The organism is Amycolatopsis sp. NPDC114484 (assembly GCF_055633755.1).
Genome location: NZ_JBVKDQ010000015.1, coordinates 225224 through 280413, shown reverse-complemented (window position 1 = coordinate 280413; position 55190 = coordinate 225224). Strand labels below are relative to the sequence as shown.

Sequence of the window (55190 nt, the reverse complement as noted above, 5' to 3'; positions counted from 1 at the left end):
GCCGGCATGCCCAACCGGGCCGCCTCCGCGAAAAGAGGACCGATCTTCGCCGCACCGTCCAGCATCGAATACTCGGTATGGACGTGCAGGTGGACAAACGATGGCATGGCCGCATTGGACCCGCCGCACCGCGCCGGCGTCCAACAACCGACACGCGCGCTCGGACTACCTCCGGTTGTGCCCCGAGGTAGCCGCCGGTGGTCGAGTCCTTTGTGGACTCACCCACCGGCGGTTTTCATTCTTCGGAGTCGTCGTCCGCGAGCAACGCGTACAACCGGCGGCGGGCTTCCCGCAGCACCTTGCGCGCCTCCGCGAACTGCGCCTCGCTTCCGGCGTGCGCGACCTGCGCCGCGGCCCCGCCCAACTCGCCGATCTGCTGATACAGCGCGGCGAACCGGTCGGCCCCCGGTTCCTCGTCGCGCACCGGAGACTCCCAGAGCGCGGCGAACTCCTCCTCCCGCCCGGCGACGTGCTCGCGCCCGGCCTCAGTCAGATGCGCGACGCGCCGCCCGCCTTCTTCCTCGGTGCGGACGAGGCCTTCGTCCTCGAGCTGCTGCAGGATCGGGTAGATGGAACCCGGACTGGGCCGCCACTCGTCATTCGTGCGGCGGCGGATCTCCTGCATCAACTGGTAACCATGGCGAGGTTCCTCGGCCAGCAGAGCGAGGACGGCCGGACGCACCGGGCGGGCTGGGCCTCGTCCGCCGCGAGGAGGGCCGCCGAAGAATCCTCCCGGACCTCCTGGCCCACCGGGACCGCCCGGCCCGCCGGGGAACCCAGGGAAGCCCGGAAACCCGGGAAACCCCGGCCGATGCGGCGGCCCGGGCGGACCGGGAGGCCCAGGCGGGAAGCCGCCTCGGGCTTCGAGGACGGTGTCTTCCCAGGCTTGTTCTTCACCCGGGTGCCCAGGGTGATCGGGGTGACCGGGATGCCGGTGGTGCTCCCCCGGCTCACCGAGCCAGCCGCGGTGTTCGCCCGGCTCACCGGCTTGCCAGCCTGGATGACCAGGCCAGCCGAAGCCTGCCCCCGGCCCGCCGAACGGCCCCGCCTGGGCAAACCCAGCGCCCGGCCCTCCGAACGGCCCCGTCTGGGCAAACCCAGCGCCCGGCCCGCCGAACAACGGTCCGGCCTGGCCGAATCCCGAACCTCGACCGCCGAACAATCCCGCCCAGCCTGGCCCGCCCGGGTGCCCGAACCCGGCACCCCGTTCGCCGAATCCGCCCGGACGCCCGCGCTCTTCGCCCAGCCCATCTGTCTCTCCCGGCCGACCACGCTCCCCGCCCGGCCCGTCTCCCCAGGGCCACCCGTGTCCTTCCCCCGGCCCGCCCGGATGCCTCCCCTCGCCCGGCCCGTCGCGATGCGCCTCCGGCCTGCCCGACGGCATCCCCCGACCCCCGTCACCAGGGCGAACCGGTCCGGGGCGGCCGAATCCGAACGGCATCCCGTGCTCGCCGAAACGCTCCGGGCCGCCGAAGCCCCGGAACAGGTGTCCTCCGCCTGCGGTCCTGGTCATGTGGTCCTCCTTAGTCGTCGAACGATCGCCGATATGCCCACGATATATCGGCGATTGTTCGACGGCAAGGTCACCCGAACCAGCAGGCGAAAAAGATCAGGACGTTCCGGCAGGCGCGGTCGTCGCGCCTTCCCCGCCGAAGCGGATGGACTTCGCCTCCTTGCCCAGGGAGGTCAGCACGGCGACCGCGATGAGCACCGGGATCACCGTCCACAGCAGCGCGGGGTTCAGCGCGGCCAGCAGGTTGCCGAGCTGATAGGTGACACCGGGGAAGAAGCCGCGGATCGCGGCGGGGGACATCTCGGTGAGGTGCGCGGGGATGACGCCCCACGCGCCCTGGACCATGACCTGCATCAGGAACGAGCCGAGCGCGAGCACCCCGGCGACGGCCGCGAGCAGCGGCAGATCGTCGAACGCGGGCAGCGCGCCGGCGAGTTCGACCGTCAGCCGCCGGTGGATTGGCTGGTCACGGTGATCATTCAGCTGGGCCACGCCGCCGCGGGAGAGGCCCAAGCGGGCCGGTTTTCCCCGGAGGAAGCCGAAAAAGAGCTGTCCACCACGGTGTTGCGGGTGCTCGGCGCGTCCTGACGCGGCTCAGATCGCGACGCGGGACTGGACCCGGCGGCCGATGTCCCGCGCCCACGCCCGGATCCGGTCCCAGTCGCGAAAGTCCCCGGCCCGGTTGCCCCGCGCCATCAGCTTTTCCAGCACGCCGTCCGCGAGCGCCGGATCGAGCCGCCCGCCGAACGTCTCGGTGCGCCCCGCGTCGATCGCGGCGGCCAGCAACGTCACCCGCGCGGGCAGGCTTACCCGGGTCAGATTCGCGCCCGGACCGCACGGTCCACTGTGGAACAACCAGACCGGACGCGCCCGCAACGCTTCGGTGTTGCGCTCCAGCAACCGCACCGCTTCGGGCCGCCACCGCGCGTAGTAGAGCGCACTGCCGACCACCACCGCGGCGTACCCCGTGACGCTGCCGACCTCGCCCGCCTCGCGCACGTCGACGGCGAACCCGGCGGCGCGCAACTCCTCGCCGACGACTTCGGCGATCTCGCGCGTGCCGCCGTGCCTGCCCGCATGCGCGACGAGGACGTTGATCATGTCCTTATTGTCCACCCCTTCAGCGGACCGCGCCTGTCCGAAAAGCCGTAGGGGGAACCCTGGGGGACTCTGATTCCCGCAGGGTTCCCCTCACGGACGTTCGGCCGGACGTGAGGGCTCCCTTCACAGCCCACCACCAAACCCGCAGCCAACGCACCCACTCATCGAGGCGCCCAGCCCCTCCCCCGCACCCCGATACGAAGCCTCCCTGCGGTCGGTGGGTGCTTGTCAAGGCATCTTTCCCGCCTGACAAGCACCCACCGACCGTCAGCACAATTGGGCTTCGGGGTGCCCCACGCAAACTTCGGGGCGCCCCACGCCACCACGCCCCCACCAGCTCAACCGATCGTCCGAGGCCGAGAAGCCAGCGCCCCGAACACCGTCTGAACCAACGCCAGCCCGATCAACACCCCCAGCGCGGGCGTCCAAGACCCCGTAGCGTCATGAATCGCGCCAATAGCGATCGGCCCCAGCGCAGCGAGCGTATAACCCGCGGACTGCGCCATCCCGGACAACGCACCCGCGTCGGAATAGTCCTTGGTGCGCAAGCCGAACAGCGACAACGCCAACGCCAGCGTGATCCCGCCCGCGAACCCGGCCAGGACCGCCCAGAGCACCGCGATCCCCGGCGCGGCCAGCAGCCCGGTCAGCGCGGTCGTCAGCAGGAGCGACCCGGCGATCGCGACCGCGCGCTGGTCGGGCAGCCGGTGGATGAGCGCGGAACAGACCAGGCTTCCGGCCAGTCCGGAGAGATTGAACAGCAGCTGGTGGAACCCGGCGGTCACCGAGCTGATGCCCGCCGCGTGCTCGATCGACGACAGCCAGGTCACCAGCACGTAGAAGGCCAGCGACTGAAGTCCCATGAAGAGGGTGACCTGCCAGGCCAGCGCGTTCGTCCACGGCCGCGCCGCGCCGGTCGTGGACGCGAGCGCCGGGGCGGCCGCGGAACGGCGCAGCTGCGGCAGGAAAACCCCGAGCGCCACGAGCGCGAGCCCGGCCCAGATGCCCAGCGACAACCGCCACCCGCCCGCCTGCTGCCCGGCCAGCGGGACCGCGACCCCGGCGGCGATCGCCGCGACGCCGGACTGGACCGCGGTGTACGTGCCGGTGATCGGCCCGATGCGGGTGGGGAAATCGCGTTTGACGAGCGCCGGGAGCAGGACGTTCAGGATCGCGATGGCGACCCCGAGCAGCACGGTCCCGGTCCACAGCAACAGCTGCGGCGGCGTGGAGCGCAACAGGATCCCGATCGCGAGCAGCAGCACCGCCGCGCCGAGCGCCCGCTCAAGGCCGAGTTTCGCGGCGACCTTGGGCGCGATCGGCGAGCACACGGCGAAGGCGATGAGCGGCACGCTGACCAGGACAGAGGCGGCTACCGACGAGAGCCCCTGATCGGTTTGGACGAGGCTCAGGATGGGGCCGAGGGTGGTGATCGCGGCGCGCAGGTTGGTGGCGATCAGCAGGACGCCGATGAGGACGAGCGCGGGACGCAACGGGGTCCCGCGTTCGGGGGGCGCGGGGGCGGGGCGGGCGGTCATGCGGCGGCCTCCGCGTCGGGACGTTCCGGCAGGTGGGGAATGCGGTGCGGGGCTGGACTGACGGCCAGGATCGGCTCGGGACGCCGCCGGATCCTGCGCTCGGGAGTGGGGCGGGCAGTCATCCGATGGCCTCCACAACGCGGAGTTCCGGCGGGCAAGGAACGGGTTGCGGGGCCGGGCTGACGGCCATACCCGGCGCGGGACGGAGCAGAGTCCCGCGCCCCAGGACCGGGGAAGCAGGGCGAGCCGTCAGGACGCGGCGGCCTCCGCACTGAGAACCCTGGCAGACAGCAAACGCGGGCCGACCAGAACCCGCCCGGCGCACAACGGAACCTAACGCGGACCGACCAGGACCCGCCCGGCGCGCAACAGAATCTAACGCGAGCCGACCACAGCCCGCCCGACGCACAACAGAACCTAACGCGAACCGACCACAGCCCACCCGACGCACAATGAAATCTCGCGTTGAGCAACCACCCGAACAGCCGCCCCAGAGCGAGCGATCCAGAACCAAGCCCCGCGAGGCGGCGACCACCACGACATCCCCCGCCCGGCCACCGCCGCAACGGCCCGCCCGCGCGGTCACGAACCAACCTCCACGCCGGGAATCCCCAGCGCACCGGAGGCACGTCGCGGAACCAGGTCGTCGCTCATCGGATCCTCTCCCCCGGGCCACCGCCGGACGCGACTGCCGCCGAACCCGCCCGGAGCGGCGCCCACGTCCGGCTGGGCCGGAATATTCCCGCCCAGCCGCCCACCGGAAAGGCGGGCGAAATCGTCGATTCCGATCTTGCCCGCCCCCGCGCCGCGTCGGCAAGATCCTTACCGGTACACCGATTCGTAAGCGGCGCTCAATTCGCGGTGCAATTCGGTCGAGTCGGGCAGCACTTTGCCGTCCAGGGTGTGCACCCGGGTCAGCTTGCGCACCGACGACGCGACAAAAACGCCGTCGCCGGAAAACAGGTCTTCCGCGGTCAGCGTTTCGATCTTCGCGGTGAAACCGGCCCTCTCGGCTCCCCGGTACACCGCGGCCTGCGTCGTCCCGGGCAGGATGCCGATGATCGGCGGCGGCGTGTACAGCGTCCGGCCGCGCACCATCACCACCGACACCGTCGGGCCTTCCAACACCGAACCGTCGGTTGCGGTGAAGATGACGTCCGACGCGCCGCGGCGGTCGGCCTCGCGCAGGGCGGCCATGTTCACCGCGTACGACAACGTCTTCGCGCCCAGCAGGAGCCACGGCGCGCGTTCGGCGAGGCCCGGTTCGACGCCTCGTTCCAGGGTGATCGCGGCGATTCCCTCGGTGCGCTCGCGCATCATCCTCGGGCTGATCTCGAGCCCAAGCGCGAAAGCCGTCGGCGGGGAATCGGGCTCGGCGTCCAATCCCCTGGTGTAGATGAGTTTCATCGCGATTTCGCTGCCGTCCGGCCAGCGGTCGATCACCGCGCGGATGGCACGTTCCCACTGCGCGTCGTCCGGTTCGGGCAGCTCCATCATCCGTGCCGACCGGGCCAGCCGGTCCAGGTGCAGGTCCAGTTCCCGAGGTTCGCCGTCCTCGATCAGGACCGTCTCGAACACCCCGTCGCCGCGGAGCAGGCCGAGGTCGGCGACCTTGATCGCCGGGTCGTCCGGGTCGGCTACAGAACCGTCCAGGCAGCCAAGAACACGCACGTCACACAATCCTTTCGTCACTGTGGCACGAGGCCGGCCAGGAGGTCAGGCGCCGACCCGGTCGGCCAGAACGGTGGCGAACCGCAGCGCGCTGCCTTCGCCGAACGGCAGGTTGAGCGACGGTTCGCAGATGTCCAGTTCCAGCACCCGCGGCTGTCCCCGGCCGTCGCGGACCAGGTCGACGCGGCCGTACAGCAGCGGCCGGTCCAGGCCGAGGTGGCTCGCGGCGGCGTCGAGAGCGGCGGAGGCGACCGCGCGTTCGTCCTTGTCGGCCACGCGCGGTTTGCGGAAATCGAGCGTCGGGACGTGCACGGTTCCGTCCGGCATCAGCATCGCGGCCTTGCGGATCGCGTGGCTGTACTCCCGGTCGAAATAGATCAGGTTCGTTTCGCCGTCCCGGTCGACCGACTCGAAATACGGCTGGACGAGCGCGTGCCCGCCTTCGCCGAACAGCTTCGACAGATGCGCCGCGGCTTCGGGCGCCGCCGGCCGGGTGAATCGGCGGACATTGCGCGAATAAGCGCCGACCCCCGGTTTGACGACGATTTCCGTCGCGTCGCGATGCTGTTCCAGCACTTCCCGCACCACGACGTCCGGGTCGTCCCCGGGGGACGCGAACCGGCTCGGGACGATCGGGACGCCGAGCGCGGCCAGGTCCGCCAGGTAGGACTTGTCCAGCGCCCACCGCGCGACCGCGAGCGGGTTGAGCAGGAGCGTCGCCTCCTCGACCCGTTCGCACCACGCCAGGAACTCCGGCAGCTGGTCCACGTAGTTCCACGGCGAGCGCAGCACGACCGCGTCGAACCGGGACCAGTCGGCGTCGGCGTCCTCCCACTGGCAGACCTCGGTGTCGAGCCCGGTTTTCGCGCAGGCCTCGCGCAGCAGCGGCATGTCGTAGTCGATGGGCAGGCTGACGCGGTCGGTCACGAGAGCAACGGTGGTCATCGGCAAATTCCCCCGATCGGGCAGGCGCGGGTCACCACGGCAGCACCTTCCCAGCGTGCAGGTAGCTGCCGCTTGGGCCGTCCTCGCCGAGAAGCGCGAGTTCGACGCTGGTCACGGCGCCGTCCGGCGGTTCGAGGTCGCCGGCCCCGTCGTTCATCCCGGTCTTGGTGTAGCCGGGATGCGCAGAGTTGACCTTGATCGGCGTGTCCCGCAGCTCGTACGCCAGGTGCACGGTCCACGAGTTCACCGCGCTCTTCGTGGCGCTGTAGGCCGGAAGCGCCTTGAAGGTGTCGCTGTGGGTGTAGGACTCGGGATCGCTGTGCAGGGTGAGCGAACCGAGCAGGCTCGACACGTTGACGATCCGCCCGGCGGCCGACTCGCGGATGAGCGGCAGCATCGCCAGCGTCGTCTCGACCGTGCCGAACAGGTTGGTGTCGAAGGTTTCCCGCCATTCGGCGAGCGTCTGTTCGGACGGGTTCTTGCCGTACTTCTCGATCCGCACGGCCGCGTTGTTGACCAGGATGTCGAGCCGCCCGTACCGGGCCTCCAGCTCCGCCGCGGCGGCCGCGATGCTCTTCAGGTCGGTCACGTCGAGCTGAAGCCCTTCGACGGCGAGGCCCGCGTCGCGCAATCCCGTCGCGGCTGTCTCTACCGCGGCTTCGTCGCGCCCGCTCAGCACCACGCGGACGCCGCGTTCGGCGAGCTGCCGCACGATCTCGAACCCGATGCCGCGGTTGGCCCCGGTGACCAGGGCAATGGTGTCGTCCAAATCGGTCTCGCTCTCTTGTCGGTCCGGCGGTCACAGGGTGGACAGGAACTTCGCCACCGGCGGCCCGAAACTGTCGAGGTCCGCCAGGAACGCGTCGTGGCCGAGATCGGTTTCCAGCGCGAGGAACTCGACGTCCGCGCCGCCCGCCCGCAGTCCGTCGGCGATCTGCCGCTGCTGGTGCAGCGGGAACAGGATGTCCGTCTCGGTGCCGATCACCAGCGCCTGGTCGACCCGCAGCCGCGCCAGCGCCTCGGCGGTGCTGCCGCCGCACAGCTCGCCGAGGTCGAACCAGTCCATGCTGCGGCTGAGGTAGAGGTAGCTGTTGGGATCGAAGCGGCGCACGAACCGGCGCGCGTGATGGTCCAAATAGAACTCGACGGCGAACTCGGGACCGAACGCGGCGTCCCCGGTCCCGGATCTCTCGCGGCCGAACCGGCGTTCCCATTCCCGCGCCGACCGGTAGGTGGTCATGCCGATCTTGCGCGCGGTCAGCATGCCGCGTTCCGGGTAGCGTTCCGGAAGGTACTTCCCGTCGTTCCACAGTGGATCGGAGCGGATCGCTTCCCGTTGCAGGGAACGGATCGCGATCGAGTAGGGCAGCGAATGCGCGGCCGCGGAGATGCTGACGTGGCTGCGCGCCAGCTCCGGATGCCGCGCCAGCAACGCCAGCGCGCTCATCCCGCCCATCGACGCGCCGATCACGCACGCCAGCCGCTCGAAACCCAGCTGCCGCACCGTATTCGCCGCGGCGTCCGCGATGTCCTCAATGGACAGTTCGGGGAAGCCGAGCCGGTAGGCCTGTCCGGTCGCCGGGTCGCGCGAGGCGGGCCCGGTCGAGCCTTGACAGCCGCCGAGCGAGTTCACGCAGATCACGTGCCACTGGCCGGTGTCGATCGGTTTGCCCGGCCCCAGCATCGACTCCCACCAGCCGGGGGCGGGGTCCTCCGGGCTGGACGCGGCGTGCGCGTCCGGCGAAAGCCCGGTGAGCAGCAGGATGACGTTGTCCCGTGCCGCGGTGGGCTGCCCAAAGGTCTCGTAGGCGACGCGCGCGCCGTGCAGCACACCGCCGCGTTTCATGGCGAACCTCTCCGGCAGCCGGGCGAACCGCGTGGCCGGAGGAATGAACTCGTGCATCATGGGTCCCCAGGTGGTCGTACGTCACTCACCGAGCGAGGCCAGCCATTCGTCGTCCGAACCGTCGCTGATCCCTTCGAACCAGAAACTGGACAGATACCGTTCCCCGGTGTCGGGCAGCATCGCGAGCAGCACCGCGCCCTCGGGCGAGTTCTCCGCTTCGCGCAGCGCGGCGGCCAGGGTCGCGCCCGCGGACATGCCGGCGAAGATCCCCTCCTCGGCGGCGAGGCGGCGCGCGGTGTCCCTGGCCAGCTCGTCGTCGATCGTCACCAGTTCGTCGATCACGGTGCGGTCCATCACCCCGGGAACGAAGTTCGGCGCCAATCCCTGCAGCTGGTGCAGATTCCACGACTGCCCGGCCAGCACAGCCGCCTTCTCCGGTTCCAGCACCACGGTCCGCACGTCGGGACGGGCCAGTTTGAGCATCTGCCCGACGCCGGTGATCGTGCCGCTGGTGCCGAATCCGGTGACGAAGGTGTCCAGCCGTTTCCCGGCGAAGTCGGAGAGGATCTCCGCGGCCGTGGTCTCCCGGTGATACGCGGGGTTGGCCGGGTTCTCGAACTGGCGGGCGCGGAACCAGCCGTGCTTCTCGGCCAGCTCGTCGGCGATCCGGTTGCCGCCGAGGCTGCCGAGGTGGCCGGGGAACAGCAGCACCTTGCCGCCGTACGCGCGGATCAGCTTGCGCCGCTCCACCGAGTACGTGTCGCCGAGGACCGCGACGAACTGGTACCCGCGCGCGGCCGCCACCATCGCCAGCGCGATGCCGACGTTGCCGGACGTGCACTCCACGATCGTGTCGCCGGGCTTGAGCTCTCCCCTCGCCTCGGCGTCGAGGACGATGGCCAGCGCCAGCCGGTCCTTCACCGAGCCGCCCGGGTTGAACGACTCGACCTTGACGTACACCGAGACGTGCCCGGGCGCCATCCGGTTCAGCCGCACGATCGGCGTGCGGCCGATCGTGTCAAGAACGCTGGAGTACAGCGGCATGACGGAATCCTCCTTCGTACACAGTCGTGGCCGGACCGGCCAGGACGATCGGCTCCTCTTCGGCGGGCCAGGAAATCCGGAGTTCCCCGCCGGGCACCTCGACCGTCACGTTCCGGTCGAGCCGCCCGGCCCGGATCAGGACCGCGGCGGCCGCGCAGGCGCCGCTGCCGCAGGCGAGCGTCTCGCCCGCGCCGAATTCGTGGACCCGCAAGCGGATCCGGTCGCGTGCCGCGACCTCGGCGAATCCGACGTTGACCGTCGGCGGAAGTCCGGGCAGCGCCCGCACAGCCGGACCGAGCCGCGCCACTGGGGCGGCACCGGCGTCGTCGACTTCGAGCACCACGTGCGGGTTGCCGGTGGAGGCCGCGGCGAAGCGGACGGGGGTCCCGTCCGCCAGCGTGGCTTCGTACCGGCCGTCCCGGCTCGCGAAACCGGATAGCGGGATCTCCTCGGGAGCGAACTGCGGAACGGTCAGCCCGATGCTGAACGTGTTGTCTCCCAGCACTTCCACCGGATGCGTGCCGCTAGGACTGTCGATCTCGAACGACGGCGGACGCGCCAGTCCCGCCTGGACGAGCCAGGAGGCGACGCAGCGGGCGCCGTTGCCGCACTGCATCGAGCTTTCGCCTTCTCCGGTCCAGATCTCGAACGCCGCCACCGCGGAGGCGCTGCGCGGCGGCCGGATCCCGAGGATCAGGTCGCAGCCGACGCCGGTGTGCCGGTCGGCGAGCGACCGGCACAGCTCCGGCGACGGCGCGGGCGCGGCCCGCAGGTCGAGTACGACGAAATCGTTGCCGCACCCGTGCATTTTGGTGAACGGAAGCGAAGGATTCACCCGCGCCGCCTTACGACGGCCGTCGTGCGCCGGTTCATCGCACCGCCGCGGTCGCGAACACCGGGGCGACCATGTCCATGATGGACTCGGTCGCGCGCGCGTCGGTTTCCTCGTCGCCGGTCGCGGCGAACTCGGCCAGTTCGAGGCCGAGCACGTCGGCGGCCGGGATCGCCCCCAGGATCTCGCGGATCCGGTCCGGAGCCAGGCCGTCCGGCACGTGGTAATCAGCGGGCACCGTGCCCGGTTCGAGCACGTCCCAGTCGATGTGCACCCACACCCGCGCGCCGCCGACGGCCGCCGCGACCCGCTGCCCGGCGACGTCCGCCGGGGCGATGATCCGGACCCCCGCCCTGTCCAGCAGCTCGCGTTCGGACGGATCGATGTCGCGCGCGCCGACGAGGACGACCCGGCTGGGGTCGACACCCGCGCCGTGCCCGCTTTCCCACAGGCCGCACGCGCCGGAGAGAGCCATTCCGCCGAGGTAGCCCGATTCCGTGGTGTCCGGGGTGTTGAAGTCGCCGTGCGCGTCGATCCACAGCACCGCGCAGTCCGGGTGCGCCCGGACCGCGGCCGGCAGCGTCGCCAGGCTGGCCGAGCAGGTGTTGGCCGCGAGCACGGTGCGTCGTCCGGCCGTGACGCTCGCCGAAACCGCTTGCGCCAGACCGGAAAGCGTCTCCTCCGCCGCCGGGAGGCTGACTGTCCAGTCGTCGTCCTCCGGACCGGCGGGGGTGCCGACGAACCGCGCCTCGAGACCGTATCGCTCTTCCAGCGCACGCGCCGTGCGCGCCGCGCCTTCGATCATTCCCGCGCCGCGGTCGCCTATGCGGCCTTGGGAAACGATCACTTCCATCATCGCCTGTCTCCGATCAGGTAGCGGCCGCGGCCCCGTCCGGCTGCGCGGTTTCTTTGGCCCGGAAGGAAAACGGGCAGGAATCGGTCCGGTCGGCGTCGTCCTCGGGCAGGCCGTACTGCCACCATTCGAGCCCGGCGACGCCGTAGGAGCCGAGCTGGCGCGCGCGGGGGGCGCGGTCGTAGCGGTCGATCCTCGCCCGGATGTTGCTGCGGACCTTGCGGCCGCTCGGGGTGTCGCCCGCGACCACGTCGAACCGCTCGCGCGGGTTGACCACGAGCACGAAATGCTCGCCGAGGTTGCGGCTGCGACGGACCTCGTGCGCGGGATTGCTCATGTTGAAGAACAACGGCATTCCGTTGAAACACATGGACCACGAGCTGTCGCCGGGGTCGGTGGCGACGTTCTCCGGCCACGGGGCGGGGTCGACGTGATGCAGTTTCTGGATCACCTCCCAGCCGAACGCCTGGTACCCGGCGACCGACCGGGCGGAGACGGCCGAGGGCGAGAACACGATCAGCAACGGGTACGCGGTGTCGAGATGGCCGTTCCAGTTCTGGGAAAGCTCGACGTAATCAGCGAGCGCGGCGCCGAGTCCCGCGATGCTGTCCGGTCCGACGTCCTCGGCGAAGGAGAACAGGAGCAGTCCCTTCCGGAACGCGTTTCTCGAGAAGACACAAGGGAAACCGCGGTCGGTGAGCCTCGACTCGACGTCGCCGAACGCCGCGGCGCGCCAGTCGTTTCCGAATGTTTCGGCCTCCTGCTGGGTGATCAAGGTCGTGCTGCGGGTTTCGAGCGAGCGGTGCATTACGGCCCTCCGGGAATATTCTTCCTCGGGATACGTGGTCCTCTCCGCCGTCCGGCCGGGCCTCAGTCGCGGGAGCCGGCCGTGCGGGATCTCCCCGGCGGACCCGCGGAACGGATTCCGGCTGGTCGACGGCCGCCCCGGTGCGGCGTCGATCGTCCGGGCATGCGAACGCCGCCGGCCGGTGCGGACGGTGGCGCGGATGGTCGTGGTGGTGCTCGGCTGCGTGGTGCTGAGGTGCTCGCGATGCGCAGCGTGCTCAATGCCGTGCGAATACAGGGTGTTCGCGCAGCCGACCGGCCCGGTGCCGTACGCGGCGCGTCCGGGGCTCACCCGCACCCGTCCATACCCGCCGCGGCCGTGTGCGAGCCGCGATTCGGAGCCGCTGGCGGTTATTCCCCCACTGGACCAGCGCTGCTCCTCAGACTCTATGGACCCGGGCAAACCGGCGCAGCGACCATCCGGGTGAACAACATTCTACGCGAAAAAAATGAATGTCGGAGAATCTGTCGAGGCAATACCCGGAACCGACCAATTCGCTTCCGGCATCCGGCGCACCCCCGGTCCGGGAGGGTGTGGAATCGACAGCGACAACTGGCACGGACCACTGAAATCGCCTGGAAGAAAGGACAAAGCGTGTCCGTCCACAGTAGACAATCGGTACTCGCGAGTTCCGTACTTTTCCGGCGTTCCACCGGGTGCGAGCCTGGTTCGGTTCCGCTAGTCAGCCGTCGATACCGCCGCGGCCGTAGCCTGATCGGCCGCCGCGGAATCCGCCATCCCGCCCACCGGGCGGCGAAACTTCGCATATTCCGGACGAAGCGACTTTTGCCGACACCTGCCGCACGTGACAGCGGGCCGCCGAAGGCGTTCGATTTTTCTTGGAAAACTGCTCATCGGTGCTTAACACAGTGGGCAAATCCGATTGTGCACTGCGGGCAACCAGGCAACTGCCAGCTTGCCTTGCGGGAAACCGAAGCGCGGCAGTTCCGGGTCGGCCTCGCCCCGTACATGCGCTGCACCCCCGGGATACCATCGCGGCAGAGGATCGGCTACTGGGGGCGAAGATCGACGACATGGACTGGGCCGCGCTCACGCGAATGCCCGCGAAGCGCACCGCTTACCGCCGCGAAACCTACTTCCGGGAAGGCGCCCGCGACGCCGCCCGGTTCCTCGGCGACCAGGCCCCGGAGATCCTGCGCCGGCACGCGCTGGTGATGGTCAAACCGGACGGCCTCGCCGCGGGCAAGGTGCGCCCGGCGCTCGACTGGCTGACTGAGCAGGGATTCGCCGTCCAGGCCGTGCAGCGCCCGGCGTTCACCGGCCTGCTGTGGCGGGAAATGTGGCGGTACCAGCTGACGTCGGCCACAGTGGACGGCTCGCGCTGAACGACCTGATCTGCGTCGGCTCCGGCCTGGTGTTGCTCCTGCGAGACGAACGGCCGGGGCCGATGCCCGCGACGACCCGGCTGGCCTCGTTGAAAGGCTCAGCCGATCTGGCGCAGCAGAAGCCCGGCACACTGCGCGCCCGGTTGCGCCAGCACAACCGCAACTTCAGCTACGTCCACGTCGCCGACGAGCCCGCCGATCTGCTCCGGGAACTCGGCCTGCTGCTCGACCCGGCGCAGCGGCGGGAAGTGCTGAACGGACTTGCCTCCGGCGATCCGGCTGGTCTCCCGCTGCTCGAAGAAGCGCTCGCGGCGGAAGACGTCGCCGTCCCGCGAACCTTCGACGCCGGCGCGGCCGCCGATGCCGTGACGGACGCGCTCAAGCGGTCCGAGCGCGGCGGCCTGGCACTCCAGCTGCTGGAACGCCTGCGGTTCGGGGAATCCGTGCCCTGGGTCGAGGTCGCCGAGGCCGTCGCCGAAAGCGGAGCCGAGGTCGATCGCTGGGACCTCGCCGCGGTCGGGGCGAGCCTGATCGAATGCGACGAACCCGGCGAGACGAAGCTGATCTCCAACCCGGGCCCCGTGCTCTGGGACAAACCCCGGGCACGCCGTCCTTTGTAGACGAACTGGTCAGCCGACGGCCGGATGATCCGACGCTTGCGCAGTCCACGCTGCCGGCGAAACCGGCGGCAGCAACGCGTGCGGCACCGGGCGCTCGTTGTGCACCACGAACGACGCCGTCACGATCACGTCCCAGCGGTCGGCCTTGGCGAAGGGCACCAACTCGGCCAGCTCGTCCCAGCTGATCCGCTCCCCGCCCGCCACGACTTCCCGCAGCCGGGCGACCGCGGAGTCGCCCGCCGCCGGAGCCAGCCGCTCCAGCGTCGCGCCGATGTCCAGGTCGTGCGCCGGGCAATCCGCCTCGATGGCCGCGATCTCGGCCCGCGCCTGCGCCGTGCGGTCCTCGGCGAGGTGCGTACGCAGTTCCTCGAGAAACCGGAGCCGCTCCGGACGGTCGAGGAAAATCGCCAGCTCGCGCACGATGTCCGCCGGTTCGTCGCCGACGTGCACGAAGTTCAGGATCCGGTTGGGCGGGTTCAGCTTCGTGCGCAGATGACGCGGCTCGCGCCGGGCCGGATCGCCGACGCCCTTCAGTTCGCAGAGCCGGACCGTCGCGGGCAATCCCGCGGCCGGGCGGAGGTCGCGCGCCAGGAACAGCAGCACCTCGTTGGCGAGATAATAGAAAGTGCACAACTGCAGCCGGTCGACGGTGTAGATGTGCCAGTCGTAGCGCCACACCTCGCGCATCGAATGCCGGGTGTAGCCGAACCGGGTGGTGGCGACCGGCACGAAACCGTTGTCCGCCAGGTACTCCATGATCGGGCCGAGCCTGCGGCCGGCCACCGCGTCCGGTTTGACCACCAGCATCGCCAGCCCGCCGAGCACGCCGGTCGCGTCGCCGCCGAACACCGCGAGCACGTCCGCCCAGCCCTCGCGGAAATACAGGTCGCAGCCGAAGACCTCCCGTTTCTCCGGCACGACCGACAGCTGCCGCCATTCCCCGGCCGTCGGCATGCCCTCGACCCGGTCCTGTCTGCCCGGCGTCCAGATCATCCGGTCATCCTGCCACAACGGCGCACTCCGCCAGCCCCGTTCGCGGCGGCGGCAACGCCTGCCTTCCCGGCACCGCCAGGTATCGTCGGCGGCCCGGACGACAGAAGGGGTTGAAGCGTGGCCAGGCAGCGGGTTCCGGTAGTTCTCGTCGCGGGTTTTCTCGGCGCGGGGAAGACCACGATGCTCAACCACCTGCTCGCCAACCGCCAGGGAGCCAGGATCGGCGTGGTGGTCAACGACTTCGGCCGCGTGAACATCGACGCGCTCGCGGTCGCCGGGCAGGTCGACACGATGGTGTCCCTGGGCAATGGCTGTCTGTGCTGTGCCGTCGACGCCAGCGGGCTCGACGCCATGCTCGGCAAGCTCTCGCGGCCGGAGGCTGGCATCGATGTGATCGTCGTGGAGGCCAGCGGGATCGCGGAGCCGCGTGACCTGCTGCGGCTGATGATCGCCAGCGAGAACCCGGATATCCGGTACGGCGGGCTGGTCGAGGTCGTCGACGCGGTGGAGTTCGAGGCTTCCCGAGAGCGGCATCCGGAGCTTGCCGAGCATTTGCGGGTCGCCGACCTGGTGATTCTCAACAAGGTCGACCGGGCTGACGCGGATGCGGTGGCCAAGGTCCGGGCTGTGATCGAGGAGTACGCGCCCGGGGTGCCGGTGGTGCCGACTGAGCGCGGGCGGGTTGATCCGGCGTTGTTTTTCGATGCTCGACCTCGGGAGAGTTACGGGCAGTTGTCGTTTGACGATCTTCGTGAGCATGATCATTCCGAGCATTTGCACGCGCGGTACGAGAGCGTCGCGTTCACGTCCGATCGGCCGCTTTCGCCGCGGCGGTTTATGGCGTTTTTGGAGAGCCGGCCCGCTGGGTTGTATCGGGTCAAGGGGCAGGTGGATCTGGGGGCGGAGGGGGCTCGGTCTCGGTTCGGGCTGCATACCGTGGGGGCGTTTGTGCAGGTCGAGCGGTCGGTTTGGCCGGCTGGCGGGCGTCGGACGGAGCTGGTGCTGATCGGGGCCGGGATTGATTCGGCGGGGGTTGCGCGGGAGCTCACTGCGTGTGTCTCCGAGGACGCCGGGCCTGATGAGCGAGGGCTTTTGCGGTTTCTTCGGTATTTGGACGAGCCTGATTCCGAGGCTGCCGATGGGTGAGCACGCCACGCCGAAGATAGCTAAACGCGCCGGTTAGCGGGGCGGGGGTCGCAGTATGGCCTGGTAGCTCGACGCAGCCTCTTTGGAGGACGAGTTCCTATGGCGAAGACTATTGCGGCTCGGTGGTATTTGGTCGGGGCGCTGCCGGAGGAGGATCCGGTCGCGCATCTGATGACTCGTGCGGATGATCTTCGGTATCGGCGGTCCGCTTGCGGGGAGCGGGATTCGCGGACTTGGACGCCGGTGGATTTGACTGGGCCGGGGGGTGGGGAGGTCACGCCTTGTCCTGGGTGTGTGGCTCGTTTGTCCGGGGCGTCTGTTGGGGTTGGGCTGGAGGAGCAGTTGGCGTTTGATCTGCCGTTGGGGTGAGGGTGGGGGCTCGTCGCCTGGCGGCGACATTGCTCCTCGTTGCTGCGGGGGCACCCCGAAGCTTGATTGTGCTGAAGGGCGGCTTCGTATCGGGGTGCGGGGGGTGGTGTGGGTGCGTGGTTCGTTGGGTGCGTTGGTGGGGGTTGTGAGTTCCAGTTCGGCGGCGCGCCTTAGGCGCGCATCCACCGTCTATGGAGTCCCTCAACGCACCCGCCGCCTGCTGATTCCCTCACCACCGCCTATGGATCCCCCCGAAGAGTCCGTTGTGAGCCGTCAACCGGCACTCCCGAATCCGTGGGCCGCTCACTGTCGCGGCGGGGTCGTGAGGGGAACCCTGGGGGAATCAGCGTCTCTCAGGGTTCCCCTCACGGACGTCTGGGCGGCTCGCGGGCGTGGTGGGTTGCTCGGCAGGGCCTGCTGGAAGAGCCCGCTTCTCCTCTGCTGAGCGGGCTGGGCGCAGCTGCATCGGCGGGTGGAGGGCTTCAGCGATCTTGGGAAGGTCCTCCGGCCGCGCCTTCGCCGCGAGCGTCCTCACCGTGAGCCATTTGCAGAGCGGGCGGACGATTCCGCCGACGATTGTGCCGGTGACGGCGACAATCGCCGCGTATTCAGCGAGGCCCATCGCCATTGGTCGCGCTCCCTGCCTGCCTGGCCAGGCAGACGAGAAGACGTCAAGCCCGACCAATGTTTCCATTGGGCAAGCTAAGGTCCGCCATCCTTAGCACGGCTGAACGCGGTGCCTCAACGTCGCGCCCGGACAGGCAACACGATCAAATCGCCGTGGCGTCACAATATCAGCCCTGTGACGTGCGTCCCACCGAGTCACTCCTCGGCAGCCACCTTCTTCGCCCGGCTCGGCGCGACCCGAGGCGGCTCGTTCGGCATCTTCGGATACACCGGCGGCCAAGGCGCGTCCATCAAGCCACCAGCCATATCCTGCCGGGACATCTCCAGCAGAGCCTCGATCGACTGCGGCCGATCATTCGCCCCCGCCCATGGATCGCCCCGCTCCTCCACGAGAACCGGAACCGTCGACAACGTCAGGGCGTCCGGTTCCACTGTCGCCAGTTCGTCCCAGGCAATCGGCGTCGAAACCTGTCCACCGACTCTCGGCCGCACGCACCAAGCCCCGAAAACCGTTTTGTGCGGGGCATTCTGGTTGAAGTCTACGAAAACCCGCGAGCCGCGTTCTTCCTTCCACCATTGTGCGGTGATGAGGTCCGGGTGCCGCCGTTCCAAAGCCCGCGCCAAGGCCACTGCGGCTGCTCGTACCTCGTAGCCGTCCCAGCGGGGTTCCAGTATGGAATACAGGTGCAGACCCCTCGAACCCGAAGTCTTCACATAGACCTCGATTTCCAGCTCGGCAAGGAATTCGCGCACTAACACCGCTGCCTCGCGCAGTTGCGGGAAGCCGATCCCGGGCGACGGGTCCAGGTCGATTCGCAGTTCGTCCGCGATATCCAATGCTGCCGCGCGGTTCGGCCAGACGTGGAAGCCCAGGCAGCCTTGGTTTACCGCCCACAGGACGTGTGCCAGGTTCGCGGCCACCAAGGCGTCGCTGGTGGTGCCGTTCGGGGTGGAGACAACGGCTGTGGCCAGCCAGGAAGGAGCGTTTTTGGGCGTGCGTTTTTGGAACCACGATTTTCCGCCCGCGCCGTCTGGATAGCGTTCCAGCAGCAATGGGCGTCCGCCCAGTCTGGCCAGCAGTGGGCCTGCGACGGCCTGGTAATAGCGTACGAGATCGAGTTTTGTCTCGCCTCGTTCTGGGAAATAGATCTTGTCGGGGCTGGAAATAGTCAGTTCGACGCCGTCTAGTTCCAGTGTCACGCCGCTCATCGGGCCTCCCCGAACAGGTCCGCCAGTTCGGCCGGCGGGGCTTCGTCGAGTTGTGCGTAGGTGCAGGAATCCGGAGTCCGGTCCGGGCGGAAGCGGACCAATCGTCCGCCGTGCCGGAATCGGCCGCCTTGCAGGTGTTCGTAGCGGACTTCGGCGACCTGTTCCGGGCGCAGCGGTTCCCACGACAGGTCCTTGTCCGGCGCCCACCGGCTGTTCGCGCCCGGCCGGCGGACCTCGTCGGCCTGCCATTCCGCCCAGCTCCGCCAGGGGTGTCCCTCGAGCGCGTTCTCCCGCCACGGAGCCAGCTCCTCGACCAGCTCCCGCCGCCGCACCGCGGTGAAGCTGCTCGCGACGCCGACGTGGTGCAGCGAACCCTCGTCGTCGTACAGCCCGAGCAGCAGCGATCCGACGCCCTTGCCGTCCTTGTGCCACCGGAAACCGGCGACGACACAGTCCGCCGTGCGCTCGTGCTTCACCTTCAGCATCACGCGTTTGTCCTGCTCATAAGGCAGATCGGCGGGCTTCGCCATGACCCCGTCGAAGCCCGCGCCCTCGAACCGGGTGAACCAGTCCTGCGCGATGTCCGGGTCCGTGGTGAGCGGGGTCAGGTGCACCCGCTGCAAACCGCTCGAGGGCGCGAAAATCCCCTCCAGCGCGCGCCGCCGTTCGGCGAACGGTTTCTCGGTCAGGTCCTGCTCCCCCAGCGCGAGCAGGTCGAACGCGACGAAGCTGGCGGGAGTCTCCTCCGCCAGCTTCCGGACGCGGCTGGCCGCCGGGTGCAGCCGCAGCTGCAACGCCCCGAAGTCCAGCCCGCGCGGCGTGACCAGCACGATCTCGCCGTCGACCACGCATCTGTCCGGCAGCGCGTCCCGCAGCAGCTCGACCAGCTCCGGAAAGTACCGGGTGAGCGGCCGGTCGTTGCGCGAACCGAGCTCGACCTCGTCGCCGTCGCGAAACACCACGCAGCGGAAGCCGTCCCACTTCGGTTCGTACCAGAACCCGCCGTCGCGCGGCACCTCGTGCACAGCTTTGGCGAGCATCGGCCGCACCGGCGGCATCAGGGGTAGCTCCACCCGCGCGATCCTAAGCGGAACAGACGCTGACCTGCACCTTTTACCAGCGCGCCAGCACCAGCCCGCCCCGCGGCTTCGGCGTGAAGTACGTAGCCTTCCGCGGCATCCGCCGCCCCACCGCGTGCACCGCCTGCACCGTCTCGAACGGCACCGGGGCCAGCTGCACCACCGCGTCCGCGTCCGGCGGGACCGGGCTGACCGGCAGCAGCGGGCGGACGTGCGGGCCCTCCGGGTCGAGCCCGAGCGCCGAGCCGAGGAGCAGCTGTTCCACCACCTCGTGGTCGATCACCAGCGGATCCGATCCCGGCAGCCGCACCCGCAGCACCCGCGATCCGGCCAGCACCACCGCCGTGCCCGGGCAGGAAGGCGGGGTTCCGTCATCCGACCAGGCCACGTCCAGCCCGGCCGCCTGCCAAGCCTCGAACAGGGCCTCGGCGGTGCGCCCGGTTCCGACGAGCACGCGGTTGATCGCCCGGATCTCCAGCTGCGAGCCCGCCGTGATCAACGCCAGCAGCTGCCCGCTCCCGGCCGCGGCCGCGACCCGGTGATTCCCGTCCGCCACCAGCAGATCGCTCGCCGACGCGGCCTCCAACAGCCGTTCCTGCATGTCGCCGGGACCCACCACCCACAGCTCGTGCGGCAGGCCCGCCCGGTCCACAGTGGACACATCCGGATCCGCTGAGCTCGCCGCTTCCTTGACCGCCGCGGTCAGGTCCGCACCGTCGCCGACCGGCACGAGGAGCGCGGCGCTCGTCGCGCAGCCAAGGCCGTCCAGCACGGCCGCGCGCTCGGCGACCACTTCCGGATAGACCTCCTCGGTGTGCTTCACGTGCGCGTCGGCCGAGGTCAGCTCCCGGACGTCGACCATGCACAGCACGCCCGCGATGGTTTCGCCGATCCGGTAGGCCGCGACGAACCCGGTTTCCGGCCGGTAGTGCCCGGTCAGCAGCCGTTCGAGCGTCGCCCGCGCCTCCGGCAGCGCGGCCTCGACGTCCAACCCGGCCGCCAGGGCCGCCGGGGTCCGCGCCGGATGCTGCGCGGCCAGCAGCGTGTCCCCTTCCGCCGCCGCGAGTGCCCTGGTCACCGCCTCGGGTTCAGCGAACTCGTCGACATCCGGTCCCGGCACCGCGCCCTGAACGACCCAGCCCCGGCCGATCGGCCGCACCCATCTGTCCATCCCTCCATGATGGCGGTCAGGCGGACCCTCGGGCACCGATCGATCGGCTGGGGAATGCTTGCCGGGGCGAAGGGGTTTATTCCCGGCATGGGTAGCACGAGCAGTCCGCCCGCGGCGAAACGCGCCGCCGTAGGCCTTCGTTCCGAGCGGGGACCCGTCCTCGCCGCCGTCATGCTGAGCACCGGCCTCGTGGCCCTCGACAGCACCATCATCGCCACCGCGGTCCCTTCGGTGGTGCGCGACCTCGGCGGGTTTTCCCAGTTCCCGTGGCTGTTCTCGATCTACCTGCTCACCCAGGCGGTCACCGTGCCGCTGTACGGGAAGTTCGCCGACGTCCTCGGCCGCCGCCCGGTGATGTTCTTCGGCATCGCCGCGTTCCTGCTCGGCTCGGTGCTGTGCGGCGTCGCGTGGAGCATGCCGGTGCTGATCGCGGCGCGCGCGGTGCAGGGCATCGGCGCGGGCGCGGTCCAGCCGATCAGCATGACGATGGTCGGCGACCTGTACACAGTCGAGGAGCGGGCCCGGGTGCAGGGCTACCTGGCCGGCGTGTGGGCGGTCGCCTCGGTGATCGGGCCGACGCTCGGCGGCGTGTTCGCCGAATACCTCAGCTGGCGGTGGATCTTCTTCGTCAACCTGCCGCTCGGCGCGCTCGCCGCCTGGATGCTCTACCGCAAGTTCACCGAGCAGGTGAAACGCACGCGGCACAAGGTCGACTACACCGGCGCGACCCTGCTGACGCTCGGCTGCGCGCTGCTGATCCTGGCCCTGTTGGAAGGCGGGGTCGCGTGGGGCTGGACGTCCGCGCCGAGCCTGGCGATCTTCACTGTCTCCGTTCTGATGCTGGTCACGTTCGTCCTGGTGGAGCGGCGCGCGGAGGAACCCGTGCTGCCGCTGTGGGTGTTCACCCGGCGCACGCTGATCGGCGGGAACCTGGTCGCGCTCGTGACGGGCGCGGTGTTGCTGGGCTTCAGCTCGTTCCTGCCGACGTATGCGGAAGGCGTGCTCGGCACGGACGCGCTCACCGCGGGCTTCGCGCTGGCCGCGCTCACGATCGGTTGGCCGATCGCGGCGTCGTTGTCCGGAAAGGTCTACTTGCGCATCGGATTTCGCGACACAGCCCTGATCGGCAGCGGATTCCTGCTCATCGGGACCATCATCGCGACGTTCCTCGGCCTGGACTCGGTGGTCTGGATGGCCGCGGCGGCCGTGTTCGTGGTCGGTATCGGGCTCGGGCTTTCGTCGAGCCCGACTGTGGTGGCCGTGCAGTCCACGGTCGGCTGGGAGCGCCGCGGCGTGGTGACCGCGACCAACATGTTCAGCCGTTCGCTGGGCAGCGCGGTCGGCACGGCGATCTTCGGTGCGATCGCCAACGCCACCCTCGCGGGCCGGTTCGCGAACCCGCCCGCGGAGGTCGCCGGGCACCTTCCGGCGAGCGTCGACGCCACCAGCCGCATCCTCAGCGGCGCGCACGACAACTCACCGGCCACGATGTACGTGCGCGAATCGCTCGCCGGGGCCACCCACAACGTGTTCCTCGCGATCGTGGCCGTGTCGGTGCTCAGCGTCGTCGCGCTGCTGCTCATGCCCCGCAAGACCGAACAGCTGACGTTCTAGTTCTGCAGCGGCACGAGTTCGCGCACGAAATCGTCGAGGAACTGCCGGTAGTCGCCGGAGTATCCGGGCCGGACCACGAATTTCGTGAGTCCGGCCTGGATGTGCTGCTCGATCATCCGGCGTGCCTCGGCCCAGCTGGTGGGCACGAGTTCGGTGGCCGGACGGCCCGGATTGCGCTGCTGCGCGACCGCCCGCAGCCTTTCCGGAATCCCGTGCAGCGCCAGCACCAGGCTCAACCCGAAGTGGTCCGATTCGATCTCCCGATCGGCCTCGGCAGCGGCTTCCTGGATCGCCAGCCGCGCCGCCCGGGACTGCTCCGGCGTGTGAAAACTGCCGAGCCACCCGTCGGACAACCGGCCCGCGCGACGCAACGCCGCCGGGGCCGACCCGCCGACCCAGACGTCGAGCCGCTTCGCCGGACGCGGTCCGATCGTCACGCCGTCGACCTGGAAAAACTCGCCGTCGAAGGACACATTGTCCTGTTCCAGCAGCAGGCGCAGCAACGCGAGCGACTCGTCGAAGACCGCCGCGCGCCGGCCCTCCGGCACCGGGAACAGGGCGCGTTCCGCGGGCTGTGCGGGCATCAGCCCGAACACCGGAAGCACCCGTTTCGGAGCCAGCCCGGCAAGCGTGACCAGCTGTTTCGCCACCAGCACCGGGTTCCGTCCGGGAAGGATCGCCACGCCCGTGCCCAGTTTGAGCCGTTCGGTGCGGGCCAGCGCGTGCGTCATGCCGATCAACGGGTCGACGTCCGGCGAATAGACCACTTCCGACAGCCACAGCGAGTCGACGCCCGCCGCCTCCGTCAGCTCCGCCAAACCGGAGAATTCCGCCGGCCCGGTCCCGAGTCCCGGAGCCACCCCCACCCGGATCTTGTCCACGCTCGCTCCGCTCAGTCGGCACGTTTCCTTGAGCGGAACCGGATCCGGACGCTGGTTCTTCCCGCTAGGCGGTCGCTTCGATCACGCGGCCGAGCGCGGCGTGCAGCGCCTCCAGCTCGGAAACCTCCATGCCGAGCCGCTCGACGACGCGATACGGGATTTTCTCCGCCTCGGCGCGCAGCTCCCGCCCCTTCTCGGTGAGTTCGACGGTCAGCTGGCGCTCGTCGGCCCGGCTGCGGCCGCGGGTCACGTACCCGACCGCCTCCAGCCGTTTGAGCAGCGGCGACAGTGTCGCGGGCTCGTGCCGCAACGCCGTGCTGAGGTCCTTGACCGAACGCGGCGACTGCTCCCACAGCGCCAGCATCACCAGGTACTGCGGGTGGGTCAGCCCGTGCGGCTCCAGCAGCGGCCGGTAAATCGCGATCACGCTGCGCGAGGCGACCGACAGCGCGAAACACACCTGCCGGTCGAGCTTCAGCGGGTCCTCGCCAAGGTCGATCTCGGCCACTCGTCCTCCTCGTGCTCGGGCCCACTCTAGCGCGGGCTGCACCACACTAATAGTTAGTGTACTAATCATTAGGGTACTATGGACGCAGACTCCGAGGAGGGACGATGACCGAACGGCCTGGCGTTCTCCACTGGTTCTGGTACGCCGTGAGCGGACGGCTTCCCGAGCGCTACCGCGACTGGCTGCTGCACGACGCGACGTCCAAACACTGGAAGGCGCGCCACGTCCTGCGCGCGTCGGTGGGCATCGCGCCGCTGTGCCTGGTCTGGCTGCTGCTGCCGGCCCCGCTCGGGTTGCGGCTGGCGATCGTGCTGATGGCCGCGCTGGTGTCGTACTTCTACTCGTGCGCCTACATGGAGGAAAGCATCGACCACCGGTTGTCGCGCAACGGTTTCCCGCCCGGAACCGGCAAGCGGATCCGGCGCGAGAAAGCCGCCGAGGCCAACGCCGAGGCGACCGCCCGCTACATCGCGGCCTACCGGCGCGACCCCGCCGACTAGACTCGGGAGCCGATGAGACGCAAGCGCCCGGCCCCGATCCCGCCCCGGCACGGCCTAGACCCGGCCCGGCTGCGGCTGCCCGACGAGGGCCCGTGGACGACGCTGCTGGAGCACCTGGTCGAACGCCTGCCCCGCGTCGCCCCCGCGCGGATCGAGGAAATGCTGCACGAGCAGCGGATCCACGGAGAGGACGGTCCACTGGGGATCGACGCGGCGTACGTCCCCGGTTCGTTCATCTGGTTCCACCGCGATCTGCCGGACGAGGTCCCGGTGCCGTTCGACGTCACCGTCCTGCACCGCGACGAGCACCTGCTGGTGGTCGACAAACCGCATTTCCTGGCAACCATCCCGCGCGGACGGCACGTACTGGAAACCGCGCTGGTGCGGTTGCGCCGTTCGCTGGATCTGCCCGCGCTGTCCCCTGCCCACCGTCTCGACCGCGTGACGGCGGGGGTGGTGATGTTCGTGATCACGCCGTCCGCACGGGGCGCGTACCAGACGATGTTCCGCGATCGGTTGGTGCACAAGGAATACGAGGCGATCGCACCGTACGATCCGGCCCTGGAACTTCCTCGGACCGTGCACAGCAGGATCATCAAGGAGCGCGGAGTGCTGGCCGCACAGGAGATTCCCGGACCGCCGAACTCGGAGTCCACAGTGGAACTGCTGGAACACCGGGACGGGCTGGGCCGCTATCGGCTCACTCCCGCTACTGGACGCACGCACCAGTTGCGGGTCCACATGTGTTCTTTGGGAATCCCCATCCTCGGCGACGATTTCTATCCGGAGCTGCACGAGAAACCGCTGGACGACTTCACGAAACCGTTGCAGCTGCTGGCGAAAGTGCTGGAATTCGACGATCCGCTGAGCGGGGAACATCGCCGGTTCACCAGCCGCCGGAAGCTCACGGCCTGGGATTCGCCGGACAAATGGGCTAGTTGACGGCCACGGCGAGGAAATACGGACTGGCGTTGATCAGGAGCGGATCTTGTTCGACCAGGCGGGCGCAGCGAAGGGCCGCGTCCACGCGGGCCAGGCCGGGCCTTCCACGCCGTACACCGAAATCCCCGACAGGTCAGCGGTTTCCAGCTCGCTGCGAAGTTCGTCCGCGGTGTGGAAATGCGCGGGAACGAAACCGACGTGGCCGTCGTAGTGTCCCGTGTCGAGGACAGCTCTTACTGCCCGGCCATTGATTCCGGCCTCCATGGTTGAGAGATAGCGGCTCATCGCAGCGGCGAACAAAATGCCACCGGGACGAAGCACGCGCCGGGATTCGGCAATCGCCCGCGCGCGACCTCGGCCGCCTCCGCGACATGACCGGCCACCGGATCGACCACGTGCACCGAATGTCCGTCCGCGGCCAGCCATCGGGCGTGCACGCCAGTCGCCCCGCCGACGTCGAGCACTCTCTGCCGCGTCGCCGGTATCGCTCTGCGCACGATTTCTTGCGTGCGCCGGAATTCCAGCCTGCCGTGCGGCGACCGGACAAGCCGGGCGCTCTCAGCGGTCTCGGTGCCGTAATGCTCAACCAAAGTCATGGCGGCAACAGTGACCGAATTCCCCTGCCACGGCAACGGAAATTCTCGCCGGACGGATGCCAGGCGGCGGAAAGCACCCGTCCGGCGAGAAAGCGATCACCTGGTCCAGAACTTGATTCCGCTCCACTGCACGGTAATCGGCCCCGCCCCGCTCGCCGTCCGGTACGACCCGAACTTGTCGTAATAACTGCCCGACGGGCTGTCGTCCGTCTGCTTCAGCGAACCGTTGATGTACACCTTGTGCGAGCTGCCGACCTCATTGATCGTGTTGACTCGCACCGAAGTCCCGACAGTCGCGCCGGTCGCCACCGTCTGACCGTTCTCCACGGTGTACAGCCGGCCGCCCTTCTCCACCGCCAGCAGGAAATACGGCCCGGCGTTCGAACCGTCGCGGAATGTCTGCTTCAGGCTGATCCGCGAGCCGCCCATGCTGGTGATCTTGAAGGAGCCCTCGAATTGGTGCGTACCGCCGGTGTAGGTGTCGTAGCGGCGCTCGGCCCGCTGCTCGCCGCTTCCGTCGGAGCAGGTCAGCTTGAAAGTGAGCCCGCTGACCTGGCCGCAGCCCTTCTGCTGTTCCTTGTACCCCGGCGACCACGGCTTCCAGGTGCCGCCGCCGACCTGGGCGTCCGCGACCGGGGCGAGAATCGCCACCCCGCACACCGCCGCCGCCAGTGCTCCGCCGATCCGGGTTCTCGTGCGCACGTGCCAACCTCCGTCGAACTCAGGGCGGCGGTAGCGGTACAGGTCCAGACCACTGGGTGATCACTGTAAGTCCCCGGCCGGTCGCGGACAAGGGCGCGTCCCTTGACGACTTTGTTTGTCACTGCTTGGCTCAGGGAATGCAGGACGTCGAAGTGATCGAGGACCCCGCCGTCGCGGCGGCCGCGCTGGACCCGGTGCGCGCCCGCCTGCTGGCCGCGCTGACCGAACCGGCGTCCGCCGCGGCGCTGGCCGCCAAGGTGGGCCTGACCAGGCAAAAGGTCAACTACCACCTGCGCGCGCTCGAATCGCACGGCCTCGTCGAACCCGCCGGAACCCGGCAGTGGGGCGGCCTCACCGAACGGCTTTTCGCCGCCACCGCCGGGGCCTACCTGGTCTCCCCCGCCGCACTCGGCCCGGCCGGCGCCGCCCGGGTCGAGCCGGACCGCCTCTCGGCGAGCTACCTGCTGGCCGTCGCCGGCCGGACCCTGCGCGAGGTCGCCGGCCTGGCCCGGCGCGCGGCCCGCGCGGGCAAACCGCTCTCGACGCTGACCCTGGACACGGAAATCGCGTTCGCCTCCGCCCGCGACCGTTCGGCGTTCACCGACGAGTTGACCACCCTCGTGACCGACCTCGTGTCCCGCTATCACAACGAATCCGCCCCCGATGCCCGGCTGCACCGGCTCGTCGTCACAGCACACCCCAAGCCCGCCGAGTAGTTCATCCGAACAGGTGTTCGATCGTCGTGTAACTTGGAGGCATGAGTCAGGCATTTCAGGGCTCGCTGTTCGGTGCCAGCGGGCCGGCCGCACTGGGCCCGCTGTCCGGGGTGCGGCGCACCGAACTGGGGCAAGGCGCGTGGATCGACGTGCTGCCGGGATGGCTCGACGGCTCGGACGAGCTGTACGAGCACCTGGCGGCCGAGGTCCCGTGGTACGCGGAGCGCCGGCAGATGTACGACCGAGTCGTCGCCGTTCCGCGGCTGCTGTGCTTCTACCGGGAGCACGCGCCGCTGCCGCATCCAGTCCTGACCGAGGCGAGGGAGGCACTGTCCGCGCACTACGCGGCTGCACTGGGCGAACCGTTCCGCACGGCCGGGCTCTGCTACTACCGCGACGGCCAGGACAGCGTCGCCTGGCACGGCGACGACCTCGGCCGCGGCCGGACCGAGGACACCATGGTGGCGATCCTGTCCGTCGGCGCGGCCCGGCATCTGGCGCTGCGCCCGAGAGGCGGCGGGGACTCGGTGCGATACCCGTTGGGACACGGGGACTTGATCGTGATGGGCGGGTCGTGCCAGCGAACGTGGGAACACGCGATCCCGAAGACGGCCCGGGCGGTGGGGCCGCGGATCAGCGTGCAGTTCCGGCCGAGAGGGGTGCGATGAACCCTTTCGGATCGGCGCCGCTGTCGAAGGACGGCAGCGGGTTGAGCCCTGTTCCGAATCGGCGCGGCCGCCCAAGGACGGCGGCAGGTTGAGCCCTGTTCCGAATCGGCGCGGCCGCCCAAGGACGGCGGCAGGTTGAGCCCTGCCGGGAATGTAGTCCGGCGAGGGGAACCGGGGGCAGGTTGCGCACTGAATCTCTCGCGCTGTGAGGGTGCCGTCATTCGACTGCCTCGTCGTTCACGGCGTTGGTTCGACCGCACTCAGGCCTCATCAGCTCACCGCTGATTCGACTACGCTCGCACCTCGGCAGCCCACCGCTGATCCGACCGCACTCGCACCCCGCCAGCCCACCAGCTGATCCGACCGCACTCGCACCCCGCCAGCCCACCGCCGATTCGACCGCGCTCGCGCCCCATTAGCGCGCCGCTGATCCGACCACGCTCGCCGCCCCATCAGCTCACCGCTGAATCCGGCCGGGCCATCGGATCGGCCGCTGCCCGCTGGCCCAAGCCGTCGGCCGGGTCCATCCGCCGAATCCGGCGGTCATTCCCGCCGCGCACCAAGCCCGGGCGCCGACCGGCCGTTCCCCTGCCCGAACCGGCCCGGGCAACCACCCCCCGACGCCCGGAGTTCCGGCGTCAGTCCACCAGCACCGGCAGCGAATCGAGCCCGTACACGATCGACACCTTCCGGAACGCCAGCTCCTCCGGCTGCACCGCCAGCCGCAGGTTCGGGAATCGCCGGACCAGCGCCGGGTACGCCGCGCGCAGCTCCATCCGGCCCAGTTCCGCGCCGATGCACCGGTGGATGCCGTATCCGAACGCCAAGTGCGAGGACGGCTCCCGGGACGGGTCGAAGCGGTCCATGTCGCCCGTGCCGAGCACCGGGTCGCGGTCCGCGACCGACAGCGACACCAGCACGATGTCGCCCTCGCTGATGTGCACCCCGGCGACGTCCAGGTCCTGCTTCGCGAACCGCGGGAACGCCATCTGCACCACCGTCAGGTACCGCAGCAGTTCCTCGACGAACCGGTGCACCGAGTCGTCGTCGCCCCGGACCGCGTCGAACGCGGCCGGGTCGCGCAGCACCACCAGCGCGCCCAGCGCCAGCATGCTCGCCGTGGTCTCGAGACCGCCGGTCAGGATGCCGTCCGCGAGACCGGCGAGTTCGCGGTCGTCGATCTCGTCGCCGTGTTCCTTGATCAGCATGCCGAGCAGACCGTCGCCGGGCTGTTCGCGCTGTTTGCGCACGATCTCGAGCAGGTATCCCAGCGATTCCGAGATCGCGCCCAGCGACGCGCCCGCGCCGCTGAACAGGTCGAACCGCGCGGTGCTCAGCCGCTGGAAGTCCGCCCGGTCCTCATAGGACACGCCGAGCAGCTCGCAGATCGTCAGCGACGGGATCGGCAGGGCGAACTGCTCCCACAGGTCGACCGGACCGTCGGCGGCGGCCATCGCGTCCAACTGGCCCGCCACGATCTCGTCGATCCGCGGCGTGAGCCGGGACAGCCGGCGCATCGTGAACTCCGGCGTCAGCAGCTTCCGCAGCCGCGTGTGCACCGGCGGGTCGGCGAATCCGAGACCGCCCGGGTTCTGGTCCTCGGTGACGCCCGCGTTGCCGACGAGGTTCGTGAAGTCGTTGCTGAACTCGTTTCCCTTCCCGAGGACGGCCTTGGCCTCCTCGTACCCGGTCACGAGCCAGGCGTTCATCCCGAACGGCAGGTCCAGCTTGCTGATCGGCGCCTCGCCGCGCAGCCGGCCGAGGTCCGGCACCGGGTCGAGGCCGTGGCGGCGCAGCGGCTCCAGCGCCGAATCCGGCAGCAGCGCCATCTTTTCGAGATCGAAACCGCGCTTCTGCTGGCGGGCGATGTACCGGCGGCCGGCCCAAGCGAGGACGCGCGAACGGAGACTCCCCATGTCGGCGACAGTACCGCAACCACCCCTCGCGCCGGTCCTCGGCGGAGACGCCCGTCACCCTGTGACCAGCGCCGGTCCACAGTGGACTCCGGTCGCCCGGCCAGGTGACGGGCTCCGGGAATTGTCAGACCCCCCGGACAGAATGGCCCGCATCGGCATCGGCCGGCGTGACCGGCCGGTCGCAGCCGGTGAAAGCACGCGACGGCATCGCGAGTCCGTGAGAGGCTCGCAGGGAAAGGGAGGAACCGGACATGACTGCGGCGCTGATCGGGCGGGCCCACCCCGCCTCGACACTGCGCGCGCAGCTCTCGCGCGCCACGGCCAGCCACGGTGGCCTCACCCTGGTCACCGGCGAGGCCGGAATCGGCAAGACCACGCTGGTCAGCGCATTGGCCGACGACGCGCGCGAGGCAGGCGCGCTCGTCCTCGGAGGCACCTGCTGGGAGTCCGGAGCCGCGCCGGGTTATTGGCCATGGGTCCAGGTCATGCGCTCGTTGCGCCGGGAAGCCGCGGCGCACGAATGGGCCGTCGCCAGCTCGCCGACGCTGTCCGCGCTGCTCGGCGAAACCCCCGAACCGCCCGCGGACGACGGGTTCCAGCTGCCCGACGCCGTCACCCGGGCGCTGGTCACGGTGGCCCAGGAACGTCCGGTGGTCGTCGTCCTGGACGATCTGCACTGGGCCGACCCCGCGTCCCTGCGGCTGCTCGAGTTCGCGGCCCGGCACACGTGGTTCGAGCGGCTGCTGCTGATCGGCACCTACCGCGACGTCGAGGTGGACGCGCCGAGTCATCCTCTGCATCAGCTGATGCTGCCGCTGCTCGCGAAGGCGACCACGATCACGCTCACCGGCCTGGACGAAACCGGAGTCGCCGAGCTGATGAGCCGCACCGCGGGCGCTGATCCAGATACCGAACTGGCTGCCGACGTGCATCGGCGCACCGGCGGCAACCCGTTCTTCGTGGAGCAGACCGCGCGGCTGTGGCGCAGCGGGAGCACAGTGTCCGCGGTCGCGCCCGGAGTCGCCGACGCACTCCAGCGACGGCTGTCCCTCCTCCCCCGTCCCGTCACCGATCTGCTCACCAACGCCGCAGTGCTCGGCCGCGAGTTTTCCCTCCAACTGCTCGCCGCCACCGCCGGTGCGCCCGTCGCACAGGTCGACCACCTGCTCACGCGCGCCGTAGCGGCCCGGCTCGTCCTCGCACTCGGAGAAGGCCGTTTCGCCTTCGCGCACGACCTGGTGCGGGAATCGAGATACGCCGAACTGACCCCCGCCCAAGCGCAACGCCAGCACGCGGCGGTCGTACGTGCCAGCGAACACACACCCACCCTGGTCGGCGTCGCCGAGCGAGCCCGGCACGCCTATCTCGCCAATACCGACCTCGAACCGCGACACGTCGTCCGCCTGCTGCTCGCCGCGGCCAAAGACGCGGGTGCCCGGATGGCGTTCGAGGAATCCATCGCGCACCTGCGCCGAGCCCGCGAGCGCGCCGCGGACGAACGCGGCCAAGCAGTCGTCGCGCTGGAATTAGGCACCGCGCTCTGGCGCTTCGAGGAGAAAGACGAGGCCTGGCTCCTCTGCGAGGAAGCCATCGCACTGGCTCGCCAACTGGACAACGCGAACCTCCTCGCCCGCGCCGCCCTCACCCTGTCGAAGCTCGGCACCAGCGGCGCCCGGCGCGAGTTCACCGCTCAACTCCTCCGCGAGGCACACGAAAAACTGTGCGGCGGCAACGCGGCCGAACCCCTGTCGCTCGACCGCATCCGGCTGGAACTCACCGCCCGCGCCGCGATCCTCGCCCGAGACGACGAGGACGACGACGCGCTGGCGTTCACCTTGTGGGCACGGCACGACGCGATCTGGGGCCTGGGCAGCGGCGCCGAACGCGAGCGGCTCACCGATGAACTGACCGCCATCGCGAGACGCACCGACGACCGCGAGAACGAATTCTTCGCCGCCTCCCTCAAATGGGTCGCGATGCTGGAACAAGGAGATCCGCGCTACCTGGACCAGTTCCAGGTGTTCCAAGCGATCGCCGACGAGGGCGTGCCCGCCGCGAAGGTGGCGGAAGCGATCGACCGCAGCATCATCTGCACCTTCCGCGGCCGCTTCGCCGAGGCCGACACAGCACTCGCCGAAGCTTTGGCCGCCCCGGAAACGTTCGGCAGCAACGATTACGGCTACCTGCCCGATCAATTGCGCTGGAGCGCGCTGCTCGTACAAGGCAGATTCGCCGAAGCCTCAGAGTTCCCCGCAAAAATGACCGACGCCGGTTTCCCTCACCCCGCCCTGCTGCGCACCCTGACCGCAGCACTCGCGGGCGACGCAGCCACTACCCGGCACGAACTGTCCGAAGCGGCCGCAGATGGCCCGTATGCGCGCGCCTTCACCCCGCTGTGGCTGCGCTGCCAAGCCCAAGCCGCCGCAGTCCTGAAAGACCGCGCAGCGGCGGAACGGCTACTGCGCGAACTCTCCCCGCACTCCGGAGAATGGCTGGTCTCCTTGTACGGCTGCGAATTGAGCGGCCCGGTAGACCTGTGGACCGGCCTGCTGCACAAAACCCTGGGCGACCACGAAACAGCCGCCGCCCGCTTCACTTCCGCCGCCCGTTCCGCGGACCGGCTGCGCGCCCGCCCGTGGGCAGTCGAAGCCCGCAACCACCTCGCGAGCACGTTGCTAGACCTGGGCGACCCCGACCGCGCGACCACCCTGGCCGACGCCGTCGCGGCCGAAGCGTCCGAACTGGGCATGCAGCACCTCACCGCCCGCCCGCTCCCCACGACGTCGCCACCGCCTGTCCCCGCGAACGAATTCCACCGAACCGACGCGGTGTGGACGCTGCGTTTCGCCGACCGGGAAGTACGCATGCCGGACGCGAAAGGCCTGCGAGACTTGAACTTCCTGCTGAGCAGACCAGGAACCGAAATCCCCGCCGCACAACTGCTCTCCCCCGACGGCGGCGCCGAATCGGAAGCCACCCGAACCTTCAGCGGCGACCCCGTCCTGGACGACACCGCGAAAGCCGCCTACCGCCGCCGCCTCGACCAGTTAGACGAGGCGATCGACACCGCCGCCCTCCGCGGCGACGACGCCAAAGCCGCCGCCCTGGACACCGAACGCGCGGCACTGCTCGACGAACTCCGGACGTCCACCGGTCTGTCCGGCCGAACCCGCCGCCTCGGCGACGAAACGGAACGCGCGCGCAAAGCCGTGACCGCCCGAATCCGCGACACCCTCCGCAAACTGCGCGACCTCCACCCGGAACTGGCCGACCACCTCCGCACCACCATCACGACCGGCTCGTCCTGCAGCTACCAACCGGAGAAGCCGATGACCTGGCGCTTGTAACCGCCCAGCCCGCCCCGCAGCGCCGGGGCGACGCCACATTGCCTCGCGGAGGTGCTGAGTGGCGTCACGAGACCGGAGGCGGCGAACGACACCACGGGCCGGACGTGGCAAGCGGCGTCACGAACCCGAGACGGCGAGCGACGTTGCCGAACCGGAGGCGGCGAGTGGCGTCGCGGGAGCGGAAGCGGCGAACGCCGTCGCAAAACCGGAGGTCGCAGGACCGGACGCGGCGAACGGCATCGCGAAACCGGAGGTCACGGGTGGCACCACGAAACCCGAGACGGCGAACAACCTCGCCAGACCCGAGGCGGCGAGCGGTATCGCCGAACCGGAGGTCGCGAACAGCCTCGCCAAACCCGAGGCGACGAGCGGCATCGCCGAACCGGAGGTCGCGAACAGCCTCGCCAAACCCGAGGCGACGAGCGGCATCGCGAAACCTGAGGCGGCGAACGGCGGCACCAAACCGGCGTCTTGCCGACGGTACTGGCCGGGCGGGAACCTGAGTTCCTTCGCCCTGCCGCCGGTGGAGCGATTGCGGAAGCGTTGCCGTCGGCGAAGCAGCGAGAGCGCGACGTCCGCACCGTGAGCGAGTCGCCAAAAGCTGCCGTGCCCCTGCGGAGGTCTGAGCAGCCTGGCTGACCAGCCGCAGGACCGGGGTCGCGGGGCGGGCAACCCGCGCGACCGGTCGGCGGCGGCTAACGGGCGCGGCAGCGTGGACCGTCCGCGCAGGCCCAGTCGAAACCGCGCTATCCGAGCGCCGAAGCGGCGGCCTTGGCTAGGCTGGCCGTCCGCGTCGACGTCGAGGTCGTGGAGGCCGCAGGCTGGTATGGCAGGCACACCGAAACACAACGACTCCGGTTATCTCGGTTCAGCGGGCGGGACCTCGTGCTATCTGGTGCGCACGAACCGTCCGTGGGAGTCCGGCATCGATGCCATCGCGGTGTCCGTCGGCGGAAGTCTCGGCAGCCTCGGCCGCGCGGTTCGAGAGCAGTTTCCGGACGCGGACTGGGATTCCGTCGACTACGACGCGATCGTCCCGGAGCGGCCGTTCGTGCTGGATCTCCGCGGCACCAGCGCGCTGAGATTCGCCGTGCTCGTGACGCCGCACGAAGACGGTTCCTTCGGTCTGCCGTCGTTGCCTGCGATCGCGACTGCCACTGAAGCCGGTATTCGGTTCGCGGCGAGTGCGCATTCGAGCGCGCTCGGGTTTCCCCTGCTGGGCACCGGCGATATCGGGCTCGGGGAGGCGGAGGTCGCCGCGGTGGTGATCCCGGCGGCCGTCCGGGCGCTCCAGGAAACCAGCGGGCTGCGCAGTCTTGTCTTCGTCTGCAACTCCGAACAGACGGAAGACGCGATCCACGAGGCCTGGAAACAGGCAGGGGGCGCGAGGTTTTCCGCCGTCGAGCTGGCCGGCGGCATCTCGAACGATCTGGTCGATCCGACGCTCGGCATCCCGCTCGACCGCGACCGGCTCGGGGTCGCGCCCTACGTGTCGATGCTGGCGACGGTGATCGCCGACCGGAGCACGCTGCCGCCGCTGTCGGTCGGGGTGTTCGGCGAATGGGGGTCCGGCAAGAGCTACTTCATGGGGCTGATGCGGGACGAGGTGGACCGGCTCGCGGGCTCGGGCAATCCGGCTTACTGCGGCGAGATCGTCCAGATCGGGTTCAACGCCTGGCACTACGCGGACCGCAACCTGTGGGCCAGCCTCGGCGACGAGATCTTCCGGCAGCTCGCCGGCCCTGGCCCGAATGCGCAGCAGCGCCGCGAGCAACTGCGCGAGGAACTCGCCAAACGGCTCGACCAGGTCACCGAGCTCGAGGACGCGAAGCGCCAGGCGCAGGCGACCGCCGCGAAGCTTCAGGCGGACGTCGACAAGGCCGCGCTGAGCCGGAAGGACACCGCGAAGGTTCTGATCCGGTCGTTGGCCGGCAGCCGGGAAGTATGGCGCCGCCTCGGGATCCAGGACGAGGCCGAGCAGGGTGCGCTGCTGGTCGAGCAGCTGCGCGGCACGTTGTCCGAGGCCGAGGCGTTGCGCAGATCGCCGAAGGGGCGTTGGGGCAAAGCAGCGCTGATCGCGTCTGCCGTCATCTTTTTCGTTGGTTTCTTAGTCGCCGCGGCCACGCCGGTCGCGAGGGAATGGCTGGCCGGAGTCGGTGCCGGGTTCGCCGCGGTGGCGGGCACCGGGGTCGTGCTGCTGAGCCGGGCCCGTTCGGGAATCCGGGAGTTGCGCGAGCTCAGCGAAGACCTCCGGCGCGGCGTGGACCGGGGCGCGAGGGCAGTCGCGCCTGAGGTCGTGCGGATGCTCGAGGAGATCCGCAGGGCCGAGACCGATCAGCGGGTCGCCGAGGCCCAGCTGGAAGAGGTGGTGGCGAGGGTCGGCGAACTCGGCCGGGAGCTGACCGAGCTGACGCCGGGCCGCAATCTTTACGCGTTCCTGGCCGATCGCGCGCACGGCGATTCCTACCGGCGCGACCTCGGACTGATCTCGACCATCCGCAAGGATTTCGAGCAGCTGGTCGACCTCATGGCCGACTGGCGGGCCAACCCCGGTTCGGGCGGCACCCCGATCGACCGGATCGTGCTGTACATCGACGACCTCGACCGGTGCAGTTCGCGCCAGGTGGTCGAGGTGCTGGAGGCGGTGCACCTGCTGCTCGCCCTGGAACTGTTCGTGGTGGTGGTCGGCGTCGACCCGCGGTGGCTGACCCGGTCGTTGCGGAGCCACTACGACGGGATGCTCGACGATTCCCTCGACGACGGCAGGCTCGCTTCGCCGGAGGACTATCTCGGGAAGATCCTCAACCTGCCGTTCGTGCTGCCCGCCATGTCGGAGGGGAGCCTGCGCAGCCTGCTGCGGTCGCTGACCGACGACCGGCTGCTGGAGCCGGCGGGCGAGGAGCGGCCGCGGACCCAGCGGATTCCTTCCCCGGACCGGACGCTTCCGGACGTCCTTCCCGCAATCGAAAAAGGGTCCGAAGTAGACAGTCAGAGCCGTCCGGAGCGGGCCGCGGATCCGCCGCGTCCGCTCACGCCCGCGGAGATCGACCTGTTGTCCGACCTGGACCTGCTGATCAGCACCCCGCGCGAGGCGAAGCGGCTGTTCAACCTGTACCGGATGCTGCGCGCGACCCGGGATCTCTCCGAGGCGTCGCGTTTTCTCGGCGACAACACCGAACCCGGCGACTACCAGGCTGTCGTGGCGCTGCTCGGTCTGCTCACCGCACCGGGGCTCGTGCTCGAAAAGGCTTTGGACACGGCACCGGACCCGGACCGCTCGATCGCCGGCGGCCTCGTCCACCGTTCGCCGGAAGCCACCTGGTCCGGGTTCGTGGCCGACTGCGCACCGCGGCGGCACGGCGAGGTCTGGCAGAACCCGGTCGCCGGGACCCTCTGCGACAAGGAGCTGCGGGATTGGCGACAGCTGCATCGCGGCCTTGCTCACGTGTCGGCCGCGCTGCGCATCGACACTCTTTCCCGGTTCCAGCAATGGGTCCCGGCGGTCCGGCGGTTCTCCTACGTGCTCTCCCCTACGACCTGAAGCAGCGACAGGCTCGGGAGGCCGTCCGGCTCGCGGCCGGGCGGCCTCCCTCCGCGCAGGGATCATTTCCGGTTGTACAGCCGCATTGTCAGCGTCCCGAACACCGCGGTCAGCGCCGCCGCCGCGATCAGCGTCCACATGATGGCGCTGCCGTCCCAGGCCCCGGACATCGTCGAGCGCACCGCGGTCACCAGGTGGCTGATCGGGTTGGCCGAGACGCCGGCCTGGAGCCAGCCGGGCATGGTGGCGGGGTCGACGTAGATGTTGCTGAGGAACGTCAGCGGCATGATCACCATCATGCTGACGCCCATCACCGATTTCTCGGACCTCAGCAGCAGCCCGAACATCGTCCACACCCACGACAGCCCGAACGAGAACACGAGCAGCAGCAGGACTCCCGCGGCCACGCCGCCGATCCCGCCGTCCGGGCGGAAGCCCAGGACCAGGCCGACGACCATGATCACCACGGACGCGATCAGGTATCGCAGCACGTCGCCGAGGAGGTAGCCGACCATCGGGGCGGGCCGCCAGATCGGGAGGGTGCGGAAGCGGTCGAACACGCCCTTCGCGATGTCGGTGTTCACCGCGACGCCGGTGTACATCGTGATCATCACGACGCTCGACGCGAGGATGCCCGGCAGGAAGAACTGCAGATACTGCGTCGGCGAACCGGCCAGCGCGCCGCCGAACAGGTAGGTGAACATCAACGTCATCATGATCGGGAACGCGGTGACGTCGAACAGTTGCTCCGGCACGTGCTTGATCTTCAGCACGGCCCGCCAGCCGAAGGAGAACGACGCGGACAGCGCGCTCGGCCGCGGCGGTCGTTCGGTGGCGAGCAGGACCGCGGCCAGTTCGTCCGGTTTCGGGGCCGCGAGGTCGAGATCGGGTTCCTTGACGGTGGTCACGCCGCCTCCTCGGTGGCTGTGCGGTCGGTGAGGGCCAGGAAAACCTCGTCGAGGCTGGGCTGGCCGAGCGAGAACGTGTCGACGATGACGCCGGCCTTCGCGAGTTCCGCGAGAGCCCGCGACGCGCGGTCGGCGGCGGCCTCGTGCGCGTCCGACGACAGCCGGGCGGTGATCGCGACCGGGTCGTGATCCAGTTGCACGGTGGCGGAAAGCGCGCGTTCCAGCACTTCGGCGGCGGTCGCGCGCTGGTCGGCGTCCCGCAGTCGCAAGTGGACGGCGCCGACCCCGACCGAGGCCTTCAGCTCGCCCTTGGTGCCCTCGGCGATGACGCGGCCGTGGTCGATCACCGCGATCCGCGACGCCAGCTGGTCGGCCTCGTCGAGGTACTGCGTGGTGAGCAGGACGGTGGTGCCCTGCGCGACGATCGCGCGGACGATGTCCCACACCTGGTTGCGGCTGCGCGGATCGAGGCCGGTGGTCGGCTCGTCGAGGAACAGCAGGTCCGGCGTGTTGAGGATGCTCGCGGCGATGTCGAGCCGCCTGCGCATGCCGCCGGAGTAGTTCTTGACCTGCCGGCGCGCGGCTTCGGTGAGCCCGAACGCCGCGAGCAGCTGAGCCGCTCGATCACGCGCGGCGGCGCTGCGGTGCCCCAGGAGCCGGCCCAGCAGCACCAGATTCTCTTGCCCTGTCAGGTCTTCGTCGACCGACGCGTACTGGCCGGTGAGGCTCACCCGGCTGCGCACGGCGTCTGCTTCGCGCACCACGTCGTGGCCGAACACCCGCGCTTCGCCGCCGTCCGGGCGGGACAACGTGGCGAGCATCCGGACGGTGGTGGTTTTGCCCGCGCCGTTGGGCCCCAGGACGCCGTACACGGTTCCGGCGGGCACCACGAGGTCGACCCCGTCCACCGCCCGGGTCTCGCCGAACACTTTGACGAGCCCGGAAGTCTCGATCGCCGGTCCCCCGGCTGCGTTGCTCATGTCTGTCCTTTCCCCTCAGTTCCTCATCCGCGATACGGCCGCGCGCGCCGGCCCTCGCGCAGTGCCAGGCCCCACCAGATCAGTTCGTCCAGTAGAGCAGAGGCCGCGTGGCCCGCGGATTCTCCGTGCGGACCCGCGCCGGGGTCGCCGCATTCGTGCTCGAGCAGGTCGAGACACACCGAATCCCGCACCGTCGCCGTGTGCAGTTCGGTGAAGACGTCCCGGAGGTGCTCCACCGCGTAGCGGCCGCCCGCGCGGTAGCCGTAGGAGACGAAGCCGACCGGTTTGGCCCGCCACTCCTCGTACGCGCAGTCGATCGCCTGCTTCAGCGACGCCGGGAAGCTGCGGTTGTACTCGGGCGTGACCACGACATACGCCTCGGCCACCGCGATCCGCTTCGCGAACCCGGCCATGGCGGCCGTCGGCTCGGCGGGCAGCCGGGCCGGGATCGCGAACGTCGCGAGGTCGAGCACGTCGAGCACCACCCCGCCGTGCCCGGCGGCCCGCTCGGCGAACCATCGGCCGATCTCGCCGCCGACCCGGCCCTCCCGGGTGCTGGCGACGAGCACGGCCACCCGCAGCTTCTCGTCCACACTTCTTGGGCGCCAGATCGGTGCGCGATGGTGCCAGGTTGGATCTAGCGGGGCGTTTTGGCTGGTCAGGGGGCCAGGGAGGGATGAGTGGCGCGGTGACGGAAGCCAGCGAGGAGGGGTGCGAGACGAGATCTGGCACGGCTAACGGCCGGACGGCGCGAGGGCGGGAAAGCCCGGCGGGCCGCCATCCGCGCGACCCACGACCAGACCAAGGGATGCGCGAGATCGGTTCAGCCGGAGCTCCGGCCGGGCCGAACGCGCCGAGCGCAGGAAACGGCGAGCAATAGCCGGAGGGATGGCGGGAAGGAAGCGCGAGTTCACGGGTGACGCGGCTGGTGGCCGAACCGCGCGAGCAACGGCGGGACCGGCATGCGCATGGGGATCAGGCAGCAAACCGAAGCAGGAGAACAAGAACAACCGACCCAGCACAGCCCGCGAAGAAGAAGTAGGGCACCCGCCAAAATCCCGAAAACCCAACCGCGCTCACGAGCGAAGCAGCAACGCGGATGGAGGCGCTCTCTCGGGAGCGCATCGTCGAGGCGGCGGTGGAACTGCTGGACGCGGCCAGCAGTTCCACCGGATTGGTACCCGTGACCGGCGAAGCGTCCGAACAACCCCGCCGGTCACGGAGTCTCACTCTTCCCGCAACGCCAACGCCACCGCGCCCAGCAACGCTGCGTCCTGGTCGAACCGCGCAGGCACCAGCTCCGGCGGGAACGGCACGGCCGCCGCCAGTCGCTCCTGCAAAGCAGGCAGCAGCACATCAGCCGACCGAACCAACCCGCCCCCGACCGCGATCCGCGAAGGGTCGAAGGCGATCGCCAAGTTGGCCACGTGCATGGAAAGCTCGTCCAGCGCCGAAGCGACGAGTTCCTTGGCCTCCGTATTTTCCCGCGCCAGCGCGAACAACTCCCCCGCCGTGACCGGGCGGCCGAGCAGCGCGGTCGCCCGCGTGCCCAGCCACCGGCCTCCGACGGCTTCCTCCAGCGGCGCCGCTCCGCTGGCGAATCCGTCGGTGTCTTGGGGGGTGCGCAGGTTGTATCCGATCTCCCCGGCCGCCCCGTTGGCGCCGGTCAGCAGGCGGCCGCCGACCAGGACCGCGGCGGCGATGCCGGTGCCTAGCGAGAGAAACACCGCGGGGTCGGCGCCCGCCAGGGTGCCCCACGTCCATTCGGCCAGGGCGGCGGCTTTCGCGTCGGTGCCGACCGCGACCGGCACCGCGGGGAAGGCCGCCGACACCAGCTCGGCCAGGTGGAGTTCTTCCCAGCCGGGCACGTTCGGGGCCAGCAGGATCCGGTCCGGCAGCACGATTCCGGGGCTCACGACCCCGATCGCGGCGATCCGGGCATCGGCGACCAGCTCGGCCGCCGCGGCCAAGGCCCGGGTGACCACCTGTTCGGCGCCCGCTTCGGCGTCGGTGTCCAGGCGGCGGGTCGCCAGCAGCGTGCCGGTCCGGTCGGACAGCCCCAGCGCCACTTTCGTGCCGCCGAAGTCGATGCCCAGGATCAGGTCGTCCGATGTCACTCGCGGGTCCCCTCGATGACCGGCGGGACAGCGCCCTGGCTGTCCCGGTGCGGACCGGCCGGTACCACGACCCGGCCGGTGTTGAACCCGTCGACGCTGACGGTCGGCCGGGCGCCGTGGAGGTCGGCGGCCCGGTAGCGGACGGTCAGCGTCTGCGACTGGCCCGGCCACAACGTGATGTCGTTGTCGTCCCAGGTCGCGGCTGGCAGCTGGGACCCGTCGGTGGAGCGCCGGAGGTCCGCCCGCAGGAAGAAACTGACCGCGGAGGTCTTAGACGTGTTGGCGACCGTGACCGTCGTCGCGGTGTCCGCGCCGTCCGGCCCGCGCGAGGGGCGGGTCGACGCGGTCACGTCGACCTGCGACTTCGGCAGGTCGCGAAGTGCGGTCAGGTCGCCGTACTGGCTCATCGTCGCCTGCGGGTTCTGCAGCGTCTTGGCCCAGTCCACGACGTCCTTCTGCGTCGACATCCAGTAGACGTTCCGGTCCACGACCTTCCCGGCCTGCCGCACCTGCAGCTCCACGAAATACACCTGCGCCTTCGCCGGCGCCTTCGTCTCCGCCGGGACCTTCGGCTTCAGCAATCCGGTCGCGACACCCTGGCTGTCCAGCGACACCGCCGGCGCGGTCTGGTCGTCGAGAACCTTGCCCGCGGTGTCATACACCTTGGCCTGCAAGGAAATCCCGTTCTGCCGCGCGGCGCCGAGGTTGTCCAGCGCGACCGTGCCGGTGTCATAGGCGTACAGCGCGTGCAGCGGCTTGTTCGCCTTCTGCGCGCCGAAGTACGCCCCCGGCTGATCGCCGTCGTTGTTGTACAGCGACCACAGCAGCGTCGGCCAGCCCTTGTTCAGCTGCCAGTACACGACGCCGGTCGACGGGTTCTTCTTGTCCTTGGAATGCGCGAGGAACGCCTCGAACTGGGAACGGGTGTTCTCGTAGTTCGCGATCTGCGCGGACTCCACATAGGACTCCAGCGAATCCCATTTTCCGTACCGGCGGGCGATCGATTCGTCCAAGGTGTACAGCGTGCCGAACTTGTAGCCGCCGTGCCCGGACTCGTAGTTCGCGTGGTACTGGTTGTACGCCGGGTCCTGCCACAGCTTCGCCTGCTCCTCCGGCGACAGGAACCGCCGGATCGAATCCAGGGTCGGCACGGTGTGCCCGGCACTCTGCTCGCTGGCGAAACCCCAGGCGCCGCCCGCGTTCGTACGGCTCGGGTCGGTCTTGTCGAAGGTCGACGAGTCGTACCAATAGGTCGGCGGGACCCAGTCGTAGGGGCCTTCCTTCTCCCCCGACGGGCCGAGCGTCTTCGTGCTCTTGTACTCCGCCGACGCGATCACCGGCACGTCCCAATCGGCTGCCTTGAACGCGCTCAGCGTCTCGGTTTCCTGCCGCGCGATCGGCTCGTTGTCGCTCCAGCCGTAGGTGATCACGCTGGGGTGGCTGCGTTCGGCCCGCGCGATCGAGTACGCGGAGTCGTGCATGATCCGGTAGTCGCGCTCGGTCAGTTTCTCCGGATGTTCCGGCTGCCAGGCGTCGCAGCAGAGGAATCCGCCGAGCACCAGCAGTCCGGCGCGGTCGGCCTGCTCGTAGAAGTCCGCGGGCATGTCGTGGCCTTCGAGCCGGACGCCGGACAGGCCCAGGTTCTTGATCAGCGCGAGCTGATGCGCGATGTCGGCCTTGTCGTAGCGCAGGAACAGGTCCGGCGCGAAACCGCCGCCGCGGAACACGAAGTCGCGACCGTTGACGGCGAACTTCCGCGCGCCGTCCGGCAGTGCCGGCGACTTGCCGATCAGCTTCGACGTCACCGTCCGGATCCCGAACGTCTCCGAGGACGACGTCGACACCACTCCGCCCTGCGAAACTGTCGTACCCAAGGTGTACAACGGCTGTGCACCCATCGAGTACGGCCACCACACTTGCGGCTTGACGATCTTCAACTGCGGGAACTTCGCGGGCGTGAACGTCACGGTTTGCTTGGCGTGCGCGGGAATCGTGACGTTCTGCTTCACCACGATCGGCGCGCCGCGGCCCGGCGTGACCGTCGCGGCGACCTCGCCGGTCTGCGGCGTGCCCGCGTCGTTGGTGACGTCGACCTTCGCGGTCAGCGAGGACGTCGACAGATCCGCCGCGTTGTCCTGCACGACGTGCGCGTTGTCGCCGCTCAGCGCGTCCGACAGCTGCAGCGTCGGCGGGAACTGCAGGCCGGTGTTGTTGTCCGGCACGATCTGCGCCCAGTCGGCCTGGTCGAGCGTGTACATCGAATTCGGGTCGTTCGGGTACATCTTGACCGCGAGCGTGTTCTTGCCCGGCCGCAGAAGTTTCGTGACGTCGAAGGTGTGGCCCGCGTACGCGCCGCTCACCACGTCTTTGCCCGCGACGAGCGTGCCGTTCACCCACACGTCGCCCTCGCCGACGACGCCCGGGATGGTCAGTTTCGCGTTCTTGCCCGGACGGAAACCGGGGTCGAAATCGGTGCGGAACCACCACGGGTCCATGAACTGCTTCGTGGTGACCGGCCCGCGCTTCGCCTGGTAGCCGAAGCATTTGCGCATGTTGTCGGAGTAATACGCGTTCGGGCACTTGCCGTTTTGCACCAGCGCGGTGATCTCGGTGCCCGGCGCGCCCGCGTCGTCCGGCTGCACCTTCAGCCAGCCGCGGGTCGGATAGCCGGGCCCCGACACCGCCGGGCCGCCGTCCTTGACCTGCGCGGTCGTCAGCACCTGCCAGCCGTCGAGCCCGATCGTCGACTGGCCCTGCGGACGGGAGGCCGTCGCCGTTTCCGGCTGCTGCGCGGAAGCAGTGGTCGACACCAAACCGGGGACAAGGACCAGCGCGGCGATCCCGGCGATCAGCGGTTTCCTCACGACTCCACCCCCGCGGGCTGGGACGCGAACGTCTCGCGGATTTCCTTGGGACCGAACGGCCACACCTTTTCCTTCGAGGCATAGATCAGGAAGGCGACAACCCCGAGGACGATCCAGGCCGCCGTCAGCCACTTCGACAACGCGGTCGCGGAATAGAAGACGTAAACCCACCCGAGAAGCGCGATGATCGTCGGCACCGGGTACAGCACCTGCCGGTAGGGACGCTTGAGATGCGGCTGCCGACGCCGCAGCGCCCAGATCGCCGCGACCTGCGCCAGAGACTGGATGATCACCAGCACCGTGACCGCCGCGTTGATCACGTCGGTCAAGGTGAACAGCGAACCGATCGCCGTGATCGCGCCCATCGCGAGCACGCCCGCGGTCGGGAGGTTCAGCTTCGGGTGCAGTTTGCCGAACACCGGCAGGAACACCTTGTCGCGCGCGGCTTCGAACGGCACCCGGGACCCGCCGAGCAGACCGGCGAACACCGAACCGACCGCGGCGATCACGATGAAGACGGTGACGATCTTGGCGGCCGCCGAACCCCACGCCTGCTCCAGCACCGACGACGCCACCGACGTCGCGTTCTTGATCGACTCCAGCGGCTGCGAGCCGAGAACGCCGACCTGAAGCAGGAAGTAGAGCGCCATGATGCCGAGGATGGAGAAGATGATCGAGCGCGGGAGCGTGCGGCCCGGATTCCGGACCTCTCCGCCGAGATACGCGCTCGTGTTGTAGCCGAGGTAGTCGTAGACGGCGATGACCAGGCCGGCGCCGAGACCGGACCACAACGAGCCGTCCCAGCTGAAGGCTCCCGGGGTGAAGGCGAACGCCTGGTGCGCGTCGAAGTGCGTGAAGGCCGCGATGATCACCGCGAAAACGGCGAACAGCATGATCAGGAACAGCGCGGTGGTGAGCTTGCTGATCTGGCCGATCCGGCGGAACAGCGCCAGCACGATCAGCACGACGAGGCCGATGCCGATGACCTTGCCCAGCGGGGTGACGCCGCCCGCGTCGGTCACGCCCGGCACGAGATAGCCCAGGTACTGGACCAGTCCGATGATGCCGGTGGACATGATGAGCGGGATGAACAGCACCGCGCTCCAGGCGAAGAGGAACGGCATCAGCCGCCCGGAGCGGTACTGGAACGCTTCGCGCAGGTAGATGTAGGTCCCGCCGGCCCCGGGCAGCGCGGCCCCCAGTTCGGCCCACACCAGCCCGTCGGCGAGCGCGATGATCGCGCCGATGATCCAGCCGAACATCGCCTGCGGGCCGCCCATGGTCGCGACCATCGCGGGGATGGTGACGAACGGGCCGATCCCGCACATCTGCGTCATGTTGATCGCGGTCGCCTGCAGCGGCCCGATCCGGCGTTCGAGACCGTTCCCCGGAAGGGTCGCGGAGTCCCCCGGGCGCGTGGGTGAGCTCACGTCGTGCCTCCATCCAATAGTTAGTAAAGCTTCTTAACATAGAATGAACGGGGTGGGGAAGGGCTGCGTCCGGAAAGTTGCCGAAACCGGTGCGGGAGTGGGAGAAGGGAACGATGGGGCGCGGGCTCGGCGGAGGGGGCGCGTCCCGGCGGGAACGGGCGCTCCGTCCGGAGGGCGCCGCTGACCGGGAGGCACCGCGCGCGGACGAGCGGAAAATCGGCTGACGGGCGGACCGCGCGACTGCCAGACTGCTTGCCGTCGTCTGCCGATCCGGGAGCGTTCGCCTGATGTCCCAACCGATTCTGCACACCGAGCGCCTCCGGCTGGTCCCGTTGTCCGCCGGACATCTCGAGCACCTGGCCGAACTCTCCGCCGACCCCGAGGTGATGCGCTATCTGGCCGGTGCGCAGACCCGGGAGCAGTCAGTCGACGAGCTCCGGCGAACCCTCGCGTACGCCGGTCGCGGGATCGGTTGCTGGACTGGCTTCGTCGACGCCGCTTTCGCCGGTTTCTGGTCGCTGCGCCCCGGCGAGTCCCCGGGAGAGGCCGAATTGGGCTACCGGCTGCTTCGCGGGTACTGGCGCAAGGGACTCGGCAAGGAGGGAGCGCGGGAGATGCTCCGGCACGGATTCCGCGACGTCGGCCTCGACCGCGTCTACGCCAGGACGGCAGCCCTCAATCAAGCTTCCCAGGCGACGATGGCCTCGATCGGGCTCCGGCACGTCCGGGACTTCATCGCCGACCCCGAGTACTTCGCGCCGGGCGACGACCTGCACGCGGTCGAGTACGCCGTCGGCCGCGACGAGTGGCTGGCGCGGGGCTAGCGTGTTCGCCTGACGTCCCAACCGATCTTGCGCACCGAGCGCCTCCGGTTGGTCCCGTTGTCCGCCGGGCATCTCGCGCACCGGGCCGAACTGGGGTACCGGCTGCTTCGCAAGCATTGACGCAACGGACTCGCTGCGGAAACACGTTCACTCCGGCGCGCCGCGGAGGCGGATGGCACCCCTCCCCCGCGACCCCATATCGTTGCGCGAGCAGCCGTCCGGAGGTGGAACCCGAACCGTGCCCGACTACTACGCGGTACTCGGCGTGGGCAAAACCGCGTCCCCCACGGAGATCAAGGCCGCCTACCGCCGGCTGGCCAAGACGCTGCACCCGGACGCGGGCGGCACGGTCGGCACGTTCCAGCTCTTGCGCGAGGCCTACGACACCCTCGCCGACCCCAACGAACGCGCTCGCTACGACGCCGGCGTCCCGGCCGCCTCGGTGCCCAAACCCCGGCCGCGGCGGCGGTTCGGCGAGCAGCCCGGCTACCGGCCGGAAGCGCCGGACATCGATCCGGAAAGCCTGGAGTGGTGGTCGTTCGCCGCGGCCGACCCTCGCATGCGGCACGGGCGGCGGCGCGGGCCGGGGCACACGCCGGTCGTCGCGGCGATCGCCGGCGCCGTGCTGGTGCTGTTGCCGCTGCTCGCCGGGGTCGACTTCACGCCGCCGGTGCTGATCGTCTGGCTCGCGCTCACCGCGGGCACCGCGCTGCTCGTGCACCGGCTCGCCCGAGGCTTCCTCTCCGCCCGCCGCGCCCGGCACGAGTTCGCCGAGGAATTCGGTGGCAGCGCGGTGTTCGGTTCCCCCGGCGACGAGGCCGACGAGCTGGCCGAACGGCTCACCGCCGACCTGCTGGAGCGGTATCTCACCCGGTTGCCCGGCGCGCGCATCTTCCACGGTCTCGCCTGGCCCGGTTCGGTGTTCGCCGACGTCGACCACGCGGTGCTGTGCGGGAAACGCCTGGTGCTGGTCGAGTCGAAGCTGTGGCTGCCCGGGCATTACGAAACCGCCGAGGACGGACGGCTGCTGCGCAACGGCCGCCCGTTCCGCGGCGGCGGCACCCAGCTGGAAGAAAGCCTGGACCGCTACCGCGAGCTGCTGCCCGGCGTCGCGCTGCGCGGAGCGATGATCGTGTACCCCAGCCGTGACGGCGAGGTCACCACTGCCGAACCGGACGGCGAACCGGCTCCGCCGATGACGCCGGAGCAGTTCCTGCACGAGGTCGGCGGCTGGCTGTCCGCCGAACCGTCCACTGTGGACCACAACGCGCTGCGCACGGTGCGCGCGCAGGTCACCGGGTCCGGCCGGGCTGCCTGACTCACCGGGGACATATCCGGCACGTGTCACGCTGAGTGCATGACGACCTTGCCGGCAGGCCGCCGCCCCGCGCTGGCCGGGATCGCCGCGCTCGCTCTCGGCGCCGTGCTGATGCTGCTGTTGCAGGTGGTGCCACCCACCGACGAGATCAGCGCGACCCGGCGGACCATCAGCGAATACGGGCTGTCGGAACACAAATGGGTGTTCGACCTGGCTGTCGTGCTCGTCGCGGCCGGTTCGGCGGTCGCGTTCGCCGTGCTGCGGCGGCAAGGACGGCTGCCAGGCCTCGCGGCAGTGTTCGGAGCGTTCTGGACAGCCGGATTGCTGGTGATCGTCGCGTTCCCGAAGACCGACTGGGCCAACGCGGCGGCGACCGGCGCGGGCGGCACGCTGCACCGGATCGCCAGCGTCGTCGCCTTCATCTGCCTTCCGCTCGCAGTGCTCGTCTCAGCGCGCCCGGCCTTTCCGGACTCGCCGCGCCGCCGACTCCTCGCCCGTGCGCTCGCCGTGGCGTCCCTCGCCTGGTTCGCGGTGATCCTCGGCGCGGTCGCGGTCGCCGCGTTGACTGACCAGCACTGGTGGCTGCTCATCCCGCTGGGCCTCGTCGAACGCGGGATGGCGCTCACCGAACTCGTCGCGCTAGCCGTCCTGGCCGCTCCGCGCGGTGCCGAACGGACGGCCGGACCAGCATCCGGACAGTAAGGACTGCACCCGCGGTCAACGCACTCAGCACATAGGCGTTGCCGAACACCGCCTCGACCGGATTCCAGGACAGCTCCCGGTGCCCGCCCTCGGGAACCACAGCCAGCGCGACGCCGGTGAAAACCGCTCCGGCACACACCAGCGCAGCCCGCCTGGTCACGAGAAATCCGACCAGCGGCACGGCCCAAATCCAATGGTGCGTCCAGGAAAGCGGGCTCACCAGCAGGCCGCACCCAGCCGTCACGAGCAGCGCGGCTCGCGGATCGCCGCGCCGGTGGAACTCGCGGACCAGCAACGCACCCGCCGCCAGGCACAGCGCGGCCGACGCCGCGTACCAGCCGAGCGAGGTCGCGCCGAACCGCGCGAACATCCCGTGCAGGGACTGGTCGAGCACCCAGTCGACGGTTTCCGCATTGCGGTTGTCCAGCACCGCCGAGGTCCAGTACCGGATCGAGTCGCCCGGCAGGACCAGCGCCCCGGCCGCGCTCACCCCGGCGAAGGTCGCCAGCGCGCGCCACGCGTCGGCACGACGGCCGGTCAGGAACAGGTGCGGAACGAAAATCAGCGGAGTCAGCTTCACCGCCGCGGCCAGTCCGATCAGCATCCCGCCGGTTCTGCGGTCGCGGACCGGCAGCGCGTCCAGCACCACCATGGCCATCAGCACGCCGTTGATCTGGCCCAGCGAAATCATCCGCCACACAGGTTCCAGGACCGGCAGGAGACAGAGCGTCAGCAACGGTCGTTCGCGGGCGAACCGGCGCGTCACCGACCACAGCGCGAACACCGAGCCGACCGCGAGCAGCAACCACGCGAAGTGCGCCGGGAGCACCGCCAGCGGCAGGAACAGCAACACCGCGCTCGGCGGATACGTGAACGGCAGTTCCAGCACGGACCTCGGGTCCAGCGCGAGCAAGGGCTCGTAGAGCGGCTGTCCGCGCAGCACGGCCAGCGCACCGGCGCGGTACACCGCGCTGTCCACCCCGAGCGGCGCGCCGCCGAGCCAGCGGACGACGGCGATCCCGGTCAGCGCGGCGATCGCCGCCGCCAGCCCGAGGACAATCTTTTTCTCTTGGCGCACAAGGGAAAGCTAGGAAGGTCAGCGCCCCGGAATCGTCGGTCCGCGGAGCCGTCTTCGGCTGCTCCCCCGGTAGCGTCCCCTCGCGCCGGGTGCTACCGGCGTATCACTGGCCCGGCACCACGAACTTCGCCTCGTAGGCCAGCACCACCGCCTGCGCGCGGTCGCGGACCCCGAGTTTGCCGAGCACCCGGCTGACGTGCGTCTTGGCGGTCTGCTCCGCGATCACCAGCTGCCCGGCGATGTCCGCGTTGGACAGTCCGCGCGCGATCAGCCGCAGCACCTCGAGTTCGCGCGCGGTCAGCTCGGACAGCCTGCCGACGTCCTGCGACGGCGGCCGCGTCCCGGCGAACCCCTCGATCACCCGGCGGGTGATCGAGGGCGCGAACAGCGCGTTGCCCGCGGCGACCATCCGGACCGCGACGACCAGATCGTCCAGCGGGGAGTCCTTCAACAGGAACCCGCTGGCCCCGGCACTGAGCGCGCCGTAGACGTACTCGTCGGCGTCGAACGTGGTCAGCACGAGAACCCGCGGCGCGGCGTCCCGGCCGCCGCCGAGGATGAGCCGGGTGGCGGCAAGCCCGTCGAGGTCCGGCATCCGGATGTCCATCAGCACCAGGTCCGGGCGCAGCGCGCGGCACGCGGCCACCGCCTCGGTCCCGGTGGCCGCCTCGCCGGTCACCTCGATGTCCGGCTGTGCGTCCAGCACCGCGCGAAAACTCTGCCGGACCATGGTCTGGTCGTCGGCGATCACCACCGTCACCGCCATGCGGTCCCCCTCAGTCCAGCGGAACGGTCACGACGACCGCGAACCCGCCGCCGTCCCGCCGCCCCGCGGAGAACGTACCGCCGAGCGCCGCCGCCCGTTCCCGCATCCCGAGCAGCCCGTGCTTTTCCCGGCCCGCCGTGTCTTCCGGAGCGCTCTCGACGGCGCCGGTGTCCTGGACGGCGAGCCGCAGCTGTCCCGGATCGACGTGCACGAACACCTCGACCGGCGCGCCGGGAGCGTGCCGCACCGCGTTGCTGAGCCCTTCCTGGACGATCCGGTAGGCCGACAACCCGACGCCCTCGGGCAACCCGCGGCAATCGCCGCGCAGTTCGAACCGCACTTCGACGCCCGCCGCGCGGACCCGTTCCACCAGCTGTCCGATCTGCTCGGCTCCGGGCTGCGGCTCGGTTTCCCGGCCCGCCTGCTCGGCGCGCAGCAAGCCGAGCAGCCTGCGCATCTCGGTCATCCCGTTGCGGGCGGTGTCCTGGATCGACTGGAATTCCTCGCGCAGCCCTTCGTCGAGGCCGGGGAACCGGTAGCGCGCCGAGTCCGCGCGCATGGCCAGCACCGACATGTGGTGCGCGACCACGTCGTGCAGCTCGCGCGCGATCCGGGCCCGTTCCTCCAGCACCGCCCGGCGCGTCGACTCCGCTGCCAGGTCGCGTTCGGCTCCGCGCAGCCGCGAAACCAGCCAGCCGAACGCCAGCGGCACCGCGAGCAGCACGCAGATCACGACCAGTTCGCCGCGCACGTTCGCCAGCGACGCGCTGACCCCGGCGGAGATCAGCCAGACCCACCCCAGAACGCCCGGCCGGTGGTTGCGGCCGACCGAGGCGAGCACCGGGACCGCCGCGAAGGCGAGGCCGCCGGTCCACGGCCAGCCGAACCGTTCGTGGATCCCGTAAAGCTGGTTCGCGCAGGCCACGACGACGATCAGCACCCGCCAGGACCACAGCGGGCGCACCAGGGTGAGCCCGACCGAGAACATGGTCAGCGCGGCCGCGGGCACCAGCGTGCCCTCAGGGGCGCGGTCGGCGGGAAAGTACGCGAGCACTCCGGCGACGACCGCGGCGAACCCGATCAGCACTTGGTGCTTCCGGCCGGGCACCACAGCGGGAGCGCCGCCGCCGGCCACCGTCTCCCCCAGCGCGCGTCCCGCCGCGGCAAGAGGCGCGCTCGTGATCCTCATCGGCGGCGACCCTACCGGTCCCGGCCGATTTCCCGGCCGCACGCGGCGAACCGCGCTCGCGGGGTCTCGCGGAAATCGCGTACTAAGCGTACGCTTAGCCGCCAGCGACAGGTGCCGCGCCGTGGCATCCTGCGCAGGCAGTCCGAGCGTGCCCAGCCTGTCCGGACGTGCCGGGCAGGCTTTCCCCGACGATGAGGAGATCCCCGTGACCGCTTCCCGTGTGGCCATCGTGACCGGCGCCGGCCGTGGCATCGGCGCCGCCGTAGCCCGCCGCCTCGCTTCCGACGGGTTCGCCGTCGGCCTGCTGGACCTCGACGAGGCCGGGGTGAAACAAGGCGCGGAGGCGATCGCCGCCGAGGGCGGCCGCGCGGTCGGCGTCGCGCTGGACGTCAGCGACGCCGGGCAGGTCGAGACCGCGGTGACCCGCGTGGCCGAGGAACTCGGCGCGCCGACCGTGCTGATCAACAACGCCGGCATCACCCGCGACAACCTGCTGTTCAAGATGACCGAACAGGACTGGGACTCGGTGCTGAACGTGCACCTGCGCGGTTCGTTCCTGATGACCCGCGAGGTGCAGAAGTACCAGACGCAGGAGAAGTGGGGCCGGATCGTCAACCTGTCCAGCACCTCGGCGCTGGGCAACCGCGGGCAGGTCAACTACTCCGCGGCCAAGGCGGGCATGCAGGGCTTCACCAAGACGCTGGCGATCGAACTGGGCAAGTTCGGCGTCACCGCCAACGCGATCGCCCCCGGGTTCATCGCCACCGACATGACCGCGGCGACCGCCGAGCGCGTCGGCATGAGCTTCGAGGACTTCAAGGCCGCGGCCGCCTCGCAGATCCCGGTGCAGCGCGTCGGCACGCCCGAGGACATCGCGAACGTCGCGTCGTTCCTGGTCAGCGAGGGCGCGGGATTCGTGTCCGGCCAGGTCATCTACGTCGCCGGCGGACCGAAGGACTGATCTCGATGCGCGTGTTCTCCGATGTCGCCGAACTCGCCGAAGCAGTGGGCGGGCCGTTGGGCACGAGCGAATGGCACACCGTCTCCCAGGAGCAGGTGCAGCTGTTCGCCGACGCCACCGGCGACCACCAGTGGATCCACCTCGACGCCGAAAAGGCCGCCGCGGGCCCGTTCGGCACGACGATCGCGCACGGATTCCTCACGCTGTCGTTGATCCCGGCGTTCCTGCCGGAGATCTACCGGGTCGACGGCCTGAAGATGGGCATCAACTACGGCCTCAACAAGGTCCGGTTCCCGCAGCCGGTGAAGGTGGGCTCGCGGGTGCGCGGGACCGCCGACCTGGTGGAGCTGACGGACGTGCCCGGCGGCAAGCAGGCCGTGGTGCGCTGGACCGTCGAGATCGAGGGCGAGGACAAACCCGCCTGCGTCGCCGAGATGGTTTCCCGGCTCATTCTCTGAACCCCTGCCCTCGCACGCGCCACGACCGAGCGGTCCGTGAGGGGAACCCTGAGGGAATCAGAGTCCCTCAGGGTTCCCTTCACGGACCTCCGCATCGCCCAACGAACTGGAGTCCTTCCGATGACCGAAACCGACCCGCCCGGCCTCGATCTGGCGAGGCTGCGCGCCCATCTCGACCGCGAGCGGCCCGGGCTCGTCTCCGGCGCCCTCACCGCGGACGTGGTGCAGGGCGGGCGGTCCAACCTCACCTATCTCGTCACCGACGGCGCCCAGCGGTGGGTCGTGCGCCGTCCGCCGCTCGGGCATGTGCTGCCGACCGCGCACGACATGCGGCGCGAGTTCCGCGTGATGAGCGGGCTGGCCGGAACTCCCGTCCCGGTGCCGGAAACCGTTCTGCTGTGCGAGGACGCGGACGTTCTCGGCGCGCAGTTCTACGTGATGGAGTTCGTCGAGGGCACGCCGTACCGGACCGCCGAGGAGCTGGAGCAGCTCGGCCCGCAGCGGACGAGGGCGATCGCCGATTCGCTGGTGGACACGCTCGTCGACCTGCACGCGGTCGATCCGGAAGCGGTCGGGCTCGGCGATTTCGGCCGTCCGGAAGGCTTTCTGGAACGCCAGCTGCGCCGGTGGAAGAAGCAGCTCGACGGATCGCGCAGCCGCGACCTGCCGGGCGCGGACCGGCTGCACGACCAGCTCGCCGCGGCGATCCCGGCGTCCGGCCCGCCCGCCATCGTGCACGGCGACTACCGGCTGGACAACGTGCTCGTCGACGGCGACGACCGGATCACCGCGGTGCTGGACTGGGAGATGTCCACGCTCGGCGACCCGCTCACCGACCTCGGCCTGATGATCACCTACGCGCAACGGGATCAGCTCTCGCTGCCGATGGTGTCCAACGCCAGCAGCGCGCCCGGCTACCCGGACACCGACGAGACGATCGCCCGCTACGCGCAGCGTTCCGGCCGCGATCTGTCCGCGCTGAACTGGTACGTGAGCTTCGCGTACTTCAAGCTCGCGGTGATCCTCGAGGGCATCTACTTCCGTTTCCAGCAAGGCAAAACCGTCGGCGAGGGCTTCGACCAGATCGGCGCCGCCGTCGCCCCCCTGATCGAGCAGGGCAGCAAGACGCTCACCAAGGAGAACTGATGGACTTCGCGTTCGACGCCCGTACCGAGGAACTGCGCGGGCAGCTGCTCGAATTCATGGATTCGCACGTCTACCCCGCCGAAGCTGTTTTCCACGAGCAGCTGGCCGCGCGCACCGATCCGTGGTCGCCGCCGCCGGTCGTCGACGAACTGAAGGCCGAGGCACGCAAGCGCGGGCTGTGGAACTTCTTCCTGCCCGGCGACCACGGTGCGGGCCTGACGAACCTGCAGTACGCGCCGCTGGCCGAGATCACCGGCCGCAGCCCGCACCTCGCGCCCGCCGCGGTCAACTGCGCCGCGCCGGACACCGGGAACATGGAAGTGCTGACCATGTTCGGCAGCGAGCAGCAGAAGAAGCAGTGGCTGGAACCGTTGCTGGCCGGGGAGATCCGCTCCGCGTTCGCGATGACCGAGCCCGACGTGGCGTCCTCGGACGCGCGCAACATCGCGACGAGCATCCGCCGCGAGGGCGACGAGTACGTCGTCAACGGGCGCAAGTGGTACATCACCGGCGCGATGAACCCGAACTGCAAGATCTTCATCGTGATGGGCAAGACCGATCCGGACGCGCCCGCGCACAAGCAGCAGAGCATGATCCTGGTCCCGCGCGACACGCCGGGCCTGACCGTCGTGCGCGGCATGCAGGTGTTCGGCTACACCGACGGCGACCACGGCGGACACGCCGAGGTGCTGTTCGAGGACGTGCGGGTGCCCGCGGAGAACCTGATCGCCGACGAGGGTTCCGGGTTCGCCATCGCGCAGGCCCGCCTCGGCCCCGGCCGCATCCACCACTGCATGCGCGCGATCGGCATGGCGGAGCGGGCGCTGGAGGCGATGTGCCGGCGCACGCTGTCGCGCGAGACGTTCGGCCGTCCGATCGCCGATTCCGGCGTGGTGCAGGACTGGATCGCCGAGGCGCGCGTGCGGATCGAACAGCAGCGGCTGCTGGTGCTGAAGACCGCGTGGCTGATGGACACCGTCGGCAACCAGGGCGCGCACACCGAGATCCAGGCGATCAAGATCTCCACTCCGCTGGCCGTCGAGTGGATCCTGGACAAGGCGATCCAGGCGCACGGCGCGGGCGGCGTCTCGCAGGACTTCCCGCTGGCGGAGATCTGGGCCGGGGTCCGCACGCTGCGGCTCGCCGACGGCCCGGACGAGGTGCACAAGCGTTCGCTGGCCCGGCGCGAGCTGAAGAAGTACCGGACGGAGGCGGGCAAGTGACCGCCGAGGAGCTGCGCGCGCAGGTCGCCGCGTTCCTGTCGCGACACGACCCGGCTGAGTTGTCCACTTTGGACTTCCTGCGGGCCCGGTTCGACGCCGGGCTCGCCTGGGTGCACTTCCCCGAATGCCTTGGCGGACAGGGCGCTCCGCGCGCGCTGCAGGGCGAGGTCGAGGCGGCTTTCGCCGCCGCTGGCGCACCGGACAACAACCCGCGCCGGATCCTGATCGGGCTCGGCATGGCCGCGCCGACGATCCTCGCGTTCGGCACTGAAGAGCAGAAGAAGCGCTACCTCCGTCCACTGTGGACCGGCGAGGAGGTGTGGTGCCAGCTATTCAGCGAACCGGGCGCCGGCTCCGATCTCGCCGCGCTGGCCACCCGCGCGGTCCGCGACGGCGACGACTGGGTGGTGACCGGGCAGAAGGTGTGGACGTCCAGCGCGCATCTCGCGCAGTGGGCCATCCTCGTCACCCGCACCGACCCGGACGTGCCGAAACACCAGGGCATGACGTACTTCCTGTGCGACATGACCGCGCCCGGCGTCGAG

At 69.8% G+C, this 55190-nt stretch carries 51 protein-coding genes (1 of these 51 cut by a window edge); 19 read left to right on the top strand and 32 right to left on the bottom strand.

The features are described 5' to 3' along the window. From ACZ7SW_RS32040 to ACZ7SW_RS31980, 13 genes are all read right to left on the bottom strand, one after another. On the bottom strand, positions 1-107 hold a 107-nt coding region (locus ACZ7SW_RS32040), incomplete at its 3' end, for a PHP domain-containing protein (RefSeq protein WP_470234101.1). A 128-nt stretch (positions 108-235) separates the two neighbouring features. Further along, complete coding sequence (locus ACZ7SW_RS32035) at positions 236-682, bottom strand: PadR family transcriptional regulator (protein WP_470234090.1); 447 nt, start codon at positions 680-682, stop codon at positions 236-238. A 927-nt stretch (positions 683-1609) separates the two neighbouring features. Continuing rightward, complete coding sequence (locus ACZ7SW_RS32030) at positions 1610-2005, bottom strand: hypothetical protein (protein WP_470234089.1); 396 nt, start codon at positions 2003-2005, stop codon at positions 1610-1612. Between the two features lie 102 nt (positions 2006-2107). Continuing rightward, the gene (locus tag ACZ7SW_RS32025; protein ID WP_470234088.1) at positions 2108-2614 is read right to left on the bottom strand and encodes a flavodoxin domain-containing protein; all 507 of its coding nucleotides are present in this window, start codon (positions 2612-2614) and stop codon (positions 2108-2110) included. 338 nt (positions 2615-2952) lie between these two features. Further along, positions 2953-4152, bottom strand: a complete 1200-nt coding sequence (locus ACZ7SW_RS32020) for a CynX/NimT family MFS transporter (RefSeq protein ID WP_470234087.1) — start codon at positions 4150-4152, stop codon at positions 2953-2955. 822 nt (positions 4153-4974) lie between these two features. Then, on the bottom strand, positions 4975-5823 hold the full coding sequence (locus ACZ7SW_RS32015; RefSeq protein WP_470234086.1) for an aminodeoxychorismate lyase: 849 nt from the start codon (positions 5821-5823) through the stop codon (positions 4975-4977). A 45-nt stretch (positions 5824-5868) separates the two neighbouring features. Next, positions 5869-6768 (bottom strand): ATP-grasp domain-containing protein, encoded by a 900-nt coding sequence (locus ACZ7SW_RS32010; RefSeq protein ID WP_470234085.1) that lies wholly within the window; start codon positions 6766-6768, stop codon positions 5869-5871. A gap of 31 nt (positions 6769-6799) precedes the next feature. Further along, complete coding sequence (locus ACZ7SW_RS32005) at positions 6800-7537, bottom strand: SDR family oxidoreductase (RefSeq protein ID WP_470234084.1); 738 nt, start codon at positions 7535-7537, stop codon at positions 6800-6802. Positions 7538-7567: 30 nt separating this feature from the next. After that, positions 7568-8671: a homoserine O-acetyltransferase MetX gene (gene metX / locus ACZ7SW_RS32000; RefSeq protein WP_470234083.1), complete on the bottom strand. Its 1104-nt coding sequence runs from the start codon at positions 8669-8671 to the stop codon at positions 7568-7570. 24 nt (positions 8672-8695) lie between these two features. Further along, entirely contained in the window at positions 8696-9658 is a 963-nt protein-coding gene (cysK, locus tag ACZ7SW_RS31995) for a cysteine synthase A (RefSeq protein ID WP_470234082.1), read from the bottom strand. Then, entirely contained in the window at positions 9633-10493 is an 861-nt protein-coding gene (gene dapF, locus ACZ7SW_RS31990; protein ID WP_470234081.1) for a diaminopimelate epimerase, read from the bottom strand. Before dapF ends, cysK begins: the two co-directional genes overlap by 26 nt. A 34-nt stretch (positions 10494-10527) precedes the next feature. After that, positions 10528-11346, bottom strand: coding sequence for an arginase family protein (locus tag ACZ7SW_RS31985; RefSeq protein ID WP_470234080.1), 819 nt, complete (start codon positions 11344-11346; stop codon positions 10528-10530). Between the two features lie 13 nt (positions 11347-11359). Beyond that, on the bottom strand, positions 11360-12481 hold the full coding sequence (locus tag ACZ7SW_RS31980; protein ID WP_470234079.1) for a YqcI/YcgG family protein: 1122 nt from the start codon (positions 12479-12481) through the stop codon (positions 11360-11362). A gap of 743 nt (positions 12482-13224) precedes the next feature. On the opposite strand from ACZ7SW_RS31980, the gene ACZ7SW_RS31975 reads away from it, so the two are divergent. Next, positions 13225-13536, top strand: coding sequence for a hypothetical protein (locus ACZ7SW_RS31975; RefSeq protein ID WP_470234078.1), 312 nt, complete (start codon positions 13225-13227; stop codon positions 13534-13536). After that, complete coding sequence (locus ACZ7SW_RS31970; protein WP_470234077.1) at positions 13491-14156, top strand: hypothetical protein; 666 nt, start codon at positions 13491-13493, stop codon at positions 14154-14156. The genes ACZ7SW_RS31975 and ACZ7SW_RS31970 overlap by 46 nt, the downstream gene beginning before the upstream one ends. Positions 14157-14165: 9 nt before the next feature. Here the strand turns inward: ACZ7SW_RS31970 and ACZ7SW_RS31965 are convergent, their stop codons facing one another. Continuing rightward, complete coding sequence (locus tag ACZ7SW_RS31965; protein WP_470234076.1) at positions 14166-15149, bottom strand: nucleoside-diphosphate kinase; 984 nt, start codon at positions 15147-15149, stop codon at positions 14166-14168. A 117-nt stretch (positions 15150-15266) separates the two neighbouring features. On the opposite strand from ACZ7SW_RS31965, the gene ACZ7SW_RS31960 reads away from it, so the two are divergent. Further along, a complete protein-coding gene (locus ACZ7SW_RS31960; protein ID WP_470234075.1) occupies positions 15267-16295 on the top strand; it encodes a CobW family GTP-binding protein in 1029 nt (342 codons plus the stop codon). 1191 nt (positions 16296-17486) lie between these two features. Here ACZ7SW_RS31960 and ligD read toward each other — a convergent pair. The 3 genes from ligD to ACZ7SW_RS31945 are packed head-to-tail and all read right to left on the bottom strand — an operon-like array spanning position 17487 to position 20750. Further along, positions 17487-18500: a non-homologous end-joining DNA ligase gene (gene ligD, locus ACZ7SW_RS31955; protein WP_470234074.1), complete on the bottom strand. Its 1014-nt coding sequence runs from the start codon at positions 18498-18500 to the stop codon at positions 17487-17489. Next, the gene (locus ACZ7SW_RS31950; protein ID WP_470234073.1) at positions 18497-19573 is read right to left on the bottom strand and encodes an ATP-dependent DNA ligase; all 1077 of its coding nucleotides are present in this window, start codon (positions 19571-19573) and stop codon (positions 18497-18499) included. Before ACZ7SW_RS31950 ends, ligD begins: the two co-directional genes overlap by 4 nt. Positions 19574-19613: 40 nt before the next feature. Beyond that, positions 19614-20750 carry a DUF1015 family protein gene (locus ACZ7SW_RS31945; protein WP_470234072.1) on the bottom strand — a complete coding sequence of 379 codons (1137 nt, stop codon included), beginning with the start codon at positions 20748-20750 and terminating at the stop codon, positions 19614-19616. 87 nt (positions 20751-20837) lie between these two features. On the opposite strand from ACZ7SW_RS31945, the gene ACZ7SW_RS31940 reads away from it, so the two are divergent. Then, positions 20838-22364, top strand: coding sequence for an MDR family MFS transporter (locus tag ACZ7SW_RS31940; protein WP_470234071.1), 1527 nt, complete (start codon positions 20838-20840; stop codon positions 22362-22364). On the opposite strand, the gene ACZ7SW_RS31935 is transcribed toward ACZ7SW_RS31940, so the two are convergent. Next, positions 22361-23245 carry a TIGR03854 family LLM class F420-dependent oxidoreductase gene (locus tag ACZ7SW_RS31935; RefSeq protein WP_470234070.1) on the bottom strand — a complete coding sequence of 295 codons (885 nt, stop codon included), beginning with the start codon at positions 23243-23245 and terminating at the stop codon, positions 22361-22363. The two genes, ACZ7SW_RS31940 and ACZ7SW_RS31935, sit on opposite strands and share 4 nt — an antisense overlap. A gap of 64 nt (positions 23246-23309) precedes the next feature. Further along, entirely contained in the window at positions 23310-23753 is a 444-nt protein-coding gene (locus tag ACZ7SW_RS31930) for a MarR family winged helix-turn-helix transcriptional regulator (RefSeq protein WP_101438764.1), read from the bottom strand. Between the two features lie 104 nt (positions 23754-23857). Here ACZ7SW_RS31930 and ACZ7SW_RS31925 point away from each other — a divergent pair, with 104 nt between their 5' ends. After that, the gene (locus ACZ7SW_RS31925; protein ID WP_470234069.1) at positions 23858-24253 is read left to right on the top strand and encodes a DUF5313 domain-containing protein; all 396 of its coding nucleotides are present in this window, start codon (positions 23858-23860) and stop codon (positions 24251-24253) included. A gap of 12 nt (positions 24254-24265) precedes the next feature. Beyond that, positions 24266-25195, top strand: coding sequence for an RluA family pseudouridine synthase (locus tag ACZ7SW_RS31920; protein ID WP_470234068.1), 930 nt, complete (start codon positions 24266-24268; stop codon positions 25193-25195). 33 nt (positions 25196-25228) lie between these two features. Here ACZ7SW_RS31920 and ACZ7SW_RS31915 read toward each other — a convergent pair whose 3' ends face one another. The 3 genes from ACZ7SW_RS31915 to ACZ7SW_RS31905 all read right to left on the bottom strand — a co-directional run bounded on the left by ACZ7SW_RS31915 (position 25229) and on the right by ACZ7SW_RS31905 (position 26493). Next, positions 25229-25480, bottom strand: coding sequence for a hypothetical protein (locus ACZ7SW_RS31915; RefSeq protein WP_470234067.1), 252 nt, complete (start codon positions 25478-25480; stop codon positions 25229-25231). Further along, positions 25477-25791, bottom strand: a complete 315-nt coding sequence (locus ACZ7SW_RS31910; protein ID WP_470234066.1) for a class I SAM-dependent methyltransferase — start codon at positions 25789-25791, stop codon at positions 25477-25479. Before ACZ7SW_RS31910 ends, ACZ7SW_RS31915 begins: the two co-directional genes overlap by 4 nt. Positions 25792-25887: 96 nt before the next feature. Continuing rightward, on the bottom strand, positions 25888-26493 hold the full coding sequence (locus ACZ7SW_RS31905; RefSeq protein WP_470234065.1) for a hypothetical protein: 606 nt from the start codon (positions 26491-26493) through the stop codon (positions 25888-25890). A 137-nt stretch (positions 26494-26630) separates the two neighbouring features. Here ACZ7SW_RS31905 and ACZ7SW_RS31900 point away from each other — a divergent pair, with 137 nt between their 5' ends. Both ACZ7SW_RS31900 and ACZ7SW_RS31895 read left to right on the top strand, forming a co-directional pair. Then, a complete protein-coding gene (locus ACZ7SW_RS31900) occupies positions 26631-27209 on the top strand; it encodes an ArsR/SmtB family transcription factor (protein WP_470234064.1) in 579 nt (192 codons plus the stop codon). 41 nt (positions 27210-27250) lie between these two features. After that, complete coding sequence (locus tag ACZ7SW_RS31895) at positions 27251-27877, top strand: alpha-ketoglutarate-dependent dioxygenase AlkB (RefSeq protein ID WP_470234063.1); 627 nt, start codon at positions 27251-27253, stop codon at positions 27875-27877. Positions 27878-28515: 638 nt separating this feature from the next. Here ACZ7SW_RS31895 and ACZ7SW_RS31890 read toward each other — a convergent pair. Continuing rightward, positions 28516-29793: a cytochrome P450 gene (locus ACZ7SW_RS31890; protein ID WP_470234062.1), complete on the bottom strand. Its 1278-nt coding sequence runs from the start codon at positions 29791-29793 to the stop codon at positions 28516-28518. 251 nt (positions 29794-30044) lie between these two features. On the opposite strand from ACZ7SW_RS31890, the gene ACZ7SW_RS31885 reads away from it, so the two are divergent. From ACZ7SW_RS31885 to ACZ7SW_RS31875, 3 genes are all read left to right on the top strand, one after another. Then, complete coding sequence (locus ACZ7SW_RS31885; protein ID WP_470234061.1) at positions 30045-33140, top strand: ATP-binding protein; 3096 nt, start codon at positions 30045-30047, stop codon at positions 33138-33140. 58 nt (positions 33141-33198) lie between these two features. Next, complete coding sequence (locus tag ACZ7SW_RS31880) at positions 33199-33726, top strand: hypothetical protein (RefSeq protein WP_470234060.1); 528 nt, start codon at positions 33199-33201, stop codon at positions 33724-33726. 240 nt (positions 33727-33966) lie between these two features. Continuing rightward, positions 33967-36681, top strand: coding sequence for a P-loop NTPase fold protein (locus ACZ7SW_RS31875; protein ID WP_470234059.1), 2715 nt, complete (start codon positions 33967-33969; stop codon positions 36679-36681). A 62-nt stretch (positions 36682-36743) separates the two neighbouring features. On the opposite strand, the gene ACZ7SW_RS31870 is transcribed toward ACZ7SW_RS31875, so the two are convergent. The 6 genes from ACZ7SW_RS31870 to ACZ7SW_RS31845 all read right to left on the bottom strand — a co-directional run bounded on the left by ACZ7SW_RS31870 (position 36744) and on the right by ACZ7SW_RS31845 (position 44980). Further along, the gene (locus ACZ7SW_RS31870) at positions 36744-37589 is read right to left on the bottom strand and encodes an ABC transporter permease (protein ID WP_470234058.1); all 846 of its coding nucleotides are present in this window, start codon (positions 37587-37589) and stop codon (positions 36744-36746) included. Beyond that, positions 37586-38569 carry an ATP-binding cassette domain-containing protein gene (locus tag ACZ7SW_RS31865; protein ID WP_470234057.1) on the bottom strand — a complete coding sequence of 328 codons (984 nt, stop codon included), beginning with the start codon at positions 38567-38569 and terminating at the stop codon, positions 37586-37588. Before ACZ7SW_RS31865 ends, ACZ7SW_RS31870 begins: the two co-directional genes overlap by 4 nt. Before the next feature lie 23 nt (positions 38570-38592). Beyond that, positions 38593-39150: an NADPH-dependent FMN reductase gene (locus tag ACZ7SW_RS31860; protein WP_470234100.1), complete on the bottom strand. Its 558-nt coding sequence runs from the start codon at positions 39148-39150 to the stop codon at positions 38593-38595. 645 nt (positions 39151-39795) lie between these two features. Then, entirely contained in the window at positions 39796-40686 is an 891-nt protein-coding gene (locus ACZ7SW_RS31855) for an ROK family protein (RefSeq protein ID WP_470234056.1), read from the bottom strand. Continuing rightward, the gene (locus tag ACZ7SW_RS31850; RefSeq protein WP_470234055.1) at positions 40683-43550 is read right to left on the bottom strand and encodes a glycoside hydrolase family 2 protein; all 2868 of its coding nucleotides are present in this window, start codon (positions 43548-43550) and stop codon (positions 40683-40685) included. The genes ACZ7SW_RS31855 and ACZ7SW_RS31850 overlap by 4 nt, the downstream gene beginning before the upstream one ends. Beyond that, on the bottom strand, positions 43547-44980 hold the full coding sequence (locus tag ACZ7SW_RS31845; protein ID WP_470234054.1) for an APC family permease: 1434 nt from the start codon (positions 44978-44980) through the stop codon (positions 43547-43549). Before ACZ7SW_RS31845 ends, ACZ7SW_RS31850 begins: the two co-directional genes overlap by 4 nt. 287 nt (positions 44981-45267) lie before the next feature. Here ACZ7SW_RS31845 and ACZ7SW_RS31840 point away from each other — a divergent pair, with 287 nt between their 5' ends. The 3 genes from ACZ7SW_RS31840 (at position 45268) to ACZ7SW_RS31830 (ending at position 47824) form a co-directional block, all read left to right on the top strand. Continuing rightward, entirely contained in the window at positions 45268-45804 is a 537-nt protein-coding gene (locus ACZ7SW_RS31840) for a GNAT family N-acetyltransferase (protein WP_470234053.1), read from the top strand. Positions 45805-46042: 238 nt separating this feature from the next. Beyond that, entirely contained in the window at positions 46043-47122 is a 1080-nt protein-coding gene (locus tag ACZ7SW_RS31835; RefSeq protein ID WP_470234052.1) for a J domain-containing protein, read from the top strand. A gap of 39 nt (positions 47123-47161) precedes the next feature. After that, positions 47162-47824, top strand: a complete 663-nt coding sequence (locus ACZ7SW_RS31830; RefSeq protein WP_470234051.1) for a DUF998 domain-containing protein — start codon at positions 47162-47164, stop codon at positions 47822-47824. On the opposite strand, the gene ACZ7SW_RS31825 is transcribed toward ACZ7SW_RS31830, so the two are convergent. The 3 genes from ACZ7SW_RS31825 to ACZ7SW_RS31815 all read right to left on the bottom strand — a co-directional run bounded on the left by ACZ7SW_RS31825 (position 47745) and on the right by ACZ7SW_RS31815 (position 50857). After that, positions 47745-48902: a glycosyltransferase 87 family protein gene (locus ACZ7SW_RS31825; protein WP_470234050.1), complete on the bottom strand. Its 1158-nt coding sequence runs from the start codon at positions 48900-48902 to the stop codon at positions 47745-47747. The genes ACZ7SW_RS31830 and ACZ7SW_RS31825 overlap by 80 nt on opposite strands. 103 nt (positions 48903-49005) lie before the next feature. Continuing rightward, the gene (locus ACZ7SW_RS31820) at positions 49006-49668 is read right to left on the bottom strand and encodes a response regulator (RefSeq protein WP_470234049.1); all 663 of its coding nucleotides are present in this window, start codon (positions 49666-49668) and stop codon (positions 49006-49008) included. A gap of 10 nt (positions 49669-49678) precedes the next feature. After that, positions 49679-50857 (bottom strand): sensor histidine kinase, encoded by a 1179-nt coding sequence (locus ACZ7SW_RS31815; RefSeq protein ID WP_470234048.1) that lies wholly within the window; start codon positions 50855-50857, stop codon positions 49679-49681. A 205-nt stretch (positions 50858-51062) separates the two neighbouring features. On the opposite strand from ACZ7SW_RS31815, the gene fabG reads away from it, so the two are divergent. The 5 genes from fabG to ACZ7SW_RS31790 all read left to right on the top strand — a co-directional run. Next, positions 51063-51818 (top strand): 3-oxoacyl-ACP reductase FabG, encoded by a 756-nt coding sequence (gene fabG / locus ACZ7SW_RS31810; protein ID WP_470234047.1) that lies wholly within the window; start codon positions 51063-51065, stop codon positions 51816-51818. A 5-nt stretch (positions 51819-51823) separates the two neighbouring features. Continuing rightward, complete coding sequence (locus ACZ7SW_RS31805; protein ID WP_470234046.1) at positions 51824-52276, top strand: MaoC family dehydratase; 453 nt, start codon at positions 51824-51826, stop codon at positions 52274-52276. 120 nt (positions 52277-52396) lie between these two features. Next, positions 52397-53422 carry a phosphotransferase family protein gene (locus tag ACZ7SW_RS31800; protein WP_470234045.1) on the top strand — a complete coding sequence of 342 codons (1026 nt, stop codon included), beginning with the start codon at positions 52397-52399 and terminating at the stop codon, positions 53420-53422. Next, the gene (locus tag ACZ7SW_RS31795) at positions 53422-54645 is read left to right on the top strand and encodes an acyl-CoA dehydrogenase family protein (protein ID WP_470234044.1); all 1224 of its coding nucleotides are present in this window, start codon (positions 53422-53424) and stop codon (positions 54643-54645) included. Before ACZ7SW_RS31800 ends, ACZ7SW_RS31795 begins: the two co-directional genes overlap by 1 nt. Beyond that, a protein-coding gene (locus ACZ7SW_RS31790) for an acyl-CoA dehydrogenase family protein (protein WP_470234043.1) crosses the window boundary here: on the top strand, positions 54642-55190 show its 5' portion. It continues 630 nt past the right edge of the window; 549 of the gene's 1179 nt are visible here — the first part of the coding sequence; it begins with the start codon at positions 54642-54644; the stop codon falls past the right edge of the window. Before ACZ7SW_RS31795 ends, ACZ7SW_RS31790 begins: the two co-directional genes overlap by 4 nt.

Excerpts from the sequence above, each read along its gene's own strand:
- ACZ7SW_RS31795 (WP_470234044.1), top strand. The coding sequence starts at position 53,422 with ATGGACTTCGCGTTCGACGCCCGTACCGAGGAACTGCGCGGGCAGCTG.
- ligD (WP_470234074.1), bottom strand. The coding sequence starts at position 18,500 with ATGAGCGGCGTGACACTGGAACTAGACGGCGTCGAACTGACTATTTCC.
- ACZ7SW_RS31805 (WP_470234046.1), top strand. The coding sequence starts at position 51,824 with ATGCGCGTGTTCTCCGATGTCGCCGAACTCGCCGAAGCAGTGGGCGGG.
- ACZ7SW_RS31800 (WP_470234045.1), top strand. The coding sequence starts at position 52,397 with ATGACCGAAACCGACCCGCCCGGCCTCGATCTGGCGAGGCTGCGCGCC.
- metX (WP_470234083.1), bottom strand. The coding sequence starts at position 8,671 with ATGCACGAGTTCATTCCTCCGGCCACGCGGTTCGCCCGGCTGCCGGAG.
- ACZ7SW_RS31965 (WP_470234076.1), bottom strand. The coding sequence starts at position 15,149 with ATGATCTGGACGCCGGGCAGACAGGACCGGGTCGAGGGCATGCCGACG.
- ACZ7SW_RS31945 (WP_470234072.1), bottom strand. The coding sequence starts at position 20,750 with ATGGACAGATGGGTGCGGCCGATCGGCCGGGGCTGGGTCGTTCAGGGC.
- ACZ7SW_RS31840 (WP_470234053.1), top strand. The coding sequence starts at position 45,268 with ATGTCCCAACCGATTCTGCACACCGAGCGCCTCCGGCTGGTCCCGTTG.
- ACZ7SW_RS31915 (WP_470234067.1), bottom strand. The coding sequence starts at position 25,480 with ATGAGCCGCTATCTCTCAACCATGGAGGCCGGAATCAATGGCCGGGCA.
- ACZ7SW_RS31900 (WP_470234064.1), top strand. The coding sequence starts at position 26,631 with ATGCAGGACGTCGAAGTGATCGAGGACCCCGCCGTCGCGGCGGCCGCG.
- ACZ7SW_RS31865 (WP_470234057.1), bottom strand. The coding sequence starts at position 38,569 with ATGAGCAACGCAGCCGGGGGACCGGCGATCGAGACTTCCGGGCTCGTC.
- ACZ7SW_RS31975 (WP_470234078.1), top strand. The coding sequence starts at position 13,225 with ATGGACTGGGCCGCGCTCACGCGAATGCCCGCGAAGCGCACCGCTTAC.
- ACZ7SW_RS31895 (WP_470234063.1), top strand. The coding sequence starts at position 27,251 with ATGAGTCAGGCATTTCAGGGCTCGCTGTTCGGTGCCAGCGGGCCGGCC.
- ACZ7SW_RS31830 (WP_470234051.1), top strand. The coding sequence starts at position 47,162 with ATGACGACCTTGCCGGCAGGCCGCCGCCCCGCGCTGGCCGGGATCGCC.
- ACZ7SW_RS31985 (WP_470234080.1), bottom strand. The coding sequence starts at position 11,346 with ATGATGGAAGTGATCGTTTCCCAAGGCCGCATAGGCGACCGCGGCGCG.
- ACZ7SW_RS31940 (WP_470234071.1), top strand. The coding sequence starts at position 20,838 with ATGGGTAGCACGAGCAGTCCGCCCGCGGCGAAACGCGCCGCCGTAGGC.
- ACZ7SW_RS31890 (WP_470234062.1), bottom strand. The coding sequence starts at position 29,793 with ATGGGGAGTCTCCGTTCGCGCGTCCTCGCTTGGGCCGGCCGCCGGTAC.
- ACZ7SW_RS31875 (WP_470234059.1), top strand. The coding sequence starts at position 33,967 with ATGGCAGGCACACCGAAACACAACGACTCCGGTTATCTCGGTTCAGCG.
- ACZ7SW_RS31920 (WP_470234068.1), top strand. The coding sequence starts at position 24,266 with ATGAGACGCAAGCGCCCGGCCCCGATCCCGCCCCGGCACGGCCTAGAC.
- ACZ7SW_RS32020 (WP_470234087.1), bottom strand. The coding sequence starts at position 4,152 with ATGACCGCCCGCCCCGCCCCCGCGCCCCCCGAACGCGGGACCCCGTTG.
- cysK (WP_470234082.1), bottom strand. The coding sequence starts at position 9,658 with ATGCCGCTGTACTCCAGCGTTCTTGACACGATCGGCCGCACGCCGATC.
- ACZ7SW_RS31815 (WP_470234048.1), bottom strand. The coding sequence starts at position 50,857 with ATGAGGATCACGAGCGCGCCTCTTGCCGCGGCGGGACGCGCGCTGGGG.
- ACZ7SW_RS31910 (WP_470234066.1), bottom strand. The coding sequence starts at position 25,791 with ATGACTTTGGTTGAGCATTACGGCACCGAGACCGCTGAGAGCGCCCGG.
- ACZ7SW_RS31820 (WP_470234049.1), bottom strand. The coding sequence starts at position 49,668 with ATGGCGGTGACGGTGGTGATCGCCGACGACCAGACCATGGTCCGGCAG.
- ACZ7SW_RS32010 (WP_470234085.1), bottom strand. The coding sequence starts at position 6,768 with ATGACCACCGTTGCTCTCGTGACCGACCGCGTCAGCCTGCCCATCGAC.
- ACZ7SW_RS31885 (WP_470234061.1), top strand. The coding sequence starts at position 30,045 with ATGACTGCGGCGCTGATCGGGCGGGCCCACCCCGCCTCGACACTGCGC.
- ACZ7SW_RS32025 (WP_470234088.1), bottom strand. The coding sequence starts at position 2,614 with ATGATCAACGTCCTCGTCGCGCATGCGGGCAGGCACGGCGGCACGCGC.
- ACZ7SW_RS31925 (WP_470234069.1), top strand. The coding sequence starts at position 23,858 with ATGACCGAACGGCCTGGCGTTCTCCACTGGTTCTGGTACGCCGTGAGC.